Raw genomic sequence first — 49,215 nt, 5'->3', positions numbered from 1 at the left:
GCAGCGGCTCTCCATCGAGCAGCCGACACGCATGGTCCCGTTCAAATTCGGAGGAATCTTGTGGTTGGCCATTGCTTTGCGAGAACTGTTGTTTGCACGCAAACCATCGCCATCGACCGAAGGAAACACCTCGTTCAAGAAGTCTCCCAAAAGCGGCGCGATGCTCCTGCGATCGAAGGAGCTCTCCATGACCATCGCCTTGCCGCCAAGCACTACCGCCACCTCGCTGGGTGTGCAGCAGCTCGCCAACGCGTTCAGCCCCACCTTTTCGTACCTGCGCATTCTTCGCAACCTCATCATCCCGATGCCCGAGGGCCACACGGTGCCCACCGCGCGCATCGACGCGGTGCTGGTGTGCGAGACCGGCGTCTACCTCTTCGAGATCAAGGCCTGGCGCAACGCCTTCGTCTACCGCAAGAAGTCGGACCAGTCCCCGCCGCGCTGGTTCCTGCGGCTGCACGGGGGCAAGAGCGCGCGCGAGGTGAAAGACCCCGCATGGCAGGGCGGACGCAAGACCTCGCAGCTGCGCGCCCTGCTTTCCGACGAGCTGCGGCTGCAGTACTTCGTGCTTCTGCCCTGCGAGGGCATCGAGCTCGAGGGCGTGATGCCTGCAGCCGTGATCACGCAGCAGGACCTGCCCTACATCGCGCGCCTGGTGCGCAACAACGGCCGCCTCGCGCGCAACTACCCGCTGCTGGACGACAGGGCCGTCGACCGCACCGTGGAGCGCCTGCTCGAGATACAGGGCGACCTGACGATCGACGACCATCTGCGCAACTGCCGCGAAAGAAGCGGCCAGGTGCCGGAAGCCGTCGCAATGCCGGCATGGTCCGCGCCGAACGCAATGGGGTTGCAGTAAGGCAAAGCCGAGGTAAAGACCCCGAGCACTCCGGGGCGGGCGGGGAAAAGTCCCAAATTTCTCCGACATTGGCGGGAACCATGCGGCGATGCAGTTTCCCAAGTCACTCGCAGCTGCAGCCGTGCTGCTTGCCTCCATCGCCGCTTCTCCCGCCTGGGCATTCGATCCGTTCACCATCAGGGACATCCGGCTCGAAGGCCTTCAGCGCGTCGAAGCCGGCACCGTCTTCGCCACCATGGGCCTGCGAGCCGGCGACACCTACAGCGACGAACGCGGCAGCGCCGCCATCCGCGAGCTGTTCAAGCTCGGCCTCTTCAAGGACGTGCGCATCGACGTGAACGGCAACGTGCTGGTGGTGGTGGTGGAAGAGCGCCCCACCATCGCCGACGTCGACTTCGTGGGAACCAAGGAATTTGACAAGGCCGCGCTGCAGAAGGCGCTGCGCGAGATCGGGCTGGCCGACGGGCAGGCCTACGACAAGGCGCTGGCCGACCGTGCCGAGCAGGAGCTCAAGCGGCAGTACATCAGCCGCAGCCTCTACAACGCGCAGGTCATCACCACCGTCACGCCGCTGGAGAAGAACCGCGTGAACCTGACCTTCACGGTGACCGAGGGCGAGCCCGCGCGCATCAAGGAAGTGCACGTGGTCGGCAACAAGGCCTTCAGCGAGAGCACGCTGCTCGACCTGTTCGACCAGGACACGGGCGGCTGGCTCGACTGGTACACCAAGTCCAACCAGTACTCGCGCACCAAGTTCAACGGCGACCTGGAGACGCTGCGCTCCTACTACATCACGCGCGGCTACCTGGAGTTCCGCATCGACTCGACGCAGGTCGCCATCTCGCCCGACCGCCAGACCCTGACCCTCACGATCAACATCACGGAAGGCGAGAAGTTCGTGGTGGCCGGCGTGAAGCTCGCGGGCGACTACATGGGCCACGAGGACGAGTTCAAGACGCTGGTGACCATCCGCCCCGGTCGGCCCTACAACGGCGAGGACGTGGCCGCCACCACCAAGGCCTTCACCGACTACTTCGGCACCTTCGGCTACGCCTTCGCGCGCGTGAAGGCCGACCCCGAGATCGACCGCGCGAACAACCGCGTGACGCTGGTGCTGAAGGCCGAGGCTTCGCGCCGCGCCTACGTGCGGCGCATCAACATCGGCGGCAACTCCAGGACGCGCGACGAAGTGATCCGCCGCGAGTTCCGCCAGTACGAGGGCGCCTGGTACGACGGCAACAAGATCCGCGCCTCGCGCGACCGCGTCGACCGCCTGGGCTTCTTCACCGACGTGAACGTCGATACCGTCGACGTGCCCGGCTCGCCCGACCAGGTCGACCTGGCCGTGAACGTGACCGAGAAGCCCACCGGCTCGCTGCAGCTGGGCGCGGGCTACTCCTCCACCGACAAGGTCTCTCTGACCTTCGGCATCACGCAGGAGAACGTGTTCGGCAGCGGCAACTACCTGGGCCTGAGCGTGAACACCAGTTCGTACAACCGCACCATCTCGCTCACGGCGACCGACCCGTACTTCACCAAGGACGGCATCTCGCGCACGCTGAACGTGTTCCACACCACCACGCGCCCCTACTACGAGGCCGACGGCAACTACAAGCTCGCGAGCGACGGCGGCTCGGTGCGCTTCGGCTTCCCGGTGGGCGAGCAGGACACGGTGTTCCTGGGCATCGGGCTGGAGCGCTGGTCGTTCACGCCCGGCACCAACGGCACCTACACGCTGGTCGACGGCTCGTACGTGTACACCGCCACGCCGCAGGCGTACCTCGACTACTTCAAGTGCACGGGCACCGCCCCGAGCGTGAGCTGCGCCAAGTCGAGCATGATCGCCATCCCCGCCACGCTGGGCTGGTCGCGCGACGACCGCGACAGCGCGCTGGTGCCCACGCGCGGCCGCCTGCAGAGCGCCAACCTCGAGATGGGCGTGGGCAGCGAGCTGCGCTACCTGAAGACCAACTACCAGTACCAGCAGTACTTCCCGCTGTCGAAGCAGTACACGCTGGCCATCAACGGCCAGCTCGGCTATGCGCGCGCGCTGGGCGACAGCACCTATCCGATCTTCAAGAACTTCTACGCCGGCGGCCTGGGCTCGATCCGCGGCTTCGAGCAGAACTCGCTGGGCCCGAAGGACTCGGTCACCGAAGGCGCGCTCGGCGGCACGCGCAAGGCGATCTTCAACATGGAGTTCAGCACGCCCTTCCCGGGCGCGGGCAACGACAAGACGCTGCGCCTGTACACCTTCTTCGACGCGGGCAACGTGTTCGCCGATCGCACGGCCGGCATGACGGATGCTCAATGGAAGGCGCAGAACCGCATCCGTGCCTCCACCGGCATCGGCATCAGCTGGATCTCGCCGCTGGGGCCGCTGCGGCTGGCCTATGCGGTGCCGCTGATCTACCAGAAGGAAGACACGGCCAACAACATCGCGGCCGACCGCACGCAGCGCTTCCAGTTCCAGATCGGAACCTCGTTCTGAGCGCAAGGAGTCCTGGCCATGGGTCGAATCCTGCTGGTGGAGGACGAACGCCACGACAGCGCCTCGCTGCTGCTGGGCCACCTGCTCGGCGCGGGCCATGAGATCGAACGCATCGGCGACGGCGAGGCCGCGCTGGAGCGCATCCTGGGCGAGCCCCCGGCGCTCACCCTGCTGGACGTGGTGCCGCCGCGCATCGACGGCATCCGGGTGCTGGAGAAGGTGCGATCGCACTGCAACCACCCGATCATCATGCTGACGGGGCGCAGCCACGAGGCCGACCGCCTGCTGGCGCTGGACATGGGTGCCGACGACTATGTCTGCAAGCCCTTCTCGCCGCGCGAGGTGGTGGCGCGCATCCAGACGGTGCTGCGCCGGCATTCGCAGTGGCGCGACAGCGTCGCTAGGCCCTCGACGGCGGTGCGCTTCGACGATCCGCGCGGCAATGCCTGCCTGGAAGGGCAGGCGCTGACGCTGACGCGCCGCGAACTGCTGCTGCTGCGGGCGCTGTCGCGCGACCCGGGCCGGGTGTTCACGCGCTCCAAGCTGCTCGAGGCGGCGTTTCCGGAAGCCTTCGACGTCAACGAGCGCGCCGTGGACGGCCACATCAAGAACCTGCGCAAGAAGCTGGCGGCCGCCGTGCCTTCGCACGAGTGGATCCGCTCGGTCTACGGCGTGGGCTTCAGCTTCGCGGAGCGGCCGGCCTGAAAGGGGCCAGGCACTCAGCCTTCGGCGCGCGGCGGCACGATCGCGCGTATGCGCGCCGCGCCCTCCGGCGAGCGCGGACGCGGCATGCGCAGGCCGTCGGGCGGCATGCCTCCGGGAGGCATCCCCGCGTGCGGCGGACCGCCGGGACGCGGCGGCCGGTCGATCGCCGGGCTCGCCGCCGGGTCGACCACCAGCGCGAGCGTGGCGACATAGCGCTGGCGCTCCTCGCGCACCGAGCCGAGCACCGTGGCACCGGCCTTCAGCGCGATGCCGTCGGCGCTGTTCAGCGTGTCGCGCAGCCGCGAGCGCTGATAGGGCGAGACCTGCGTGTAGAGGAACTCGCTGAGCGCATCGGGCAGGAAGAACTGGGAGGTGAGCACCGCACGGGCGCCGTTGATCACCTTGAAATGGATGTGCGTGGTGCGCCCCGCGTACCAGCCCGGGTACACGCTGCGGAAGAAGACCGCGCCCTCGCGGTCGGTGCGCTGGCTGCCGCGCAGGAAGGTCTTGCCCTCGAAGGAGAGCGCGCGGTCGTCGCCCTGCTCGCCGAAGCCCGAGTAGCGGCCCTGCGCGTCGCAGTGCCAGAGGTCCACGCGCAGCTTCGGCAGCGGACGGCCGGCCGCGTCGCACACGGTGAAGCGCACCTCGAGCGGCACGCCGTCGAGTCCTTCGGTGATGTCCGAACGCTCCAGGGCAAGGTCGAGGTAGTAGGGCCCTTCGGTGGTCTGCGCGGTAAGCGGCAGTTGCCGCGCGGCGGCGGGTGCCGGGCTCGCGGCGGCCGAGAGGCCGGCCGCGCCGAGGGCGGCCAGCAGGCCGCGGCGCCCGATGGGCGCCTGGGAATCGGGAAGAGTCGTCATGGAGTGCGTTTTTCTTCTTCCGCCGCATCGGGCGGGGAGGGCCGCGTGGCCCGGCTCTCCGCCCAGAAGACGATCAGTGTCCAGGCCTGGGCGAGCAGCCAGAAAAACACCGTGATCGCCAGCAGCAGCGACAGCGGCAGGTCCATGTGCGGAGTCATGGGCTGCATCGTGCAGGCCGATCGGGGAGAAATGATGGAGAACATTTCTCCCAGATTCCTCCACATTCGGCCGCGATGATCGGCTGTCGACCCACCCTGCCTCCCCTCGCCCGTCCGCCATGCATGCCGCAGAATGCGGCAATGCCTCCCCCGAGCCCATGCCTCACCTGACCCTTTCCAGAAAGATCTTCCTGGCGCTGGCCGCGCTGTTGATCGTGCTGCTGATCAGTTTCGCGGGCCTGTCGATCATCGCGCTGCAACGCGGCCTGGGCTCCTACGTGGCCGAGATCGAGATCCGGCGCATGGACTGGCTCGCGCAGCAGCTGCAGAAGTACTACGCCACCAACGGCGACTGGAAGGGCCTGCACAACAACGACGACGCCTGGCGCCGCCTGCAGATGGGCCGGATGGCCGCCGCGCTCGACACCGCCGGCAACGGCAATGGCGACGAACGGCGGCTGCCGCCCTGGTACGAGTACCGCACCATGCGCGGGAATCCTCCCCCTGATGGAGGCGGTGGTGGCGAAGGCGCCGACGGCGGCAGGCCGCCGCCCCCGCCGCCTTCGGATTCGGGGCTGTCGTCGCCCCAGCTCGAGCTGACGCCGCGCCGGCTGCCGACCGTGCCGCCGCCGTGGTTCTTCCGCGATCCGCGCGACATGCCGGACTCCATCTTCCAGCGGCTGGCCCTGCTCGACGCGCACGGCTCGCGCGTGGTGGGCGCCGAGGTCGACCTCGCGAACGCCGCGCGCACGCCGATCCGCCGCGACCGCACCGTCATCGGCTACCTGGCGCTCACGCCGCTGCAGGGCCTGGAGAGCGAAGCCGACCGAGCCTTCGTCGCGCGGCAGTCCGGCGTGATCGTGCTCACCGGCCTGTGCGGCCTCGGCTTCGCGCTGGTGCTCTCGTGGCTGCTGGCGCGCCGCTGGTTCAGGCCCATCGACGAGCTCACCCAGGCCGCGCAGGACGTGGCGCGCGGCCGGCTTTCCACCCGCGTCGCGGTGCAGGGCTCGGACGAGCTGGCGCTGCTGGGCCGCACCTTCAACGACATGGCGCAACGGCTCGACACCATGGAAGCCTCGCGCCGCGCCTGGCTGGCCGACGCGGCCCACGAGCTGCGCACGCCGCTGGCCGCCATGCGCGCGGAAATCGAGGCGCTGCAGGACGGCGTGCGCACCTTCGACGAACGCACCGCCCTGCGGCTGCACCGGCAGGTGATCCGCCTGGGCCAGCTGGTCGACAACCTGCGAAGCAGCATGCGCGAGCCGCAGAACGACCTGCTCACGGCCACGGTGTTTCCGCTGTCGCTGCTGAAGGAGGCGCTCGACCACACCCGCGACCGCTTCGCCGCGCGCGGCATCACGGTGGATCGCCGCGCCGTCGACCGCATCGGGGCATCGGCGCAACCCGCCGTCGAGGGCGACGCGCACCGGCTGCACCAGGTCTTCATGAACCTGCTGGAGAACACGCTGGCCTACACCGACCAGGGCGGCGAGCTGCACATCGATGTCCTGGTCGATGGCGCGTGGACCGGCAACCGCATCACGCTGGTGTTCGACGACAGCGCGCCGGGCGTGCCCGAGGCCGAGCTGCCTCGCCTCTTCGACCGGCTGTTCCGCGGCGAGACCTCGCGCAGCCGCGAACTCGGCGGCTCGGGGCTGGGCCTTTCCATCTGCCGCGCGACCATCGAGGCGCACGGCGGCACCATCGACGCGTCGGCCTCGCCCCTGGGCGGCCTGCGCCTGACCCTCACCCTTCCACTGGCAGCAACGTCATGACACGCATCGTCATCGTCGAAGACGAAACCGACATCGCCTCGGTGGTGCAGGACTACCTGCGCCACGCAGGCTACGAAACCGAGCACTTCATCGACGGGCAGAGCGCGCTCGAAAGCATCGTCGCGACGCCGCCCGACCTCACGCTGCTGGACATCATGCTGCCGCGGCTCGACGGCATCGAGGTGCTGCGCCGCGCGCGCGAGCACACGACGCACCCGATCATCATGCTGACCGCGCGCATCGAGGAGGTCGACCGGCTGCTGGGCCTGGAACTCGGCGCCGACGACTACGTGTGCAAGCCCTTCTCCCCGCGCGAGCTGGTGGCCCGCGTTCGCGCGGTGCTGCGCCGCACCGCGCCGGGCCTGGCGCAGGGCTCGGGCTCGCAGAACGACGCGCCGGGGCTGGTGCTGGACGACGTGCACTGGCGCGCATCGCTCGAAGGCACGCCGCTGAACCTCACGCGGCGCGAGTTCGGGCTGCTGCAGGTGCTCTCGCGGCACCCGGGCCGCATCTTCTCGCGCGCCCGACTGCTCGAGTTGGCCTACGACGACACGGTCGACGTGACGGAGCGCGCCATCGACAGCCACGTGAAGAACCTGCGCCGCAAGCTCGGCGCCGTGACGCCGGAGCACGACTGGATACGGTCCGTGTATGGCGTGGGCTTCGCGTGGGAGGCGCCGGTGGGCTAGGGCCTGTTCACACTATTTCCGGGGTCGCGAAGGGCAGCCAGGGCGGGCCAATCAAGGCGCGCGACGACGCGTGTGCATGCGCACACGCCAGGAGCGCCAACGCAACCCTGGAAATAGTGTGAACAGGCCCTAGTCGCCGCTGCCGTCGAGACCCGAGGCGCGGATCTGCGTGGCGGTCTTCGCCCAGGTCTTCTCCAGCATCCGGGACAGGTACGAGCCCGACTCCCAGCCCACCTGCAGCGCGATGGAAAGCACCGAATCGCACGTGTTCCTGAGCAGATACTCCGCGCGCTCCAGCCGCCTGCGCTGCAGGTAGGCCAGCGGCGACACGCCGTGCTTCGCGCGGAAGACGCGCTCCACCTGCCGGCGCGAAAGACGGTGCTGCTGCGCGAAGGCCTCCAGCGACAGCGGCTGTGAAAGATCGGCTTCGATGGCCTCCGCGAGCAGTTCGGCCACCAGCAGTGCCGAGGTGGGATCACCGTCCGACAGCGGATTGCCGCCAAGCCGCGCCGCCTCCATGACGAGCGCACCGCACAGCGCGTAGTTCTCCGCGGTGCCGGCCTTCGCCGACTCGAACATCCGCTGCGACAGCGCACGCAGCGCCGTGCTGCCCGCGCGCATGCCCTGCAATGGAGCCGAAACGCCCTGCGCCTGCAGCGCGGTCGCCCACAGCCCGGGGTCCACATAGACCGCGACGTGCGTCTGCCCCGCCGTGAGCGTGGTGGTCGAATGCGCGCTGCCGGCGGCGAACCAGAGGAAGTGCCCCGGGCCCAGGGTCTGCGCGCCGCCCTGCGCATCGCTGACGCTGAAGCGTCCCGCCAGCGGCACGAAGAGCATGTCGCAGTCGTGCACGTGGGTGTCGGTGGCATAGCGCTCGCGCGCGTTCGCGACCATGGTGGCGTGGTGCGACAGGCGCTCGACGAACAGCGACTGGCGCGGCGCCGGTATGCGGGTGTTCGTCAGGTGCATGGCCACTCCTTGTCGCAATTGAACTCGTGCATGTCGCAATCGGCCGCGCGCGTTCGCGCACGCTCAACAGAATCGGGAACACCACTCCCGCAAGCAAGAAACATGAAACCCCAAGCACTGCGCCGCCGCGCGCTCATCGGGCTGGCAGCCGCCGGCATCCTGTACGGCCCCGCCGCCTCGTGGTCGGCCCCGGAAACGGCCTATCCGGCCAAGCCGGTGACGATCATCGTACCCTTCCCCGCCGGCGGCGGCACGGACGTGATCTTCCGCTCGGTGCAGCAGCGGCTGCAGACCGCCCTCGGCGTGTCGGTGATCATCGACAACCGCTCCGGCGCCGGCGGCACCGTGGGCACCGGCTTCGGCGCGAAGGCGAACCCCGACGGCTACACGCTGGTGGCCGCCACCACCTCGACCATCGCCTCCGCCGACGCGGTGTACCCCAAGCTGCCCTACGACCCGGTCAAGGACCTCGTGCCCATAGGCACCATCGGCACCACGCCCTTCGTGCTGGTGGTGACGCCCTCGCTGGCGGCGCGCGACGTGAAGGGCTTGGTCGACTACGCCAAGGCCCATCCGCAGGCCCTCAACTACGGCAGCATCGGCAACGGCAGCCTGAGCCATCTGGCGGGCGAGCTCTTCAAGCAGCGCACCGGCATCGAGATGACCCATGTGCCCTACCGCGGCGCGGCCCCCGCGCAGGCCGACCTGATGGCGGGCCAGATCCAGACGCTGTTCGACAACCCGCCCTCGCTGCTCGCGCAGGTGCGCGGCGGCCGCATGCGGGCGCTGGCGATCAGCGAGCCCTCGGCCGGCTTCGAAGGCCTGCCTACCTTCGAGCAGGTCGGCATCAAGGGCTTCAGGCCGCAGCTCTGGTATGGCCTGATGGCGCCGGCGGCCACACCGCAGCCGGTGGTGCAGCGACTGCGCGCGGCGCTCGACGCGGCCATGCGCGATGCAGCCCTTCGCGCTGACATGCAGTCCAAGGGCGTGACGCCGTGGACCGTGCCGCCCGATGCGTTCCAGGCACAGATACGCAGCGACATCCAGCTCTGGGGCGGCATCGCGCGCTCGGTGAATGCAAAGGCCGAATGAAGATGACGACGACCCACCTTCCGCACGCCCACAACATCCGCGTCTTCGTGGGGGCCGACCCCGGGACCGGCGGCAATCCCGCGCCGGTCTGGCTCGATGCCGACGCGCTCTCGACCGCGCAGATGCAGGAATACACGCGGCGCAGCGGGCATGAATCGGTCTTCGTGCTCAAGCCCGAAACGCCCGCGCATGCCCTGCGCATGCGCTACTTCGTGCCCAACCACGAAATGGAGATGTGCGGCCACGCCACCGTCGGTGCGCTCTGGCTGCTGCACCGGCGCGGCGAATGGGACGGCTCGCCGATCGCCATCCAGACGCTGAGCGGCACCGTGACGGGCCAGCGCGTCGACGGCACGGTACGGATCAGCCAGCCGCGCGCGGTGGTCGAGGAAGTGACGCAGCAGGCCCTGGTCGACGAAATCGCACAGTGCCTGGGCATCGATGCGGCGCGCATCGTGGGGCCCGTGCTCAACGCCGCGACCAGCCGCGTGAAGACGCTGGTGCGACTGGCGGATGCGCAGCAGCTGCACGGCCTGCGCGTGGACTTCGCGCGTGTCGAGTCGCTGTGCGAGCGGCTGGGCTCGACCGGCCTGTATCCGTACGCGATGTCGCAGGGCGAGGGCTGCGCGGTCAGCGCACGGCAGTTTCCGAAATCCTCCGGCTATCCCGAAGATGCGGCCACGGGCATCGCCGCGGCGGCACTCGCATGGGGCTTGCGCCGCCTGGGCCTGGTCGGCGGGGACGCACTCACGGTGACGGTGCGACAGGGAGAAGCCATGGGCTCGCCTTCCGCCATCCAAGTGGGCTTGCCGTTGGAAGCGATGGCGCAGGAAGGCTGCCGGGTCGGCGGTGAATGCTGCGAGGAGCCACCGGAGGATCTGCGCCTGGAAGTGCTCTGCCCGCCGGAAGCGGCGCGTGCCGGTCCTTCCGGAACCTACGCCACCTTCTCGAAGGCCGGCAACCTGTGGCATTCGAGCGGCGTTGTCGGGCGCGAGAACGGCGAAGTCATTGCCGGGCCGCTGCGGGGGCCGGACGACGTGGCGCACGGCCAGCGCGCGGCGGTGGCCGCCGTTGCCGCTCTGCTGCGCGCCGCGCGGGAGGAACTGGGCAGCCTCTCGCGCATCGCCCGCGTCGTCACGCTGAACGGGTATCTCCGGACCGGCGGCGATTTCGCGGAGCACGCGAAAGTGATGGACGCGGCCTCGGCCCTGCTGCGGCAGGTCTTTCCCGAGGCACCGCTGCCGGCCCGAACGACCGTCGGCGTCGTGTCGCTGCCACGCGGAGGCGCGGCCGAGGTGTCGTTGACGCTGGAAGTGCGCGACTGACCGGCGCGGCGGTCGCCTTCTTCCTTCTTTCCTTCTTACTGGTACGCCGCCAGCTCCTGCTTGGCGATCGCGTTGCGGTGCACCTCGTCGGGACCGTCCGCCACCCGCAGGTGGCGCTCATAGGCATAGAAGTGCGTGAGCAGCGTGTCCTGGCTCAGGCCCATCGCGCCGAAGGCCTGCATGGCCCAGTCGACCACCTTCACGCAGTTGTTGGGCGTGAGCACCTTGATCATCGCGATCTCCTTCGCGGCGACCTTGTTGCCCACGGTGTCCATGCGGTAGGCGGCGTTGAGCACCATCCAGCGCGACTGCTCGATGAGCATGCGCGACTCGGCAATGCGCTCGCGCCACACGCCCTGCTCCGACAGCGGCTTGTGGAAGGCGGTGCGCGACACCAGGCGCTGGCACATCATCTCCAGCGCGGCCTCGGCCATGCCGATGGCGCGCATGCAGTGATGGATGCGGCCCGGCCCGAGGCGGCCCTGCGCGATCTCGAAGCCGCGGCCTTCGCCGAGCAGGATGTTCTCGACCGGCACGCGCACGTTCTCGAACACGATCTCGGGATGGCCGAAGGGCGGGTCGTACACGCCCAGCAGCGCCATGTCGCGCACGATGGTCACGCCGGGCGTGTTCTTGGGCACGAGGATCATCGACTGCTGCTTGTGGCGGTCGGCGTTGTCGGGGTCGGTCTTGCCCATCAGCACGAAGATCTCGCAGCGCTCGTTCATCGCGCCGGTGATGTACCACTTGCGGCCGTTGATGACGTACTCGCCGCCCTCGCGGCGGATGCTGCAGCGGATGTTGGTGGCGTCGCTCGATGCCACCTCGGGCTCGGTCATCGCGAAGGAGGAGCGGATCTCGCCGGCCAGCAGCGGCTTCAGCCAGCGCTCCTGCTGCGCCTTGGTGCCGTAGCGCGCCAGCACTTCCATGTTGCCGGTGTCGGGCGCGGAGCAGTTGAAGATCTCGGAGCTCCAGTAGCGCCGCCCCATGATCTCGCACAGCGGCGCGTACTCGACGTTGCTCAGGCCGGGCCCGTGCTCCGACTCGGGCAGGAACAGGTTCCACAGCCCGCGCTCGCGCGCCTTGGCCTTCAGGCCAGCCATCATCGGCAGCTCGGCGTAGGGGCGGCCGGCGCGGGCGTTGGCGGCCAGCTCCTCCTCGTGGCGCTTCTCGTTCGGGTAGACGTACTCGTCCATGAACCGGAGCAGTTCCTCGCGCAGCGCGATCACCCGGGGCGTGAATTCGAAATGCATGGTGCGTCCTTCAGCAAGAGTCGATGTGTTTGCGTGCCTTGACGGTAAGTCGCGCGCCGCGTTTCGCACGGTCTTCCGCGCGACAGCGGGGCCCTTGCGCTGTCACCTTGGCAGCAGCGGCCGGCGCGACAATGCGGGCATGACCGCCAGATCACCGGATGCCTCGTCCCTGCCCGCATCGCCGCGCCCCGTGCGCATGGCGGCCACCCTCATCGTGCTGCGCGACGGAAGCGACGGCCTCGAGGTGCTGATGCTGCGGCGGGCCGAGAAGGCCGACGACCAGAACAGCGGCGCCAGCGTGTTTCCGGGTGGGGTGATCGACGCGCACGACCGGGGCCTGCACGAAAGCTGCAGCGGCCTCGACGACGGTGCCGCAAGCGCACGCCTGGGCCTGTCCGAGGGCGGCCTCGACTACTACGCGGCCGCGATCCGCGAATGCTTCGAGGAAGCCGGCGTGCTGTTCGCGACCGACGCCGCCGGCCAGATCGTGGCATTGGACGATCTGCCGCCGGCGCAACTCGCGGCCATGCGCCAGGCGGCGGAGCAAGGCACCGATGCCCTGCTCTCGCTGTGCAGGCAGAATGGCTGGAAGCTCGCGACCGACCGGCTCGCGTACTTCTCGCACTGGCTCACGCCGCCGGGCATGCCGCGGCGCTTCGACACGCGCTTCTTTCTCGCGACGATGCCCGAGGTGCAGAGCGTGCGTCCGGACGGCCGCGAGACGGTCGAGCACATGTGGCTGCGCCCCTCCGAGGCCGTGGCGCCGGCGCGCGGACTCAAGCTGATGAACGTGACGCGGCGCATCCTCGAGGGCCTTGCGCAGTTCGACAGCGTGGCCGGGCTCATGACGCATGCGCGCGACCTCAAGCACATTCCGCGCGTCATGCCCCGGCTGGCGGACGGCCCCAAAGGACGACGGCCGGTGAACATGGAGGAACCCGCATACGAGGAAGTCGGCCATGTCGACCCCGACGGCCAGGGCGGCGGGCGCTACGCGCACGAGGCCGGGCTGGCGATGCGGCTCTCGGCCCGGGTGCTGCGGGTCACGGGCGAGGCGGGCGATGCATCGGGCCCACTGGTGCACAGCTACTTCGTGGGCACGGCGGGCGGCGACTGGGCGTTGATCGACGCGTTGCCCGCGAGCCCCGCGCACATCGAGGCGCTCGTCGCGGCGGCGCCGGGGCGCGTGCGATGGCTGCTGTCGACGCATGGCCACGCGGAAGAAGCCCTGCGCGACATCTGGGCCGATGCCTCCGCCGTGGTCCCCGCGCCGGGCGAGCGGATCGAACTCGGCGAGGCCACGCTGCGCGTGCTGCAGGGCGACGGCGATGCGCACTCGCGCCGGTTCCTGCTGGTCGAGGACGGGATGCTGTTCGCGGGCTCGTCCGCGGACCATGCGGCCGGCGAAGACGAAGTCCGCTGGATCGCGGCGCGCCACGGCTTCCTTCGCCGCCCGCGCAGATGAGCAGGTAGAGAGACAGAAAGAAGAGACGAATCTTCGAGCCGGTGCCACGCGGCCGTGGCATGCATCGTGCAAGATCGGCCCATCATGCTTCCCCTGTCTCCGGACGCGCTGCGCCAGCAGCTGCGGTCATTCGCTTCTCGCGCGCAGCCCGTGCGCATCCTCCTCACGCTCGGCAGTCTCATGGCGGCTTGCGCCTGGACCGGCCATCCCGACGCGGTGATTCCCCTGTTCCTCGGCGCCATCGCCAGCGCGCTCGCCGAGACCGACGACAGCTGGCGCGGCCGGCTGCGCGCGCAGCTGGTCACGCTGGGCTGCTTCGCTGCCATCGCCTTCGCGGTGGAGGCGGCCTTCGGCATGCCGCTGCTGTTCATCGCCGGCCTGGCGCTCTCGGCCTTCTGCCTCACGATGCTCGGCGCGGTGGAGGCGCGGTACAAGGCGATCGCCTATGCGACGCTGATCCTCGCGATGTACGCCACGCTCGGCATCGAGAACATGGGTTCGCATGGCGTGGCGCATCGCGGACGCGAGCCGCTGCTGCTTGTGGCCGGCGCGGCCTGGTACGGCGTTTTCTCGGTGCTGTGGTGCGCGGCCTTTCCGGCGCAGCCGGTGCAGGCGCGGCTGGTGACGCTCTTCACGGTGCTGGGCAACTACGTGCGCTTCAAGGCGTCGCTCTTCGAGCCGCTGCGCGGCATCGACATCGAGCGCAAGCGGCTCGCGCTCGCGCAGCTCAACGCGGAAGTGGTGACCGAGCTCAACGCGGCCAAGGAAAGCATCTTCCGCCGCATCGGCGCGCGGGCGCCGACCGGGCGCATCTCGCGCTACCGGGGGCTGTACCTGATCGCGCAGGACGTGCACGAGCGCGCCAGCTCCTCGCACGACGACTACAACGCGCTGGCCGACGCCTTCTTCCACAGCGACCTGCTCTACCGCTGTCAACGCGTGCTGGGCCTGCAGGGGCTGGCCTGCCAGCGGCTGGCCGAGTCGGTCGCGCGGCGCGAACCCTTCGAGGTGGGCCCGGAAACCGTGCAGGCGCTGGCCGACCTGCGCAGCGCCATCGAGCACGAGCGCGCTCGGGCCGATACCCCTGCGCGGCTCGCCCTGCTGGCTTCCGTGGAAGCGCTGGCGCGCAACCTCGCGCTGCTCGACGGCCAGCTCGCGGGCGCCAGCCAGCCTTCGGCACGCGCCGGCCGTACGGAGATGGGCCTGTTCGACCGCTCTCCGCGCTCGTGGCGCGACGCGGTCGAGCGCGTGCGGCGCCAGCTCACCGTGCGCTCGCCGCTCTTCCGTCATGCGCTGCGGCTGTCGATCGCGCTGGTGGCGGGCTATGGCGTGATGCAGGCCATTCACCCGGCGCAGGGCTACTGGATCCTGCTGACCACGCTCTTCGTCTGCCAGCAGAGCTATGGCGACACCATCGCGCGCATGGGGCAGCGCATTGCCGGCACCGCGCTCGGCGTGGTGGCAGGCTGGGCGCTGCTGCAGCTCTTTCCGCAGCCGCTGGTGCAGTCGGTGCTCGCGGTGGTGGCCGGGGTGTTGTTCTTCGCGACCCGCACTACGCGCTACCTGCTGGCCACCGCGTCGATGACGCTGCTGGTGCTGATGTGCTTCAACCAGGTCGGCGACAGCGGCGTGCTGCTGGTGCCGAGGCTGGTCGACACCGCCATCGGCAGCGCCATCGCCGGGCTGGCCGTGCTGCTCGTGCTGCCGCACTGGCAGGCGCGGCGCATCAACGAGCTGGCCGCCGCCGCGATGCGCGGCCATGCAGGCTACCTGCGGCAGATCGTCGTGCAGTACCGCACCGGCGCCCGCGACCACCTCGACTACCGGCTGGCGCGGCGCAACGACCACAACGCGGACGCTGCACTGTCGACCGCCGTGTCTGACATGTTCCGCGAGCCGGGCTACGTGCGGCCGCGCGCGGGGGTGGCGCTGCGCTTCCTGATCCGCTCGCACACGCTGCTGAGCTATCTGTCGGCGCTGGGTGCCCACCGCGCGGCGCTGCCCGATTCGGCGCAGATGGCGGTGCTGCATGCGTCGGCCGAAGGGGCGATCGCGGCACTCGAGGCGCTGGCAGCCGGGCTGGAAAAGGGCGTGGTGGATGTAACGGACGGTGCGGAGGCGGAGTCGGCTGCGCGCGCCGCGCTGGCGCAGGCCACTGCCGACGGCGGTGAAAGCGGGAGCGCCGGCGACCCGCAGGCGCGAACTTTCCATACCGAACTCGGTCTGATATGGCTGCAGATAGACGCCCTGCGCACCCACGCACGCGAATGGCTGCAGTCCGAAGGCAGCGAAACCACGACCGCGCCGGCCTGAGGAACGGAACATCCGTGCGATCAGGTCGGTTGAAAACGCCGCAGCGAACTTCGTCATGCGCGACGGCTAAAATACCCCTACATGTCCCGCTGGTTTGCCGCTACCGTCCTCGCAATCATGTTGTCCTGCTACGGCTTCGCCGTGCTTGCCCACAACATGATGGGTGCCGGCCATTCCGCACATTCGCACGCTGACCCGCAGGCCGCTCAGGCCACCCAGACGCTGGTCGTCAGCGTCGCCTTCACCGCCTCCTCCGACGCCCCGGCGTTGGCGGGTGATGCCGACAAGGCATCGGACGACACCCTCTCCATCGACGAAGCCGGCTCCGAACACGCCGAGCTGGTCGACGCCCGCAACGGCGCGCCCGCGCTGCTGCGCTTCACGGAACAGCCGCCGAAACTCGGCCTGACCACCATCGTCTCGCCGTTCCTGGCGCGACCCAAGCGGCCACCCCGCGCCGCTTCCTTCGTCGCCTAGGCCCCTAAAGCCTTCGCGACCGGGAGCCGCCACGGCTCCCCATGTGCGATCCGGGCCGTCCGCCACCTGCGGCGCCCGTCTCGCAGCCGCTACCCCGCATCTCATTCACGGCCCTGTGCCATTTCGCGTGCGCCATCGAGCGCCACGCGGCCGGTGCAGGTCCAGCTCAAGGAACCAACACAAAATGAACAACAGCCCTACCGCCTATCACGACAGCATCGATCTCCCGATCGCCTCGCCGCAGGAGCGCAACCGCGTCCTGCGCAACACCTACTGGCTGCTCGCGCTGTCGATGGTGCCCACCGTTCTCGGCGCCTGGATCGGCGTCTCCACCGGCTTCTCGCGCGCCATGTCGCCGGGCATCGGCCTGATGGTCTTCCTCGGTGGCGCCTTCGGCTTCATGTACGCCATCGAGAAGACCAAGGAAACCGCCGCCGGCGTGCCGGTGCTGCTGGCCTTCACCTTCTTCATGGGCCTGATGCTGTCTCGCCTGGTCGGCACCGTGCTCGGCCTGGCCAACGGCGCCAGCCTGGTGATGACGGCGTTCGCCGGCACCGGCGCGATCTTCTTCGGCATGGCGACGCTGTCGTCGGTCATCAAGCGCGACCTGTCGGGCATGGGCAAGTGGCTCTTCATCGGCGCCATCCTGCTGCTGGTGGCCGGCATCGCCAACTTCTTCCTGAAGTCGAGCGCGCTGATGATGACGCTGTCGGTCCTGGCCATCGGCATCTTCTCGGCCTTCATCCTGCACGACCTCAAGCGCGTGAAGGACGGCCTGGAGACCAACTACATCTCCGCCACGCTGGGTGTGTATCTCAGCATCTACAACGTCTTCCAGTCGCTGCTGGCCCTGCTGGGCATCGCCGGCGGCCGGGACGAGTAATTCCCCACGAAGGAAGGAAAACATCCCATGCGTCTCACCACCAAAGGCCGCTTCGCGGTCACCGCGATGATCGACATCGCCCTGCACGGCCGTTCGGGCCCCGTCACCCTGGCTTCGATCAGCCTGCGCCAGCGCGTGTCGCTGTCGTACCTGGAACTGCTGTTCGGCAAGCTGCGACGCGCCAGCCTGGTCGAATCGACCCGGGGCCCCGGCGGCGGGTATTCTCTGAGCCGCAAGGCGGCCGAGATTTCCGTGGCCGACATCGTCCTCTCGATCGAGGAACACGATGCCGAAACCACCCACCGGCGCGATGCCGACGCGCCGGGCGAAACGGGCCGCTGCGAAATCGACGAGCTCTGGGCCACCGTGAACCTGCGGGCGGTCGAGTTCCTCAAGTCGATCTCGCTGCAAAGCCTTGTCGACGAACAGAAGGCAAAGGGCGTACAGGCCGCGGTGCGGACCGAGACCCGGCGTACGCCGGCCGGCCAGCCGGCCACGCGCAAGCCTTTCGTCGTCGATGCGCCGAACTCGGTGTTCGCACTGGGACGGCGCCAGCAAAGCGCCAGCTAGCTCCGAGCCAGCCAGCCGACCGGCCCACGCGGCAGGGCCCGCCGTCACGGATCGACGTGGCGGCGGGCGCCTGCCTGCGTGGGCTTTTTCGTTGGTCCTTATCCCTCGGAAGCCTCAGGAATCCTTCATGTTGCAACGCAGCACGGCAGGCACAATGCACCATAACAGTGCAAAACATCAAGCATGCGCGACCCGGGCGACTCCGGCTCGCGCCGCATCGCGTTCCCGGACAGCCATGACTTTCAAGCTCCTGTTCCCTCTTTCCCTGCTCGTGCTCGCTGCTTGCGGCGCCAGGCAGACCTCCGACACCGAAGCGGCACCGCCCGAAGTCGGCGTGATGGCGCTGCACGCGGGCGACGTGCCCGTGCACACCGAACTCTCAGGCCGCACGGCCGCCTTCCGCGTGTCCGAGGTCCGGCCGCAGGTCAACGGCATCGTGCGCAAGCGCCTGTTCGAGGAAGGCAGCATGGTCCGCGCGGGCCAGGTGCTGTACGAGATCGAGCCCGGCCCCTTCGAGGCGGCGCACGAGCAGGCGCAGGCCGCGCTCGCCACGGCCCAGGCCGGCATCGCGAGCCTGCGCGGCAAGTCGGAGCGCTTCGGCGAACTGGTGAAGGCCAACGCGGTGAGCAGGCAGGAGCACGAGGAAGCCCAGGCCGCGCTCGTACAGGCCGAGGCCGGCGTGAAGGCCGCGAAGGCGGCGCTGAAGGCCGCGCGCATCAACCTCGAGTTCACGCGCATCGAGGCGCCCATCTCGGGCCGCATCGGCCGCTCCAGCGTGACCGAGGGCGCGCTGGTGGCGCCGGGCCAGGCCACGGCACTCGCGACCATCCAGCGCATCGACCCGATCTACGTCGACGTCGTGCAGTCCAGCCTCGAGCTCACGCGGCTCAAGCGCCGCTTCATCTCGGGCGACATGGCGCCCGCCAGCACGCGCGTGAGCCTGCGCATGGAAGACGGCCTGCCCTACCCGCACGCCGGCACGCTGAAGTTCACCGAGGTGGCCGTCGACGCCGCCACCGGCTCGGTCACGCTGCGCGCCGAATTCCCCAACCCACAGGGGCTGCTGCTGCCCGGCATGTACGTGCGCGCGCAGGTGGAGTCCGGCGTGGAGCGGCAGGCGGTGCTCGCGCCGCAGCGCGGCGTGTCGCGCAACGAGAAGGGCGAACCCACCGCGCTGGTGGTCGGCGCGGGCGACAAGGTCGAGCTGCGCGCGCTCGAAGTGCGCAGCGCGGCGGGCGACCAGTGGGTCGTGACGGGCGGGCTGCGCGAAGGCGACCGGCTCGTGGTCGACAGCCTGCAGCGCGCCCACCCCGGCGACAAGGTGAAGCCGGTGCCGGTGTCGGCCGCGGCGGCACCTTCCTCGGCAGATTGAGACAACTCCAGTGATCGCCAATTTCTTCATACAGCGGCCCGTCTTCGCATGGGTCATCGCCATCCTGATCATGCTGGCCGGCGGCGTGGCCATCCGCACGCTGCCGGTGTCGCAGTACCCGGACATCGCGCCGCCCACCGTCGTCGTCTCCGCCAACTACCCAGGCGCCTCGGCGCAGGCGGTGGAAAGCAGCGTCACGCAGGTCATCGAGCAGCAGCTCAAGGGCATCGACGGCCTGCTGTACTTCAAGTCGACCAGCAGCTCGGCCGGCTGGGCCGAGATCAGCGTCACCTTCCGCCAGGGCATCAACCCCGACACGGCGCAGGTGCAGGTGCAGAACAAGGTCAGCCAGGCCACCAGCCGCCTGCCGCAGGCGGTGCAGCAACAGGGCGTGACGGTCGCGAAGTCGCAGAACAACTTCCTGCTGATCGTGGCGCTCTACGACGAGACCGGCCGCCGCACCGACACCGACGTGGCCGACTGGATGGCCAGCAACATGCGCGACCCCATCAGCCGCGTCGACGGCGTGGGCTCGGTGCAGGCCTTCGGCGCAGCGTACGCGATGCGCATCTGGCTCGACCCGCACCGGCTCGCGAGCTACCAGCTGATGCCCTCGGACGTGACCGCCGCCATCGCCGCGCAGAACACGCAGGTGTCGGTCGGCGAGATCGGCGCGCGGCCCTCGCCCGCGAAGCAGCAGCTCAATGCCACGGTGACGGCGCTGTCGCGGCTGCAGACGCCGGCGCAGTTCCGCGACATCGTGCTGAAGACGCAGGCCGACGGCGCCGTGGTGCGCCTGGGCGACGTGGCGCGCGTGGAAATGGGCAGCGAGTCGTACGCCGAGACCACGCGGCTGAACGGCCACCCCGCCGCGGGCGCGGCCATCATGCTGGCGCCGGGCTCGAACGCGCTGACCACCGCCAGCGCGGTGAAGGCGCGCATCGCCGAGATGGAGCCCTCGCTGCCGGCCGGCCTGCGCGTGGCCTACGCGGAAGACACCACGCGCTTCGTGAAGATCTCGATCAAGTCGGTCATCAAGACGCTGCTGGAGGCCATCGCGCTGGTGGTGGTCGTGATGTACCTGTTCCTGCAGAACTGGCGCGCCACGGTCATTCCGGCCATCACCGTGCCGGTGGTGCTGCTGGGCACCTTCGGCGTGCTCGCGGCATTCGGCTACTCGATCAACGTGCTCACGCTCTTCGGCATGGTGCTGGCCATCGGCCTGCTGGTGGACGACGCCATCGTGGTGGTGGAGAACGTCGAGCGCGTGATGCACGAGGAAGGACTCGACCCCAAGGCGGCCACCATCAAGTCGATGAAAGAAATCACCGGCGCGCTGGTCGGCATCGCGGTGGTGGTGTCGGCGGTGTTCCTGCCGATGGCCTTCTTCGGCGGCTCGGTGGGCGTGATCTACCGGCAGTTCTCGGTGACGATCATCGCGTCGATGGTGCTGTCGGTGGTGGTGGCCATCGTGCTGATCCCGGCGCTGTGCGCGCGCTTCCTGAAGGCCGGCGACACGCCGCGCACGCGCGGCTTTCTCGGCGCCTTCAACCGTCGCTTCGACGCGGCACAGGGCCGCTACGTGGGCCTGCTGGGCCGCATCCTGCGCAAGCCGCTGCGCTTCACGGCCGTGTACGCGGCCATCGTGGCCGGCATGGGCGCGCTGTACCTGAGCCTGCCCGGAGGCTTCCTGCCCGAGGAAGACCAGGGCAGCGTGATGGTGCAGCTCACGCTGCCGGCCGGCTCGACGAGCAACCGCACCGATGCCGTGAACCGCATGGTCGAGAAGCACTTCCTGGAAACCGAGAAGGACACGACAGACACCATCTTCACGCTCTCGGGCTGGAGCTACGGCGGCTCGGGGCAGAACATGGGCATGGCCTTCGTCTCGCTCAAGGACTGGTCGGAACGCAGGCAAGCGGACAAGCGCGCGCAGGCCATCGTCGAGCGCGCGGGCACAGTGCTTTCGAAGCAGCAGCGCGACGCCGAGGTCTACGGCATGGTGCCGCCGCCCATCGAGGGGCTGGGCGAATCCAACGGCTTCGAGTTCTGGCTGCAGGACACCTCGGGAATGGGCGCCGAGCGGCTGGTGCAGGCACGCGAGTCGCTCGTGCGCGACGCGAAGAAGGATTCGCGCCTGCAGTCCGTGCGCGCCAACGGCGTGGCCGGAACGCCGCAGCTGCAGGTGGACATCGACCAGCTCAAGGCCTCGGCGCTGCGGCTGTCGCTGGACGACGTGAACACCACGCTGGGCATCGCCTGGGGCGGCAGCTACGTCAACGACTTCATCGACCGCGGCCGCGTCAAGCGCGTGTACGTGCAGGCCGATGCGCCCTACCGCTCCGACCCGGACGACATCCGCCAGTGGTTCGTGCGCGGCGCCACCGGCGCGATGACGCCGTTCACGGCCTTCGCCACCACGCGCTGGTCGCAGGGCGCGCCGCAGCTGGAGCGCTATAACGGCCTGCCGGCCGTGCAGATCCAGGGCGCGGCCTCGCATGGCACGAGCTCGGGCACGGCGATGGCGGCGGTGGAAAGCATCGCGAAGAAGCAGCGCGGCACTGGCCACGCATGGAGCGGCCTCTCGTACCAGGAGCGGCTCTCGGGCGGGCAGGCACCGCTGCTGTTCGCACTGTCGATCCTCGTCGTGTTCCTGTGCCTGGCCGCGCTGTACGAGAGCTGGTCTGTGCCGTTCTCGGTGATGCTGGTGATTCCGCTGGGCGTGCTCGGCGCGGTGATCGCCGCGTCGCTGCGCGGCCTCTCGAACGACATCTACTTCCAGGTCGGGCTGCTGGCGACCATCGGGCTGTCGGCGAAGAACGCGATCCTGATCATCGAGTTCGCTGAAGCCGCGCTGCGACGTGGCGTGCCGTTGCTCGACGCGGTGGCCGAAGGCGCGCGTCTGCGGCTGCGACCTATCCTGATGACCTCGCTGGCCTTCCTGGCCGGCGTGGTGCCGCTGGCGCTGGCTACCGGCGCGGGTTCGGCGAGCCAGGTGGCCATTGGCACTGGCGTGTTCGGCGGAGTGCTGACCGCGACTGCGCTGGGGATCTTCTTCGTGCCGCTGTTCTACCTGCTGGTGAAGCGGACCGCGACAGCGCTTTTCAGGCGCAACGACGTCGCCGCGGCGGCGCCCTGAGCCGCGGGCGCCATCGTCAGCTTTTTCCGGCGGCGGGCGATTGCTGCCTCGGCAGGCCCGGCAGGGTCCAGCCGAAGGTCATGCCCGCCGCCGAGATCAGGATGGCGGCCGCGCCCGCCAACTGCAGCGTGCCCAGCCGCTGGCCGAAGGCGACGTAGTCGACGCCGATGGCCACCAGTGGATAGATGAACGACAGTGCGCCCGCCACGGGCGTCGACAGCTTCTGCAGCGCGCCGTACAGCAGCACGAACACCAGCCCCGTATAGATCACGCCCATCGCGAGATGCACGCCCCAGGTGGCCGCATCGGTGGGCAGCGTCTTCAGGTTCGCGAAGGGCGCGAGCATCACGATGCCCACGCAGACCTGGATCAGCGCGATGAGATGCGGCGCGATGCCGTCGAGCTTCTTTGCCACGAGGGCCGCCACCGCGTAGCAGAAGGCCGCGCCCAGCGCCATCAGCACGCCGACGAAGTAGGACGAGCCTCCGGCACCGCCACCGGACTTGGCCTGCGCCACCAGCACCACGCCGGCGAAGGCGATGCACAGCCAGATCGCCTTCATCGCGGTCAGCCGCTCCGACATGAGAAGCGCGCCGAGCGCCACCAGCATGAATGGCTGCGTGTTGTAGACCGCGGTGGCGATGGCGATCGACGCGTGCGAGAACGACGCGAAGATCAACACCCAGTTGATGACCAGAGCCACGCCGCCGAATGCAGCCAGCGCGAAATTGCGCAGCGTGAGGCCGCGTCGCAGCAGGCCGAGCACGAAGCACACGACCAGCAGCGTCGCCGCGCCGAACACGCAGCGCCAGAACAGCAAGTCGGGCAGCGGCTGGTTGAAGCGCACGACGACCCATCCGATGGTTCCGGAAATCACCATGGCCGCGCTCATCTCGAGCGCACCGCGAAGCTGTGTCTGCATGTCTTTCCGTTCCGAGCGGCAGGAAGCAAGGCTGCAAGCGTGCCACGGTCCGCGCGAATTGGATATGCTTTTAATAAGGCAATCGCCAGCAATGGCCGTTGAAATCAAGGCACTCAACCCAGTTCACCGGAGATGGTCTTCATGCTCGATCCGATCGACGAATCCATCGTGCAAGCCCTTGCCGGCAACGCGCGCATGTCCCTGAAGGAACTGGCCCACCACGTGGGGCTCTCATCGCCCAGCGTTTCCGAACGGCTGCGCCGGCTCGAGGAGCGCGACGTGATCCGGGGCTACACGCTGGACGTGAATCCGAAGGCGCTGGGATACCAGTTCCAGGCCATCGTGCGCATCCGTCCGCTGCCGGGGCAGCTGCAGGCGGTGCAGAAGCTCATCGAAGGCACGCCCGAGTTCTGCGAATGCGACAAGGTCACGGGAGAAGACTGCTTCGTTGCGCGGCTGTTCCTGCAGTCGCTCGAACAGCTCGACGGCATCCTCGACCGCATCGCGAGCAAGGCCGAGACCAACACATCCATCGTGAAGGCGCAGACGATCCGCAGGCGGCTGCCGCCCTTTCCGGGGCAATGAACGAAGAGTGAATGAACGAACGAGCGGCTGAGGGCTAGGGCCAGAACTGCTTCAGTATCTCGGGCAGCATGTTCTCCACGAAGTCGTTCGTGCCCGCGCCGCCGGCGTGTCCGCCGAACCTCTCGTCCAGCGCGAGATGCGCGAAGCCGTGCACGGTGGACCATGCGCCCAGCACCGTCGCCTGCGTCGCGCGGTTCAGTGGCTTCTTTCGGCCCCAGCCGGTGTAGTCGCGCACCGCCATCTCCAGCTCGGCGAATGCTGCGTCGCCGGAAGCCTCCAGCCGTGCGTCCGACGTCAGGCGGTCCTTGCGGAACATGAGCTGGAAGCGCGCCGGATAGGCCAGCGCGAACCGCACATAGCCCATGCCCTGGCCGCGCAGGCGGCGTGCGGGATCTGTGCCGCCGGTCTCGGTGCCCTCGCGCAGGCAGCGCGTGAGTTCCTCGAAGCCGAGGATCGCCACCTCGGTCAGCAACCCGGCCGCGCTGCCGAAGTGATGCATGGGCGCGGCTGCCGACACGCCCGCACGTCGCGCCGCCTCGCGCAGGGTGAAGCCCTCGATGCCGCGCTCGGCCAGCAGGACTTCGGTAGCCCCGATCAGCGCCGCGCGCAGATCGCCGTGGTGATAGGGCACGGGTGCTTCTTCGATTTTCTTTGCCGCCATGGCTGCCTGCTGTTTCCCGGTCTTCAAAGGAGGAACTCTACCTCCTCGAAGAATCAGGTTGCGCTTTTATCTAAACACTGTAAAGATAACATCTTTCCGACCCTGGATTGCCTTCTTCGATCGCGAGGCGCACATGTTCGATTCACTTTTCAGCGCAGGCAGCACTGTCGCCCTTCCCGCCTGGGCAGCGCTCGGAGCGGCCCCATGGCTGGGCCGTGCCAAGCCGTTCATCTGGGCCACGACCGGCATCGTCATTCCCGTCGGCCTGGGGCTGGCGTACTGGTGGCTGATGGCAACCTACTGGTCGGCGGCCGGCGGCGGATACAGCTCGCTGTCGGCGGTGCATGCGCTGTTCCAGCATCCGGGCCTTCTCACGGCCGGGTGGTTCCACTACCTCGCCTTCGACCTGTTCGTGGGCACCTGGATCGCGCGCGAGGGAGAGCGCGCGGGCATCGCGCCGGTGCTGCTCATCCCCTGCTTCGCCCTCACCTTCCTGTTCGGCCCGGTCGGCCTGCTGGCTTTTCTGGCGCTGCGTGTCGCGCCCGCGTGCATGGCACTGGCGTGGGAGCTGCATCGGCGCCAGCCGCAGCTCGCTTGGTTCGGTGGTTTGCTGCTCGCGGCGATGGTGCCGTCCCTCGTGGCGGCGTGGCTCGATCCGCGCACGCTGAACGGCGTCGGCGTCTGGGTCAAGCCGCTGAAGTTCATGGCTTCGGTCAGTCTCTATGCGCTGACCACCGCATGGCTGATCGGCGACCTGCCGCACGAGCAGCGCGGTGCCCGCATCGCACGCATCATCGTCGCGGTGGTGATCGCCACGGGCGTCTTCGAGATCGGCTACATCACGCTGCAAGGCTCGCTAGCGCAGGCTTCGCATTTCAACGAAGACTCGACCTTCCACATCGTCATGTACAGCCTGATGGGCGTGGGTGCGCTGCTGCTCAGCGCCACGGCACTGCCGCTAGCGTGGCTGTTCGCGCGCCACGGCGATGCGCTGGCAGCGCCCTACCGGCTGGCCGTGGTGCTGGGGCTGGTGCTGACCTTCGTGGCCGGCGCGGGCGCGGGCATCGCGATCAGCCAGCATGGCGGATCGACCATCGGTGCCGTCGCGGGCGGCGCCACGCTTCCGCTGTTCGGCTGGTCTGCAACCGGAGGCGACCTGCGCGTGCCGCACTTTCTCGGCGTGCACGCACAACAGCTGCTGCCGCTGGCGGGTGCGCTCATCAGCATGTCGCTCATGCCATGGGGCCGCGCCGCGGTGTGGCTCCTGACGGGCCTCTATGCAGCGCTGATTCTCTGGACATTCAGCCTGGCCTACGCCGGCATGCCGCTGATTCCCCTCGGCCTTCAGCCGGCGGCATAGCGGTAGATCAGGAAGGCGCCCGAGCACAGCACGGCAAGCGCCACCACCTTGATGAACTGCTCGCGCGACAGGCGCAGCGTGATGCGCCTGCCCACCGCCGTGCCCACCAGCATGGCCGGAAACAGCAGCACCGCCAGCCACAGGATCGACGTCTGCGCATACACGCCGGCCAGCAGGAAGAGCACCGCCCGCGTCAGCGTGCTGAGCCCGATCAGCGTGGACTGCGTGACGCGGATGCGTTCCTTCGCCTCGATGCGCCCCGACAGGTAGATCGCGTAGATGAAGCCTCCGCTGCCGAACATCGCCGAGAAGATGCCGCCCACGAAGCCGAAGGGCATCGCCGCGCGCTGCGACAGCCGGGAGGCGGGCTTGATGCCGCTGAGCGAATACAGCGCATAGGCCACCGCGAAGATGCCCAGCGCCAGCAGCATCAGCTGCGGCCGCCCGAGCAGCAGCAACGCCGCACCCACGAGGCTGCCCAGCGCCATCACCGGCACAAGCCGCCGCAGCTCGCCGACGTCGGCCGATCGCGCATCGCGGCTCACGTTGGCCACGGCCGCGAAGAAGTCGAGCAGCGCCAGCAGCGGCACGACGCTGGCGACCGGAATGAAGTTGGCCAGCACCGGCCCGGCGACCAGCGCGGTGCCGAAGCCGGCGATGCCGAAGATGACGTAGGCGACGACGACGCCCGTGCAGACGACAGCGAACTGGGAAGGCGTGACAGGCAAGGTCCCGAATATGAAATCCATGCCCGCGAATCTATGGACTTCACTCCTTCCGCGCCAATGCCGAATTCGGCGCCCATCGATCTCGAAATCAGCTAGACGGCACGCAACGACGCGACCAGATCCTGCGCGAGCCGCGAGGCATCTTCCGAGCGCCACAGCACCAGCACCGTGGTGCGGACATCGTCGCCATCCAGCGTGAGCAGCTTCACGCCTTCCGGCGCCATGCGCCCCATCGACTCGGGCACGATCGCGATGCCGAAGCCGGCCTGCACCAGCGCCAGCTGCGACCACTTTCGCGAGCGGACCTGCGCGCTCCTGGGGTGATAGCCCTGCGCACGGCAGAGCTCCGCCACGCGATGGCTCAGCCCGCCGCGTTCGAGATGCGGCGTCGCGACGAACGGCTCGTCGCGCAGTTCGGCGATGGTCACGCGCTCGCGGCCGGCCAGCGCATGCGTAGCGGGCACGGCCACCACCAGCGATTCGGAGAAGAGCGGCGACTGCTGCACGCCCGGGTAGCGGCGCAGCACCGGCTCGCGCGCCAGGCCGACGTCGGCATTGCCCTGCTCGATGTCCATCGCCTGGTACTCCGACGCACGCTGCGACACTTCGATGGAGACGCCGGGATGGCGCTGTGCATGCTTCTTCAGGCATTCGAGCAGGCCGTGCGTCAGCGGCACCGAGCTCGAATGCAGCAAGTGCACCGTGCCTTCGATGCCGCGCTGCGCATGGCGCGCCCCTATGGCCGCGCTCTCCAGCGCCGCGAGAATGCGCCGCGCATCGCCGTACAGCGAGCGGCCTGCGGGCGTCATCTCCAGATGCCTCGCATCGCGCTCCAGCAGCGGCACCTGCAGATGCCGCTCCATTTCCTTGATCTGCCGGCTCAGGGCCGACTGCGCGATGAACAGGCGCTCCGCCGCAAGGCTGAAGCTGCCCGCGTCGACGATGTCGACGAAATAGCGGAGCTGTTTGTGGGTGAGCATGCGGGCGTCCTGCCGGGCCGGTACGTGGCCCCGTGCGCCGATTCTGCAGTGGTGTGTTCTGTCCTGTTTTTGCGTAGATGCGTGCGATTGCGCGCCACCCCGCCGTCCCAGAATGAAGCCGCCGTGCGAGGTACGGCAAGCGCATTTCCACACAAGACCAAGGAGACCTTCATGATCACTTCCCGTCGCGGCCTGCTGGCCGGTTCCGCCGCCATGGCAACCGGCGCCATCGCCGGCTGCGCGCTGCCCGCCGGGGCCGCCCGCGCACAGGCCACGCCGTTCGATGTCGCCCCGTCGACCATCCCGATCGTCGGCAGCGAGCAGGTCTATCCGGTGCGCCGCATCTACTGCATCGGCCGCAACTACGAGGCCCATGCGCGCGAGATGGGCTCGGATCCGAGCCGCGAGCCGCCCTTCTTCTTCCAGAAGCCGGCCGACGCGATCCAGGTCGTGACGCCCGGCACCGTGGCCGACCATCCCTACCCCACGCTCACGAAGAACTACCACTACGAGGTGGAGCTGGTGGTGGCGCTCGGAAAGGGCGGGCGCAACATCCCCGCGAGCTCGGCGCTCGACCACGTCTACGGCTACTCGCTGGGCCTCGACATGACGCGGCGCGACCTGCAGCGCGAGATGGGCGACCAGAAGAAGCCCTGGGAAATCGGCAAGAGCTTCGACCACTCGGCGCCCGTGGGCCCGATCCATCCAGTGGCGAAGGTCGGCCATTTCACCGACGGCGCGATCTGGCTCAAGGTGAACGGGCAGACGAAGCAGAACGCCACGCTCAGGCACATGATCTGGTCGGTGGCCGAGCAGATCAGCCGGCTGTCGCAGGCCTTCGAGCTGAAGCCGGGCGACATCATCTACTCGGGCACGCCTGAGAACGTGGGGCCCGTGGTGCGTGGCGACCTGATCGAGATCCACATCGACCGGCTGCCCGAGCTGTCGGTGCGGATCGTCTGAGCACGGGCACTGCCCAGGCGCGAAGGAAGCCCCGGGGGCGCGAGGGTGAGGGTGGCCACTCCTTTTTTCCTGCCAGATTGATGCCGATCATCGGCGGCTCCGCAATCACAGAGCCGCCATGTCCCAGCCTCCGCAAGCCATCTACATCGACGACCTGCACGCCCCGCAGGTGTTCGCGGACGAAGTCTCGGGCTACTGGGTCAACGCGGGCTGCGTCCACATCACCTTCGACGCCAGCCGCGTCGATCACAGCTCCGACAAGTGCCCGGTCCACCGGGCGGCGGTGCTGCGCGTGACGCTGCCCATTCCGATCGCGCAGGTGCTCGCGGTCAGCCTCTACGACTTCCTGAAGCAGCGCGGGCTGGCGCCGTCGCCGGGCAACGGCCACTGATCCGGAAGAGGCAGCCCGCACGGGCCGCAGGGCCAAGCTCCAATATTTCTACGAGATTCGCGTTGAAGATGAGAGTCATTCTTATCTACAACGCGAGTCAAAGTTGATCCCAGGACGCCAGAACACCGCCGTCGCCGTCACGGCCCTTTCGCCGATTTCCACGGCCTCCCCGCTCTCATTCAGGCGCAGCGCATTCGGCCCGCCCGCGCGCGCCACGCTGCTGGTGCTGTGGGCCGCGGCCCAGATCGGCCGCGCACACGCGCAGGAGGCGCAAGGCAAGGACGCTGCCGCGGCAGCGCTGCCAACCGTGACGGTTACCGCCGAGTCGCAGGACGACACGCAGCAGCACCTCGGCGCCAAGGTGAGCAGCGGCGCGCTCGGCGCGCGCTCGCAGCTTGAAACGCCCTTCTCCACCACCGTCGTGCGCGGCGAGGACATGGCCGAGCGCCAGGTGTCGAAGCTGGGCGACGTGTTCGCGCTCGACGCATCGGTATCGGACAACAGCGGCGCCTACAGCGCCTGGGCCAGCTACATCACGGTGCGCGGCCTGCCGCTGGACTGGCAGAACGGCTACCGCATCAACGGCCAGCCTTTCCTCAGCTACGCCATCACCCTGCCCTACGAACACTTCGAGCAGATCGAGCTGCTCAAGGGTTCGTCGGGCTTCATGTACGGTTTCGGTTCGCCGGGCGGCATCGTCAACTACGTGACGAAGAAGCCGACCGACCAGCCGGTACGCAGCATCGAGGTGGGCTACAAGACGGCCGGCATCTGGAGCGAGCACGTCGACCTGGGCGGGCGCTTCGGCACGGACGACCGCTTCGGCTACCGGCTCAACGCCACGCACGAGGAAGGCAAGACCTACAACGACGGCAACGTGCGCCGCGACTCGGTGTCGCTCGGACTGGACGCGAAGCTCACCGACAAGCTCACCTGGACCTTCGACTCGCTCTACCAGAAGCGCACCTCCACCGGCCAGACGCCATCGATCTACCTGGGCAGCTACACGGGCACGCAGTTGCCCGCCACCATCAGCGCCGACAACCAGGGCCTGGTGGGCGCGGGCCAGCACCTGGCCACCGACTTCAACCTGTATTCGACCGGCCTGCAGTACAAGCTCTCGCCCGACTGGACGCTGAGCACCAGCTACAGCCACAGCAGCGCCACGCGCAGCCGCAACGAAGGCATCGCCTACCTGCTCGACTCCAGCGGTAACTATGACGACTACCGCTCCGACAGCGCCGAGGGCCATCGCTTCAACCAGTGGCAGGCCATGGCCACGGGCAAGCTGCGCACCGGCGACTTCGAGCACCAGCTGACGCTGGGCGCGTCGTGGCAGAAGCAGGTCAACTACTACAGCAGCAACAGCGTCTACCAGTTGATCGGCAGCGGCAGCATCTTCGGACAGAACACGAACAGCTACGCCAGCTCCACCGATTTCACGCCCTACCGCAACAGCGACATCACGCAGCGCGCCGTGTTCGCGAGCGACACGCTGAAGCTGTCCGACAGGTGGTCTGTGCTGGGCGGCCTGCGCAGCACGACCTACGAGCAGATCGGCTACGACACCACCGGCGAGCGCAACTCGAGCTATCGCAAGAGCGGCGTGATCACGCCCACTCTGGCGCTGATGTTCAAGCCCGCGCCCGACACCACGCTCTACACCAGCTATGTCGAATCGCTGGAGCCGGGCAGCACCGTCGGCAGCCTCTACGCCAACGAAGGCCAGTTGCTCAACCCGCTGAAGAGCAAGCAGTACGAACTGGGCCTGAAGACCGAGCGCGACCGCTGGAGCGCCACCGCGGCGCTCTTCCGCATCGAGCGCGGCGCCGAGTACGCCAACAGCGCCAACGTGCTGGTGCAGGACGGCCAGTCGATCTACCAGGGCCTGGAACTCGGCGCCTCCACGCGCCTGGGCTCGCAGTGGCGGATCGGCGGCAACCTGATGCTGCTCGACAGCTCGTACGAACGCGGCAGCAGCTACATCGGCAACCGCGTGGCGGGCGCTCCGAAGCTGGTGGCGACCGCGCAGGTGTCCTACGACGTGGCGCAGGTGCCGGGGCTCAGGCTCTCGGCCGACATGAAGTACACGGGCAACACCATGCTCAACGCGGCGAACCAGCTGAGCGTGCCCGGCTACACCATCGCGAACATCGGCGCGAGCTACACGACGCGCATCGGCGGACGCAACACGACCTTCCGCGCGGCCATCAACAACGTGGCGAACAAGCGCTACTGGGAGTACCAGTACGACAACTACATCAAGCCCGGCGACCCGCGCACGTTCAGCGTGAGCGCCAAGCTCGATTTCTGATTCCGTTGCGCAGTCACGGCCGTCCAGGGGGCGGCCGTCCAATTTTTCTCCCCCTTTGAAGTCCACGATACCGGTCATGAAGACTCTCCGGCATCGCAACCCGCACGACGCGTTCCGCGCGCTTCGCCTCGACGGCCTTCCAGCGCTCGCGCACGCGGACGGCCTTCCCCCGGAACTCGTCATGCGGGCCCGATGGAGCGGCAGAACATCGCCCGCTTCCTCCGCCATGCCGCGATCCGCGAAGTCCGTGTGGCTGCCGCGTCTTGCGGGCCTGCTGGCCTTCGGCGCGCTGGCGGCCGGCATCTTCCTGGCGGCCAGCGACACATGCACGGAGCGCGGGACGGCCGCAGCCGGCAACTACAGCCGGTCGACGCTCGCACCGATCACGACGAGCGGCACCGGTTCTCGCGACGGCAGCTGCAAGCGCACGCATGGCCGCTTGGAGCAGTCGAAGACGGCGCCCTGAAGCGGGCCGGATCCTGCAACTCACGCCTGAAGGCACTTCCTTGCGCGGCCTGCCCTTCCCTGCCGGAGCCTCGCGTCCAAGCCGGCCGCAACTCTTCTTCGGCGCCCTCGTCGTCGAGAGCGATCCCGTCGTCGCGAGCCGCATGAAGCGCATCCTGGGACATCTCGCGCCGGAGCGGCGGGTGGTGCTTGCGCCCACATGCGAGGAGGCCGAGGCGATGCTCGCCTCGTTGCCATTCGACCTGGTGCTCGTCGACATGCAGCTCTATCCGATAGGCCAGGGTGCTGCGCTGATCGGCGACGTACGCGCGAAGCTGCCGCGCGCACAGGTCATCGCCATGTCGGATACGGACGAGCGGGAACTGGTGCTGTCGGCCTTCGCCTCGGGAGCGACGGGCTATCTCCTGAGCGATGCGGAAGACGCCGACATCGCCTTCGCATTGCGTGCCTTGGCCACCGGCACCGTGCTCGATCCGCGAGCGGCCGGCCATCTGCTGGACCTGGTCGCCGAAACGCTTGCGACGCCGGAGCGCGTCTCCACTGATGGCCTCCGGGAAGAGAGCGGCTTCGGTGCCTGCCGCAAGCTGGAACTCAGGCCTCGGAGCCAGGCGGCTGCCGACGAAATGCGCCGCAGTCTTCCGGACTGAAGCGACAGTGCCGCGCCTGCGGTGGCTCGTGCGCCGCGACGCAGCGCCGTGCGAGGAACGCGATGCGCCGGGCGTCCCAGGCCAGGAACATCGCAAGCAGCGCGGCGTCGCAGACAGCCAGCGCGATCAGGGTGCGCCAGTCCCACAGCCAGTCGAACGATGTCATGGATAGGTAGGGGTAGTGATGAATGCGAGGCCCCGAGATTGCGGGCTTCGCATTTCCTGCGAATTTCAGCGTGTTGCGGGCACTCCCCCAGGCTTCGCGCACTTCGTGTCGCGCGCAGGGGCGATGCTTGCGGCCCGGCGGAGCCGGTTCCGCGGCATCCCGCGAACGGGGGGCCGGGACTGGGCGGAACGAGCCTTCAGGCCTCGCGCGTGCGCGTGACGGCGGGTACGAACATGTAGCCCTCGTTGCGCACCGTGCGGATCAGGTCCGCACGTGTCTCGCCGGAAGCCAGCTTGCGGCGCAGGCGGCTGACCTGCACGTCGATCGCGCGGTCGTACGAATCGCTTTCGGCGCCCAGGGCGTACTGCACGAGCTGGTCGCGCGTCAGCACGCGGCGCGGGTGCTGCACCAGCGCCCGCAGCAGGCGGAATTCGCCGTCGGAGAGATCCACCAGCCGGTCCTGCGGGTCGTGCAGCTGCCGAGCCTCGAGATCCATGCGCCAGCCGGCGAAGTGCAGCACCAGGGGCTGCTGCTGCCCCTCGGGCACCTCAGCACTCGCCTGTGGCGGCTGCGGCGCAGCTCGTGCAGGCTGCCCGCCAGCGGCAGCCCCATGCGCAGTCCGGCGCAGCACGGTGCGGATGCGTGCCAGCAGCTCGCGCGGGTTGCACGGCTTGGCAAGGTAGTCTTCCGCGCCGATCTCCAGGCCCACGATGCGGTCGATGTCCGTGCCCACGGCCGACAGCATGATGACGGGCGGCCCGCCGATGCGCTGCAGCTCGCGCAGCGCGCTCAAGCCGTCCTCGCCGGGCATCATCACGTCGAGCACGATGAGTGCGTATTCCGCCTGCGCGAGGCGCTCGCGCATTTCGGCCGGATGGCCGGCGGCGTCGACCTGGAAGCCATGCTTCTCCAGGAAGGACGCCACCAGGCTGCGGATGCCGGCGTCGTCGTCGACGATGAGGATGCGGGTGGACAGGTTCACGTTACGGCGGATCGGGTAGCGCATCATAGGCCGCGCACTGCCCCCGCCCGAAGCCCCTGCAGGCGCTGCAATGTATTGCAATGCAGTGAAATCCGGCAGCAACATCCGCTGAACAGACTCGCGCGCTCGAACGCTTGCGCATGGCCCGGCCCCGCGCAAGCGCGCTGACTTGGGAGAAAAAGATGGGAATGCAAAGATCGAGCCACGCCGGCGTGACATCACCTGCCGTCCGTGCCAGCATCGCCCCATGAAAACCCAAGGTACCGCGCGCCGCTGGCTGGGTCCGCCGCTCGCGTGGCAGATCATGGGCCTGCTGCTGGGCGGGCTGGTGGTGGCGCAGATCGTGACGCTGGCGCTGACCGTGCTGCTCCCGCCCCAGCCCCAACGCCAGTGGCAGCTCGGCGACATCGCGCGCGTGCTCTCGGGCCGCAGCGCCGAGGGCCGCAACGCCCACCTGCTGCAGCGCACGCTGCAGGCAAAGGCGCCCCAGCCCAAGGGACAGGGCTGGCTGACGTCCGAACGCTCGCGCCGTGACTTGGCGCAACTGCTGACGCGGGACGAAGCCGAGGTGCGGCTCTACTTCTTCACTCCGCTGCCGTTCGCGGGCACCACGGGGCCTGTCGCCGCCGCGGGCGACGGGCATGACGCGTCGCGCGGCATCGCCAGTGCGGCTTCCGCAGGCGGCTTCCTGAAGGTGCAGGCCCGGGGCGGACCGCCGGGCGGCGGTGGTGGCGGCGGCCCGGGAGGCCCCGGGGGCATGGGATTTCCGGGCGGCTTCGGAGGGCCCGGCGGAGGCTTCGGCACGGATCGGGGACAGAGGGACAGCATGACGGGGACTCCGCCGGCGCCTCCGCCTTCATCACAACAACAGCAGCAACAGCAGCCATCGCCGCCCACCGGCACGACAACCCAGTCGCCGCCAGGCAGTGCTCCGGCCGCAGATCCGGCGGGCGGCCCCTCCGCATCGCCCCGGTCATCCACGCCGGCCGCAACACCCGAGCCTGGCGCCACGCCACCGACCACGAGTTCTCCTGGCAGCACGACGACCGCACCACCGTCCGGCACCACGGGCGCGACCGGCACGCCGCCATCGCCTTCCCCCGCACCGGCGCCACCCGCGACGGCCATCGCGCCGAGAGCACCTGAGCCGGCCTCGCCATCACAGACGGCACCGCCGGGCATGGCCCGCGGCCAGCCCACCGCGCCATCGATGCAACCCGGAAGCAACTTGCGAGGCCTGCCGCCGTTCGTCGAGAGCCCCCCGCCGCGCGAGACCCCTTCCAGGGCGGAAGCTCCTCCGTCGACTCCCGCGCCGCTGCCACGCTCCGAATCCGCTGCACGCCCTTCCTCGCCCAACCCCGCGCCGGCGGCAAGCACGGCACCGCCAGCGGCAGTCACGGCCGAGCCGCCACGCGCACCCGTCAACACCGAGGCCACGACCACCGAGACCGCCGACACCGCGCGCCCCGCCACGCGCGGCCTCTTCGGACTCGCGCCCGCTCCCTTCGTGGAAGGCGACTTCATCGCCGCCGTGTACACGCCCGAGGGCAGCTGGGTGGTTGTACAGCCGGCGCCCGAGTCCTTTCCCAATGCCTGGCAGCGCCGCGTGCTGCTGTGGTTCCTGATCGCGGCGGCCATCGTCGCGCCTGCGGGCTGGCTGTTCTCGCGCCGGCTGGTGCGGCCCATCGCCGGCTTCGCGCGCGCGGCCGACCAGCTCGGCCGCGACCCGTCGGCACCGGTGATGGCGCTCGAAGGCCCCGCCGAAATAGGCCGTGCCGCGCAGGCCTTCAACCGCATGCAGGCACGACTGCGCAGCTTCGTCGACGACCGCACGGTGATGATCGGCGCCATCAGCCACGACCTGCGCACGCCCCTCACGCGCCTGCGCTTCCGCATCGAGGATGTTCCCGACGACGTGCGCGCCGGCATGCTCGAAGACGTGCAGGAGATGGAGCTCATGATCGGCTCCGTGCTCAGCTTCATCCGCGACGCCTCAGTGGTGACCGCGCGCGAGCGCATGGACCTCGCGAGCCTCGTCGAGGACGTGGTCGAGCAGGCCGCGTTCGTCGGCAAGGACGTGCAGCTGCGGCGCACGGAACACGCACCGGTGGAGGTCGACGTGATCGGCATGCGCCGCGTGCTCGACAACCTCATCGAGAACGCCGTCAAGTACGGCCGCCTGGCACGCGTGCGCCTGTTCACCGACGGCCCCGACGCCGTGGTCGAGATCGGCGACCGCGGACCGGGCCTGCCCGCCAGCGAACTCGAGCAGGTCTTCAAGCCCTTCTACCGCACCGCACAGGCCCGCTCTTCGAGCGCGGCCGGCAGCGGGCTAGGGCTTGCCGTGTGCCGTTCGATCGCGCGCGCGCACGGCGGGGACGTGGTGCTGAAGACGGGCTCGCACGGGCTGGTCGCGCAGGTGCGCGTGCCGCTGATGCTCGAAGCGCAGCGGCTTGCAGCCGCGCATTGAACGGCACACGCCAACGCGCATCGATACGACGCGACGGATGACACCACCGGCGAGATGCCATGGCACGCACGGCCGCGCGTCATGACGAAGCGGCACGAATGTACACGCGCCTTTACGTCCTGAAACACCTGCTCGAACACGCATGAACCACCCCTGGACGGGTGGCATGCGGACTGCAGAAAGAAGCACGTCCCGGAGATCTTTCCGGGCGCACTTTCTCAACTGCAGGAGTTTCACAATGAACCGTCGTTCCTTCGCACGCAACGTGCAAAAGGGTTTCACTCTTATCGAATTGATGATCGTCGTGGCGATCATCGGTATCCTGGCTGCTGTGGCGCTGCCGGCTTATCAGGACTACACGGTGCGCGCCAAGGTCACCGAAGGCCTGTCGCTCGCCGATTCGGCCAAGACCGCTGTCTCTGAAAACGCTGCAAACGGCGCTGCGTTCGCGTCTGGCTGGAATGCTCCGTCGGCAACCAAGAACGTAAGCGGTGTCGTTATCGGTGACACCGGCATCATCACCATCACCTATACCGCAGCAGCAGGCAACGGCACCTTGGTGCTCGTCCCCGTTGATGGCTCTACCGCATCGGGAACGGCGCTGACCGCGGGCACGATTCCCACCAATGGCTCCATCACCTGGATCTGCGCATCTGCAGACTCGACCACGTCCAACGCCGTAGCTTCTGCCGCAAAAGGCACGCTGGCCGCAAAGTACGCACCGGCCGTTTGCCGCACCTAATCGATCAAGCGTCTGACCAAATGAAAAAGCCGCCTCAGGGCGGCTTTTTTTGTCTGCTTAACGACGAAGCTCTTGTGCCTTGGTCTTCTGATACGCAGCATCCACCAGTGCCTCGCATCGTCCCGCGCCCGCGGTCTCATAGCAACTCTGCTGAAAGACCTGATACATATCGAGCGCCACGCGAGCTGCAAGTCGCTCACCCGCTGGCGAAGGCGGGACTTCAGCACATTCATAGAGATCCGGCACACCCACCGCATTGCATTTCTGCTGCGCGACGACCATGCTGCGCACCACGACATCCGCGCCAAAATCAGCTGGCTCGTCGACAGAAAGGTGTGAGCCGCCACAACCTGCCAGCGCCATGAAAACGAAGGGGCATGCAACCCGCATGGACAGACGCACGACTATGACTCGCCGCATCCAGTCCTCATGCCTTGAATTTGGCGACAAGCCACCGAATGTCCCAGCGAGGCCGCCTTGGCAATCCACATGATCGCCAGGCTCTCATCCTTGGGTACCCCAAAGCCGGATGCATGGCAGTTCCCGAGCCACTGCATGGCGTCGGCGTTGCCTTGCGCGGCGGCAAGATCGAACCAGTAGACGGCTGCGCCGAAACGGCCTGCTACGAAGAACATTGCGCCGGCATCGGCTTGCGCACCCGCGTCGCCGCTGTCGGCCTTCACGATCACGTGCAGTTCCTCGCCAATCAACGCGATGTCGATCAGATCGATGATCTGCGCAAGGGCAAGCATCGCCCTTCCGCGCGAGTCTTCCTTGTGCTTGGCGATCGTTCCATCCGACACGCGCCGCCACAACGTTCGCTTGCTGATGCCGGTCATTGCGATGGCGGCTTCGAGACTGATGGCATCGGGTCTCAGCGCCGGCTCGTCATTGGGCGCGAGGCCTCCGTGCTCACCAGTTGATTCGGCGTGCTTCATCACCCTTCGGCCGGTTCCCGCAGACGGTCTCTGTCGATCTGCTTCACTTCGCCGACTGCTGCGTGGCAGCGGTTTCTGCACCGTCATTTGCGAGGCGCAACGCCGGCAGGCGGTGGCGGAATGCGATCACCGCCCTGCGATGGTTTCGTGAAGCCCGCCTTGGTCATGCACGCCGTCATCGCGGTCTGATCGGGACCACCGTTCGAATCCTTTGCAACGCTTGCAGCGCAACTCTTCAACGCAGCTTCCACAGCCGTGCCGCCACCATCCGCTGTTGTCGATGCTGCGCATGCAACCGTCGCAAAGCCCGTCATGCACGCCAGAGCCAGGGACAGCCGGATCTTTTCTCTCATCAATCATTTCTCCTGAACATCGTTGCACTCGATGCAAGGCGAAATGCATGCCAGCAGAAGAGGCTTCGGCCTCTTTCTTTTCAGCAATCACTTCTCCTGAACATCGGCCAATCCGATACGGCATGGATGCTCGGAGACAAAGTCGGAGGAACCTCGGATTCAGCGCTTCCCACGCGCACACAAACCCCAACGCATCAGCGAGATTCCTCCCAAATTGCGTGTTCGACTCGGCGTCCAGGAAGTTTCCCGTTGCTTCCGATACACGAGGAGAAGAATCACCATGACGCGGCTGCAGAAGACGCCCCAGGAGCTCCATGCGCGGGCGCGCGGCTTCACCTTGATCGAGGTGATGGTCACCGTGGCGATCGTGGCGATCCTCGCGGCGATCGCACTGCCTTCCTACACGGACTACGTCCGGCGCGGTCGCATCCCGGAGGCGACCTCCAACCTTTCGGCCAGCAACGCAAAGATGGAGCAGTGGTTCCAGGATGCCAAGAGCTACTACGCCACGGGTTCCACCAGCACATGCGGCGTGAGCATCTCCAACACCAACCTGAAGTACTTCACGCTCACCTGCACGCCGAGCTCGTCCACGAGCTACACCATCACTGCCACCGGCTCGTCCGCCATGGCCGGCTTCGTCTACACCATCGACCAGGACGGCACCCGTACGTCCACCATCACTGGCGTATCGGGATGGACCTCGTCCTCGTCGAGCTGCTGGATCACGAACAGGGGCGGGAGTTGCTGATGCGGGCACGGCCGCTTTCGATGCGGGGATTCGGCTTGATCGAGTTGATGGTGGGCATCACGATCCTGGCGATCCTGACCCTGCTGGCCGCCCCCTGGTTCGGTGACTGGACACGCAACACGCGCCTGCGCAGCGCGGCCGAGACACTGCGCTCCGATCTGCAGATGGCCAGGGCGGAAGCCATCCGGCGCAACACCGGCACGCGGCTTCAGTTCGTCACTTCGCTGGACGCCGGTTGCGCGCTGAGTACCAGCGTGGCGATCTGGGTAGTGAACGCCACTCTCTCCCAGACGCCGGCCGGCGCCTGCGGCAGCGCGCCCTACCTGATAGGCAGGAGCCCGCTCGAAGTGAGCAAGAGCTCGGACCTGGTTCTCACCGCAACGCGCAGCACCGTGGGCTTCGATGCGCTGGGCCGCCAGGCGGCCACGACCAATCCGACCACCTCCATCGCCGCGCTGACGGTGCAGTTGACCAGCGCCAGCGGCACCTGCGTCGCGTCCGGCGGCTCGGTGCGCTGCCTCAACGTGATCGTCTCGCCCGGCGGTGACTCCCGCATCTGCGACCCGGCACGCAGCGGCACCACCGATCCCATGACTTGCTGACCATGACTCGCCACCACGCTCCCTCATCCGCCATCGGCGGCTTCACCCTGATCGAGGCGATGGCCGCACTGCTCATCTTCGCGATCGGCCTGCTGGGCATCACTGGCCTCTATGCCAGCACGGCGCGCACCGCGACGGGTGCCGAATTCCGTACGACCGCCGCCATGCTCGCCAGCGATCTGGTCGGCCGCATGTGGATGAGCGATCGAACGGCCGCCACCCTTCAGGCCAACTACGCAAGCACGACTGCCGGTACGGGCTACACGAGCTGGAAGGCGGCCGTCGACAAGTCGAGCCTGCCGGGCGTCAGCAGCCTGCCGCCGACGGTCACTTTCAGTACGGTCGCCGGCGGCGGCAGTTCGGCCATCAGCAGCAGCCTGGCCACCATCACCATCTACTGGAAGGGCCCTGGCGACAGCAGTGCGCACCAGTACGTGGCCATGGCCCAGATGAAGCCGTGAGGAGCTTCATGCCCGCATCGCGCCTCGTCCGTGGCCAACGCGGCCAGCACGGCTTCAGCATCATCGAGCTCATGGTCGGCCTGCTGATCGGCATGTTCGCGGTGCTGGTCATCGTGCAGCTGCTGTACTCCACGAGCACGCAGCAGCGGCTGACCAGCACCAGCGGCGACGCCGAGATCAACGCCGCCACGGTCACCCATGTCCTTGCACGCGAACTGAACCAGGCTGGCCTGGGCATCAGTGCCTACACGCTGCTGGGCTGCAGCCTCACGTACACCACGACCTCGGACAGCAAGAGCGTCACGCTGTCTTCGCTGGCCCCGGTCACGGTGAATCCCGGCACTTCGCTGGTGCCCTCGGGGGACGCCAACACCGACACGCTCCTCATCGTCAGCGGCAGTTCGGCCAGCCCCTCCGAAGGAGACGCCCTCGCCGGCACCAGCACCGCGACCAGCTACACCGTGTCCACGCCATCGTCCTTCGCCACGGGCGACTGGGTAACGGCCGCCTCGACCACGCGCGACAGCAGTTCTTCCTGTGCCCTGGTCCTCGGCAAGGTGACCGCCATCGCGAGCTATGTGCTGACCGTGTCCACCGGCACCGCCGGCCTGGCGTCGGCGGAAGCGGCCGTCTACAACCTGGGGGCGGCACCTGTCATCCGTGCCTATGCGGTGCGCAACGGCAACCTCACCGTGTGCGACTACACGGCCTACAACTGCGGCGACACCAGCTATACGACGACGCTCAACAGCAGCGTCTGGGTTCCCATCGCCAGCCACATCGCCAGCCTGCGGGCCCAGTACGGCCGCGACACCAGCGACCTGGTCACGCCGAAGATGGATGGCGTGGTCGACAGCTACGACCAGACCACTCCCGGCGGCACGAGCGATGCCTCGGGCCTGTCCGCCTACTGCGGCTGGCTGCGGGTGGTCGGCCTGCGGCTCGCGGTGGTCGCGCGCAGCCAGCAGTACGACAAGGACGCGGTCACCACCACCGCACCCACCTGGTCCGGAAGCACCGCAAACACCAGCACCTCCAGCACGCTGACCACCGTGACGCCCTCCGCCCTGGCGATCGACCTCAGCGGCAACTCGGAGTGGAAGCACTACCGATACAAGACCATCGAGACCACGGTGCCGCTGCGAGACATCATCTGGAACGGCAACCAGGTCACCTACCAGAGCGGAGACGTTGCATGCTGAGCCCATGGCGCCCGTGGCCCGGGCAGCGCGGGCAGCGCGGCTTCGTCATGATCATCGCGCTGATCGCACTCGCGATCATGAGCATCGCCGCGATCGGCCTGATGCGCACCACCTCCGCCTCGGCGAGCATCGCCGGCAACCTGGCCTTCGAGCAGGCGGCGGCCACCTCTGCCGACCAGGCGGTGGAGGCGGCGGTGACCTGGCTGGAGAACAACAGCGGGCAGACAAGCTCCAGCACCGCCACCACCTGCTCGACAGGGACCTCCGTGCTGGCCTGCGACCAGACGAGCCGCGGCTACGCCGCCACGCGCACCGACCCCAGCAGCACGCAGTCGTGGTCGCAGTTGTGGACCCAGCTGGTCAGCGCCGGCTACACCGCCGTCTCGCAGAGCCAGGACGGCTCGGGCAACACCGCCTCCTACCTGATCCAGCGCATGTGCGCCAGCACGGGCGATGCGTCGTCCGCCAACGGTTGCGGCAGTTCACCCCTGGCCGTGAACACCGGCGGCAGCAAGAAGTCAGGCAGCACCCAGTCGTCCAGCAGCCAAGTCTATTACCGCATCACCGTCAAGGTGAGCGGTCCGCGCAACACCGTCTCTTTCACGCAAGCCATGGTGGCCCTATGAACATGTTTCCTCACGGCCGCTGGCGCCCCTGCATGGGCGCCCTGGCGCTGATCCTCGCGGCACCCGCCTTCGGCGCCCTCACCGACCTCGCAACGGCTCCGCTGGAAACGTCCTCGGCCACGCTGGTGAAGCCCAACATCATGTTCATCCTGGACAACTCCGGCAGCATGAGCTCCGCCTACCTTCCGGACTGGGCGGACGACTACAGCGCCAGCAGCTATCCCTACCTCTACCGCAACAGCCGCTTCAACGGCATCTACTACGACCCTTCGGTCACCTACACGCCACCCGTCAACTACGCCGGCACCAGCTACACCAGCATGACCTCGGCCAATACCTCGGCATGGACCAAGGTGCCGACCGACGGCTTCGGCGTGATCTCCACGGGCACGACGGACCTGACGGGAACGAGCACTCCCGCCACGTACTACACCTTCATTGCGGGCGAGTACTGTTCCTCGGCCAACCTGCGCACATGCAACAAGCAGAGCGCGGCCACCACCGCCTATGCCTACCCGGCCTACCTGCGCTGGTGCACCACGTCCGCGTTGAGCACCTGCCAGGCCGTCTACGTCGACAGCACCTCCGCGCCGGCCACCTACAAGTACCCGCGGTATCCGGGCATGAGTTCCACCGCGACGATCGTCCTCGCCGGGTCGGGCAGCACGAGCATCAGCGGCATCACGGTCAACGGCGTGCAGATTCTCTCGGCCACGACCTCGGCCAGCACGTCGTCCACCACGGTGGCCACCAACATCGTCACGGCCATCAACAACTGCACCAGCAGCAAGACCGGCAACTGCGGCATTGCCGGCTACAGCGCCAGCCGCAGCGGCAGCACCGTGACCATCACCTCGCCCAAGGGCGCCGATGCCTACGGCTACTCGCCCGTGGTCACGCAATCCGGCAGCATGACGGCCACCGTCACGGCCTTCAGCGGAGGCACGCCGGGCAGCTGGGTGCAGACCACCATCAGCAGCAGCACGTCGACCTATGCCTACCCCGGCACGAGTGCCCGCTCCACGACCCGCACCGACTGCACCACCAACAGCACCACCTGCACCTATGCGGAGGAGATGACCAACTTCGCCAACTGGTGGGCCTACTATCACACCCGCATGCAGGCGATGAAGAGCGCCACAACCCTCGCCTTCAGCGGACTGACCTCCAGCTACCGCGTGGGCTACATGACCATCAACAAGGTCAGCAGCTCGACGGACTTCCTGAACATCGCCGACAACACCACCACCAGCGGAGGGCAGAAGTCGCTGTGGTACGGCAAGCTCCTGGCGGCCCAGGCCAGCGGCACCACGCCGCTTCGCACCGCGCTGTCGAATGCCGGACGCTACTACGCCGCCAAGATCTCCTCCATCAACGGCGTGACGACCACCGATCCGATGCAGTACGCCTGCCAGCGCAACTACACGCTGCTGTCGACCGACGGCTACTGGAACGAGACCGCGACGCCTTACAAGGTCGACGGCACGACCGCCATCGGAGACCAGGACGGCAGCGAGTCGCGCCCCTATCTCGATGGCAATGCGGTGTCCAACACGCTGGCTGACACGGCGGAGTACTACTACGTCACCGACCTGCGATCGTCCTCCCTGAGCAACGCGACAAACTCGAGCGGCACGGACGTATCCAGCAACAGCTATTCCAACAAGCGCCAGAACATGGTGACCTCCACCATCGGCCTCGGTGCCTCGGGCTACATGCTGTTCGATGCCGACTACGCGAACGCCACGAGCGGCGACTACTACGACATCGCCAACGGCACCACCACCAGCAGCACGACGCAGGCTGCGGGGATATGCAACTGGCAGAGTGCGGGCAGCTGCAACTGGCCCACGCCTGTCAGCAACACCCAGACCGCCATCGACGACCTCTGGCACGCGGCCGTCAACGGCCGTGGCGGCTACTACAGCGCCTCGAATGCGTCAGACATCAAGACCAGCCTGACCAACTTCCTCAACACCGTGGACGCCACGACCAGCAGTTCCGCTGCCGTCACGCAAAGCGCCGCCGTGCTGACCTCCACCACCACCGGCTATACCTTCTCGACCACTTACTGCTCCGGCAAGTGGTTCGGTGAACTGGCGCGCTATGCGGTCAACTCGAGCACCGGCGTCACCTCCACCACCGCGGATTGGGCCGAGTCGGGTGCGGGCTCCGACTGCTCGAGCACTTCGGGCAGCCTCACCACCACGGCGCTGCTGGACAACGTCGGCTACGCCTCGCGCACCATCTTCACCTACAACCCCAGCACCGCGACGAAGCTGAGCTTCGCCTGGGATTCGCTCACGACGACGATGCAGGGCTACTTCAAGATCGCGTCGATCAGCTCCCTGTCGCAGCTGTGCAGCTCCGGCACCAGCTGCCTGGCGACGGCATCGCAGGTGGACAGTTCCACCGCCGGCACCACCACTGGCGCGGGTGGGGTGAACCTGGTGAACTACCTGCGCGGCGACCGCAGCAACGAGGGCTCCACCAACACCAAGTACTACCGATCGCGCACCCACGTGCTGGGCGACGTCGTCAACTCCACGCCGGTGTACATCAAGGCCCCTTCGCGCAGCTACAGCGACACGGGCTATGCCAGCTTCAAGACCTCCAACGCGTCTCGCCAGGGCATGGTCTATGTGGGTTCCAACGACGGCATGCTGCATGCCTTCAATGCCGACACGGGCGCCGAGACCTGGGCCTACATTCCCTCGGTCCTGCTGCCCAACCTGTACAAGCTGGCGGACAAGAACTACGCGTCCAACCACGTCTACTTCGTGGACGGCCAGATCACGCAGGCCGACGTCTACTACAACAGTGCCTGGCACACCATCATCGTGGGCGGCCTGGGCGACGGCGGCCGCGCCTACTTCGCGCTGGACGTCACGGACCCGAGCTCCCCGACCGTGCTTTGGGAGTTCAGCTCCAGCAGCACGCTCACGCCCAACCTGTACGACACGGACCTCGGCTACACCTATGGAGCCCCCGTGATCACCAAGCTGTCGGACGGAACCTGGGCGGTCGTCCTCAGCTCCGGGTACAACAACGTCTCCGACGGCGACGGCAAGGGCCACCTGTGGATCAGGAACGCCATGACCGGCGCGCTGATCAAGAAGATCGACAACGGCATGGGCAGCAACGCGAGCGGCAGCACGGTGACCGGCTGCTCCGTCGTGCCCTGCCCCAGCGGCCTGGCGAAGATCAGCGGCTGGACCAACAGCTCCACCGACAACACGACCACCCAGGTCTACGGCGGCGATCTGTACGGCAACCTCTGGCGCTTCGACATCAGCGCGCTGACCGCCAGTAGCGGCAGCGCCACGGTGCAGCTCCTGGCCACGCTGTCCGACAGCTCGGGCAACCGCCAACCCATCACAACGGCGCCGGAGCTGGGGCTGGTGAACAGCCAGCACGTGGTCTTCGTCGGCACCGGCGCCTACCTGGGCGTGACCGACATCACGACATCGCAGGTGCAGTCCATGTACGCCATCAAGGACACGCTGAGCGGAAGCTCCAGCACCACCGCCATCTACAGCAACCCGCGCAGCAACGCATGCAGCACGGGGACGACAACCAACTGCTTCGTCAAGCTGGCGCTCACCGATACCTCCGGGGTGCGCACGGTTTCCAGTTCGGTGAGCTACAGCACCAACTTCAGCAGCATGTACGGCTGGTTCGTGGACATGCCCGAGTCGGGCGAACGCGTCGACGAGGATCCGGTGCTCAGCTCCGGCACGCTGGTCTACGTCTCCAACACGCCCAGCACCTCGGGCGCCTGCAGCACCGGCGGTTCCAGCTACATCAACTACGTCAACTACGCCACCGGCCTGACTGTTTCGGGCGCCGACAATGCAGGCGTACTCCTGTCGAGCGCAGGTTTGTCGAGTTCGGCCGCACTCGCGGTAACGACCAGTGGGAAGACCGTCGCCACCACCAAGGACTCCACCGGTGCCGTGACGACGACGACCATTCCGGTCTCCTCATCGGGCGGTACGCGCCGCATCTCCTGGCGACGGCTGACCGACGGTCGGTGAAGACGCGCATTGCCGGCGTCGCGGCCAGCGTGCCGCCGGGCCTGCGCCATCAACTTGGGCACCGGGCAGCCGGCGCCGGAGAACAACGCCGCCTGCATCTCCGAGTCGCAGGCAGGCCGGCGGCGCGCCGCGTCAGACCGCCAGTGCCTGCCCCACGTCCTGCGTCTTGCGGCGCGCGAGCGCGAGGTTGGACTTCGACTTGTCGAGCACCAGGTAGACGAACAGGCCTTCGTGCTTCTGCAGCGGGCGGATGATGTGGTACTGGCGTCCGAGCGTGATCAGGATGTCCTCGATCACGTCGTTCAGGCCGAGCGCATTCATGGTCTTGTGCTTGGCGCGCACCACCTCGGTATTGCCCGCGGCGGCAACTTCCAGGTCCACGCCCGAGCCGATCTGCCCCAGGATCATGCCGCTGCCGGAATCGACCAGCGCAGCGCACAGCGCACCGTCGATCGTCATCAGTTCGTCCATGGATTGCTTGATATTTGCCATCGAAGTCTTTCGTAGTGCATCGCCCTGAGAATCGGCCGCCACCCGGGCGAGTGATGAGCGGCGGCCGCTTTTTGAAAGGCTGTAAGCGCGCTCGGGCTCAGGCGCGCTGAAGGGCAAGCGTCGCCTGCTTGGAGAAGTACAGGACCTGGCCGATCACCGCGTCCTTGCCCGTCACCACGCTCACGATGAGGTCGGCCTCGTCGTTGCGGGCCTGCAGCATCAGGATGTGGCCGAGCGCGGTCTCTATCGCGACGTTCTCGCACTGCCCCAGCCCGCTCTCCTCGCCGGCCACCGCCCCCAGCGCGGCCAGCGAACTCGCGATGGCGGACAGGCGCGCGACCTGCGCGTTGTTCTCGGTGCGCGCGGCCAGCTCCAGGCCGTCTTCCGTCGCGATCACCACGGCCTTCGCGCCCTTGATCTCGCGCATGAGCGTGTCCACGGCGGTCTCGGCGGCGTCCTTGATGCGGGGGGAGATGTTCATGTGGCTCGGGTCCGGCGAAGGGAGGAAGAAAGGAAAGAAGGGAAATGAGAAGAGGCGGCGCGATGCTCAGGCTTCGAGCTGCAGCAGCAGCAGCTCGAGCAGCTGCACCACCTGCTGCGGATCGGTCACGTTGGCCGGCAGCACGGGGCGCAGCACGCCCTTGTCCTGCATGCGCTGGGCGTAGGCGTCGAGGCCCGGCTCGGGATGGGTCTCGGTGCGGCCCACCGCCACCACGCAGGCGGTCCTGTCGATGAGCTCGGAGAAGCCGTCGAGGTAGACCTCGAGGTCGGCCAGCGGATCGGGGCGGCTGTTGTCGACCAGGATCACGAGGCCCAGCGCGCCGCGCGCGAGGATGCGCCACATGAAGTCGAAGCGCATCTGTCCGGGCGTGCCGTACAGGCGCAGCTTCTCTCCGTTGTCGAGCGTGAGTTCGCCGTAGTCCAGGCCGACGGTGGTCGTGGCCTTGGCAACCGAGGTGTCGCTGTTGCGCACCTCCGTGCGCACCGGCGCGATCTCGCTCACGGCCGCTATGGCGGTGGTCTTGCCCGCACCCATGGTGCCGGTGAAAAGTATCTTGTGCTCCACGCTCATTCAGGGTCGGTCGATGTCGTCGATGTCATGTGGCGCAGGCTCATCGCTTCAGGCCCTCGGTCCGGAGGCCAGCAGGCCGAGGCGGCTGCGGATGCGCGCGAGCAGGCCCGGCTGCACAGTCTCTCGCACCGCGACAGGCGCGAAGGGCGCCTCGGTGCCGCCCCGGACCTGCGAATCGGGCCAGATCGACTCGGGCGCGCGACTGGCCGCGAAGCCGGTGCCGCCGTTGCTGCTGCTGGCCGCGACGAACCCCGCGTTCTCGAGCGCCGCGATGAAGTCCGCGCACTCCTGGGCGCTGGCGCCCGATCTCTGCTGAAGCGCCTGCAGCGAAGCCGGACGGCTCGCGAGCAGCGTGGCGAGCTTCATGCGCATGGTGGTGTCGAGCAGCGCGAGCGAAGGCCAGCGCAGCAGGCGGTACTCGTCGCCGCGCTCGGCGGCACGGTCGCGGGATGCGGCAAGACCGAGCTCGCGGGCATGGACCACCATCGCGCCGAGGCGGTTGAGCATGGCCTCGAGCGCATCGGCATGCAGCGGCAGGCGCAGGAAGGGGCCGCGCGAGGGCGGGTTCTCGCCGATCGTCAGAAGCGGCACCGAGCGGTCGTCTGCTTCGGCGGGCGGCGCCGGGAGCCGGTCGCCCACCACGCGCAGGTCGGCGTCCTCGACCTGCCAGGCCCAGTGCTGGTGGGTGCGGTGATCGAGCAACCGAACGAGGGACTTGAAGAGAAGTTCGTCGCGAGCAGGCAGGCCTTCGACGCTGAAGCTCAGCAACGGCCGGCGACTGCGCGGCAAGTTGGCTGGCGAGTTCATCGGCGGCTCGGGCGTAGCCATGCGGTGACCAGCGCCGAGCGCACCAATTTGGGGCTTTCTTGCGATTTGACCTGCAATTCCGGAGCTCCCATCGGAAAGGCACCCTGCGGACAGCCTTGCGGCCCGCCTCCAATCGAATGCCTAAGTGTTAAATGATTGTTTCTGGGAAAATATAACACTCGTTGCAATTAAAAACACTAGATTACAAAACCCGACTAGGACCTACGGGAATCGGTAGCGAAGAGCCCCGGCCGTTGCCGTCGCAGGAGCCCGCAGGCTTCCCTCAAGATGCCTCCCACATTGCCGCGCAGACTCGCCGGCATGTCCAAGCCAGCCCTCAGCCCGTGGATCCGCCTGCGCTGGCGCCTGCCGGAGGCGGGCCTGTTCGGGCATGCGGTCGAAGGCCACTGGTTGTGGGAGCCCGACACGCCCGCGGTGCGCGCCGCATTCCAGGCCGCCGTGGAAGCAGGCAACAGGGCCCATGGCGCGGGGACGCACTGGGTGGAGCAGGAGGAGATCGGGAACGCTCCGGCACCCTGGTGACCTCGACGCCGCCGGAGCCCGTCACTTCCTTTCCTTCGTCGAGGCGCCGATGAATATCTGCCTCCGCAGGCTCCTCGCGCCTTGAGCACTTCTTCACGCATTGCCTCCACTACTTGCTGGATGTCATTTCAGGCGCATCCGACATTCATATAGTCCCTGCCGACTAATCAAAGGCAGGCGCAATGCCCATGTTCCCGTGCGGAGCGGGCACGCCGGCATGCGCAAACCGGGGAGGACCAGAGATGGCAGTACAGGGAGAAGAAGAGGACATCTGGCTGGACTTCAGCCTGGGTCTGGGCGGTTTCGCGGAGGTCACCGCCGTGACGACGCCGCTTGACGACCGGAGGAAGATCCGCGTGCGCGTGCCGCCGGGCAAGCTCATTCCGATCGTGTTCCTGCCCGGCATCATGGGCAGCAACCTGCGCCTGTCCCGCGAGCGGCAGGAGCTGCTCAAGCGCAGCGACAACCTCTCGTGGTCACCCGACAAGAAAGGCGATGCCTTCTCGCGGCGCAACGCAAGCGCGGCAGCCCGCCAGATGCGGCTGGACCCGGACGAAGTGGAA

At 68.0% G+C, this 49,215-nt stretch carries 48 protein-coding genes and 1 pseudogene; 31 read left to right on the top strand and 18 right to left on the bottom strand.

Going from position 1 to position 49,215, the window contains the following annotated elements; translation table 11 throughout:
- The coding region (locus EJP69_RS29760) for a hypothetical protein (protein WP_206169403.1) at positions 1-189 on the bottom strand (189 nt) is incomplete at its 3' end.
- Here EJP69_RS29760 and EJP69_RS29335 point away from each other — a divergent pair.
- From EJP69_RS29335 to EJP69_RS29325, 3 genes are all read left to right on the top strand, one after another.
- Complete coding sequence (locus EJP69_RS29335; RefSeq protein WP_093209829.1) at positions 188-859, top strand: nuclease-related domain-containing protein; 672 nt, start codon at positions 188-190, stop codon at positions 857-859. The genes EJP69_RS29760 and EJP69_RS29335 overlap by 2 nt on opposite strands.
- A gap of 88 nt (positions 860-947) precedes the next feature.
- On the top strand, positions 948-3,350 hold the full coding sequence (gene bamA / locus EJP69_RS29330; protein ID WP_126473962.1) for an outer membrane protein assembly factor BamA: 2,403 nt from the start codon (positions 948-950) through the stop codon (positions 3,348-3,350).
- Between the two features lie 18 nt (positions 3,351-3,368).
- Positions 3,369-4,055, top strand: a complete 687-nt coding sequence (locus EJP69_RS29325) for a winged helix-turn-helix domain-containing protein (RefSeq protein WP_093209769.1) — start codon at positions 3,369-3,371, stop codon at positions 4,053-4,055.
- Positions 4,056-4,069: 14 nt separating this feature from the next.
- On the opposite strand, the gene EJP69_RS29320 is transcribed toward EJP69_RS29325, so the two are convergent.
- Entirely contained in the window at positions 4,070-4,912 is an 843-nt protein-coding gene (locus tag EJP69_RS29320) for an intradiol ring-cleavage dioxygenase (RefSeq protein WP_126473960.1), read from the bottom strand.
- Entirely contained in the window at positions 4,909-5,115 is a 207-nt protein-coding gene (locus tag EJP69_RS29315) for a hypothetical protein (RefSeq protein ID WP_240652332.1), read from the bottom strand. The genes EJP69_RS29320 and EJP69_RS29315 overlap by 4 nt, the downstream gene beginning before the upstream one ends.
- A gap of 113 nt (positions 5,116-5,228) precedes the next feature.
- Here EJP69_RS29315 and EJP69_RS29310 point away from each other — a divergent pair, with 113 nt between their 5' ends.
- The gene (locus EJP69_RS29310; protein ID WP_126473958.1) at positions 5,229-6,845 is read left to right on the top strand and encodes an ATP-binding protein; all 1,617 of its coding nucleotides are present in this window, start codon (positions 5,229-5,231) and stop codon (positions 6,843-6,845) included.
- The gene (locus EJP69_RS29305) at positions 6,842-7,534 is read left to right on the top strand and encodes a response regulator (protein WP_126473956.1); all 693 of its coding nucleotides are present in this window, start codon (positions 6,842-6,844) and stop codon (positions 7,532-7,534) included. The genes EJP69_RS29310 and EJP69_RS29305 overlap by 4 nt, the downstream gene beginning before the upstream one ends.
- Positions 7,535-7,663: 129 nt before the next feature.
- Here EJP69_RS29305 and EJP69_RS29300 read toward each other — a convergent pair whose 3' ends face one another.
- Positions 7,664-8,503 (bottom strand): AraC family transcriptional regulator, encoded by an 840-nt coding sequence (locus EJP69_RS29300; protein WP_126473954.1) that lies wholly within the window; start codon positions 8,501-8,503, stop codon positions 7,664-7,666.
- Positions 8,504-8,605: 102 nt separating this feature from the next.
- On the opposite strand from EJP69_RS29300, the gene EJP69_RS29295 reads away from it, so the two are divergent.
- Both EJP69_RS29295 and EJP69_RS29290 read left to right on the top strand, forming a co-directional pair.
- Positions 8,606-9,595: a Bug family tripartite tricarboxylate transporter substrate binding protein gene (locus EJP69_RS29295; protein ID WP_170217265.1), complete on the top strand. Its 990-nt coding sequence runs from the start codon at positions 8,606-8,608 to the stop codon at positions 9,593-9,595.
- 2 nt (positions 9,596-9,597) lie between these two features.
- On the top strand, positions 9,598-10,920 hold the full coding sequence (locus tag EJP69_RS29290; protein ID WP_126473951.1) for a PhzF family phenazine biosynthesis isomerase: 1,323 nt from the start codon (positions 9,598-9,600) through the stop codon (positions 10,918-10,920).
- A 35-nt stretch (positions 10,921-10,955) separates the two neighbouring features.
- On the opposite strand, the gene EJP69_RS29285 is transcribed toward EJP69_RS29290, so the two are convergent.
- Positions 10,956-12,173: an acyl-CoA dehydrogenase family protein gene (locus tag EJP69_RS29285; RefSeq protein ID WP_126473949.1), complete on the bottom strand. Its 1,218-nt coding sequence runs from the start codon at positions 12,171-12,173 to the stop codon at positions 10,956-10,958.
- 139 nt (positions 12,174-12,312) lie between these two features.
- Between EJP69_RS29285 and EJP69_RS29280 the strand changes: the two genes are divergently transcribed.
- The 7 genes from EJP69_RS29280 (at position 12,313) to EJP69_RS29250 (ending at position 22,392) form a co-directional block, all read left to right on the top strand.
- Positions 12,313-13,638: an NUDIX domain-containing protein gene (locus EJP69_RS29280; RefSeq protein WP_126473947.1), complete on the top strand. Its 1,326-nt coding sequence runs from the start codon at positions 12,313-12,315 to the stop codon at positions 13,636-13,638.
- Between the two features lie 84 nt (positions 13,639-13,722).
- Positions 13,723-15,951, top strand: coding sequence for a YccS family putative transporter (gene yccS / locus EJP69_RS29275; protein ID WP_126473945.1), 2,229 nt, complete (start codon positions 13,723-13,725; stop codon positions 15,949-15,951).
- Positions 15,952-16,032: 81 nt separating this feature from the next.
- Positions 16,033-16,428, top strand: coding sequence for a hypothetical protein (locus tag EJP69_RS29270; RefSeq protein WP_240652331.1), 396 nt, complete (start codon positions 16,033-16,035; stop codon positions 16,426-16,428).
- A 184-nt stretch (positions 16,429-16,612) separates the two neighbouring features.
- The gene (locus EJP69_RS29265) at positions 16,613-17,311 is read left to right on the top strand and encodes a Bax inhibitor-1/YccA family protein (RefSeq protein WP_093307377.1); all 699 of its coding nucleotides are present in this window, start codon (positions 16,613-16,615) and stop codon (positions 17,309-17,311) included.
- A 27-nt stretch (positions 17,312-17,338) separates the two neighbouring features.
- Positions 17,339-17,881: an Rrf2 family transcriptional regulator gene (locus tag EJP69_RS29260; RefSeq protein ID WP_093209786.1), complete on the top strand. Its 543-nt coding sequence runs from the start codon at positions 17,339-17,341 to the stop codon at positions 17,879-17,881.
- 235 nt (positions 17,882-18,116) lie between these two features.
- Complete coding sequence (locus EJP69_RS29255) at positions 18,117-19,253, top strand: efflux RND transporter periplasmic adaptor subunit (protein WP_126473943.1); 1,137 nt, start codon at positions 18,117-18,119, stop codon at positions 19,251-19,253.
- Between the two features lie 13 nt (positions 19,254-19,266).
- A complete protein-coding gene (locus EJP69_RS29250) occupies positions 19,267-22,392 on the top strand; it encodes an efflux RND transporter permease subunit (RefSeq protein WP_170217266.1) in 3,126 nt (1,041 codons plus the stop codon).
- Between the two features lie 16 nt (positions 22,393-22,408).
- Here EJP69_RS29250 and EJP69_RS29245 read toward each other — a convergent pair whose 3' ends face one another.
- The gene (locus tag EJP69_RS29245; protein WP_093209790.1) at positions 22,409-23,314 is read right to left on the bottom strand and encodes a DMT family transporter; all 906 of its coding nucleotides are present in this window, start codon (positions 23,312-23,314) and stop codon (positions 22,409-22,411) included.
- 141 nt (positions 23,315-23,455) lie between these two features.
- Here EJP69_RS29245 and EJP69_RS29240 point away from each other — a divergent pair, with 141 nt between their 5' ends.
- Positions 23,456-23,899, top strand: coding sequence for an Lrp/AsnC family transcriptional regulator (locus EJP69_RS29240; RefSeq protein WP_093209833.1), 444 nt, complete (start codon positions 23,456-23,458; stop codon positions 23,897-23,899).
- 34 nt (positions 23,900-23,933) lie between these two features.
- Here EJP69_RS29240 and EJP69_RS29235 read toward each other — a convergent pair whose 3' ends face one another.
- Complete coding sequence (locus EJP69_RS29235; protein WP_126473939.1) at positions 23,934-24,560, bottom strand: TetR/AcrR family transcriptional regulator; 627 nt, start codon at positions 24,558-24,560, stop codon at positions 23,934-23,936.
- Between the two features lie 133 nt (positions 24,561-24,693).
- Between EJP69_RS29235 and EJP69_RS29230 the strand changes: the two genes are divergently transcribed.
- Positions 24,694-25,920 (top strand): ABA4-like family protein, encoded by a 1,227-nt coding sequence (locus EJP69_RS29230; RefSeq protein WP_126473937.1) that lies wholly within the window; start codon positions 24,694-24,696, stop codon positions 25,918-25,920.
- Here the strand turns inward: EJP69_RS29230 and EJP69_RS29225 are convergent.
- Both EJP69_RS29225 and EJP69_RS29220 read right to left on the bottom strand, forming a co-directional pair.
- Positions 25,905-26,669, bottom strand: a complete 765-nt coding sequence (locus EJP69_RS29225) for a sulfite exporter TauE/SafE family protein (protein ID WP_126473935.1) — start codon at positions 26,667-26,669, stop codon at positions 25,905-25,907. The genes EJP69_RS29230 and EJP69_RS29225 overlap by 16 nt on opposite strands.
- A gap of 71 nt (positions 26,670-26,740) precedes the next feature.
- A complete protein-coding gene (locus EJP69_RS29220; protein ID WP_126473933.1) occupies positions 26,741-27,628 on the bottom strand; it encodes a LysR family transcriptional regulator in 888 nt (295 codons plus the stop codon).
- A 171-nt stretch (positions 27,629-27,799) separates the two neighbouring features.
- Between EJP69_RS29220 and EJP69_RS29215 the strand changes: the two genes are divergently transcribed.
- The 5 genes from EJP69_RS29215 (at position 27,800) to EJP69_RS29195 (ending at position 32,408) form a co-directional block, all read left to right on the top strand.
- Positions 27,800-28,591: a fumarylacetoacetate hydrolase family protein gene (locus EJP69_RS29215; RefSeq protein WP_126473931.1), complete on the top strand. Its 792-nt coding sequence runs from the start codon at positions 27,800-27,802 to the stop codon at positions 28,589-28,591.
- Between the two features lie 118 nt (positions 28,592-28,709).
- Complete coding sequence (locus EJP69_RS29210) at positions 28,710-28,982, top strand: hypothetical protein (protein ID WP_093209800.1); 273 nt, start codon at positions 28,710-28,712, stop codon at positions 28,980-28,982.
- Positions 28,983-29,199: 217 nt separating this feature from the next.
- The gene (locus tag EJP69_RS29205) at positions 29,200-31,296 is read left to right on the top strand and encodes a TonB-dependent siderophore receptor (protein ID WP_126473966.1); all 2,097 of its coding nucleotides are present in this window, start codon (positions 29,200-29,202) and stop codon (positions 31,294-31,296) included.
- Positions 31,297-31,522: 226 nt separating this feature from the next.
- Entirely contained in the window at positions 31,523-31,762 is a 240-nt protein-coding gene (locus EJP69_RS29605) for a hypothetical protein (RefSeq protein ID WP_170217264.1), read from the top strand.
- A 40-nt stretch (positions 31,763-31,802) separates the two neighbouring features.
- On the top strand, positions 31,803-32,408 hold the full coding sequence (locus EJP69_RS29195) for a response regulator (RefSeq protein WP_170217263.1): 606 nt from the start codon (positions 31,803-31,805) through the stop codon (positions 32,406-32,408).
- Here the strand turns inward: EJP69_RS29195 and EJP69_RS29190 are convergent.
- On the bottom strand, positions 32,353-32,574 hold the full coding sequence (locus tag EJP69_RS29190; RefSeq protein ID WP_126473925.1) for a hypothetical protein: 222 nt from the start codon (positions 32,572-32,574) through the stop codon (positions 32,353-32,355). The genes EJP69_RS29195 and EJP69_RS29190 overlap by 56 nt on opposite strands.
- Before the next feature lie 196 nt (positions 32,575-32,770).
- The gene (locus EJP69_RS29185; protein ID WP_206169402.1) at positions 32,771-33,556 is read right to left on the bottom strand and encodes a response regulator; all 786 of its coding nucleotides are present in this window, start codon (positions 33,554-33,556) and stop codon (positions 32,771-32,773) included.
- Between the two features lie 247 nt (positions 33,557-33,803).
- On the opposite strand from EJP69_RS29185, the gene EJP69_RS29180 reads away from it, so the two are divergent.
- Positions 33,804-36,026: an ATP-binding protein gene (locus EJP69_RS29180; protein ID WP_126473921.1), complete on the top strand. Its 2,223-nt coding sequence runs from the start codon at positions 33,804-33,806 to the stop codon at positions 36,024-36,026.
- Between the two features lie 238 nt (positions 36,027-36,264).
- Positions 36,265-36,768 carry a pilin gene (locus EJP69_RS29175; protein ID WP_126473919.1) on the top strand — a complete coding sequence of 168 codons (504 nt, stop codon included), beginning with the start codon at positions 36,265-36,267 and terminating at the stop codon, positions 36,766-36,768.
- Between the two features lie 57 nt (positions 36,769-36,825).
- On the opposite strand, the gene EJP69_RS29170 is transcribed toward EJP69_RS29175, so the two are convergent.
- From EJP69_RS29170 to EJP69_RS29160, 3 genes are all read right to left on the bottom strand, one after another.
- On the bottom strand, positions 36,826-37,131 hold the full coding sequence (locus EJP69_RS29170; RefSeq protein ID WP_170217262.1) for a hypothetical protein: 306 nt from the start codon (positions 37,129-37,131) through the stop codon (positions 36,826-36,828).
- A 41-nt stretch (positions 37,132-37,172) separates the two neighbouring features.
- Positions 37,173-37,706: an SEL1-like repeat protein gene (locus tag EJP69_RS29165; protein WP_170217261.1), complete on the bottom strand. Its 534-nt coding sequence runs from the start codon at positions 37,704-37,706 to the stop codon at positions 37,173-37,175.
- An 83-nt stretch (positions 37,707-37,789) separates the two neighbouring features.
- A complete protein-coding gene (locus EJP69_RS29160) occupies positions 37,790-38,059 on the bottom strand; it encodes a hypothetical protein (RefSeq protein WP_126473913.1) in 270 nt (89 codons plus the stop codon).
- 280 nt (positions 38,060-38,339) lie between these two features.
- On the opposite strand from EJP69_RS29160, the gene EJP69_RS29155 reads away from it, so the two are divergent.
- Genes EJP69_RS29155 through EJP69_RS29130 form a run of 6 tightly spaced genes read left to right on the top strand, consistent with a single transcriptional unit; the run spans position 38,340 to position 45,738 of the window.
- On the top strand, positions 38,340-38,810 hold the full coding sequence (locus EJP69_RS29155; RefSeq protein WP_126473911.1) for a type IV pilin protein: 471 nt from the start codon (positions 38,340-38,342) through the stop codon (positions 38,808-38,810).
- A complete protein-coding gene (locus tag EJP69_RS29150; RefSeq protein ID WP_126473909.1) occupies positions 38,756-39,412 on the top strand; it encodes a GspH/FimT family pseudopilin in 657 nt (218 codons plus the stop codon). The genes EJP69_RS29155 and EJP69_RS29150 overlap by 55 nt, the downstream gene beginning before the upstream one ends.
- Positions 39,413-39,414: 2 nt before the next feature.
- A complete protein-coding gene (pilV, locus tag EJP69_RS29145) occupies positions 39,415-39,873 on the top strand; it encodes a type IV pilus modification protein PilV (protein WP_126473907.1) in 459 nt (152 codons plus the stop codon).
- A gap of 8 nt (positions 39,874-39,881) precedes the next feature.
- Entirely contained in the window at positions 39,882-41,075 is a 1,194-nt protein-coding gene (locus tag EJP69_RS29140) for a PilW family protein (RefSeq protein ID WP_126473905.1), read from the top strand.
- A complete protein-coding gene (locus EJP69_RS29135) occupies positions 41,069-41,701 on the top strand; it encodes a pilus assembly PilX family protein (protein WP_126473903.1) in 633 nt (210 codons plus the stop codon). Before EJP69_RS29140 ends, EJP69_RS29135 begins: the two co-directional genes overlap by 7 nt.
- Positions 41,698-45,738 (top strand): pilus assembly protein, encoded by a 4,041-nt coding sequence (locus EJP69_RS29130; RefSeq protein ID WP_126473901.1) that lies wholly within the window; start codon positions 41,698-41,700, stop codon positions 45,736-45,738. The genes EJP69_RS29135 and EJP69_RS29130 overlap by 4 nt, the downstream gene beginning before the upstream one ends.
- Before the next feature lie 132 nt (positions 45,739-45,870).
- On the opposite strand, the gene EJP69_RS29125 is transcribed toward EJP69_RS29130, so the two are convergent.
- The 4 genes from EJP69_RS29125 to EJP69_RS29110 all read right to left on the bottom strand — a co-directional run bounded on the left by EJP69_RS29125 (position 45,871) and on the right by EJP69_RS29110 (position 48,109).
- Positions 45,871-46,230 carry a hypothetical protein gene (locus EJP69_RS29125; RefSeq protein WP_093209822.1) on the bottom strand — a complete coding sequence of 120 codons (360 nt, stop codon included), beginning with the start codon at positions 46,228-46,230 and terminating at the stop codon, positions 45,871-45,873.
- Between the two features lie 97 nt (positions 46,231-46,327).
- Positions 46,328-46,711, bottom strand: a complete 384-nt coding sequence (locus EJP69_RS29120; RefSeq protein ID WP_093209824.1) for a roadblock/LC7 domain-containing protein — start codon at positions 46,709-46,711, stop codon at positions 46,328-46,330.
- Positions 46,712-46,777: 66 nt separating this feature from the next.
- Positions 46,778-47,296 carry a GTP-binding protein gene (locus EJP69_RS29115; protein WP_093307454.1) on the bottom strand — a complete coding sequence of 173 codons (519 nt, stop codon included), beginning with the start codon at positions 47,294-47,296 and terminating at the stop codon, positions 46,778-46,780.
- A gap of 54 nt (positions 47,297-47,350) precedes the next feature.
- The gene (locus EJP69_RS29110; RefSeq protein ID WP_240652330.1) at positions 47,351-48,109 is read right to left on the bottom strand and encodes a hypothetical protein; all 759 of its coding nucleotides are present in this window, start codon (positions 48,107-48,109) and stop codon (positions 47,351-47,353) included.
- A gap of 321 nt (positions 48,110-48,430) precedes the next feature.
- Between EJP69_RS29110 and EJP69_RS29105 the strand changes: the two genes are divergently transcribed.
- Positions 48,431-48,652 (top strand): hypothetical protein, encoded by a 222-nt coding sequence (locus EJP69_RS29105; RefSeq protein WP_093209827.1) that lies wholly within the window; start codon positions 48,431-48,433, stop codon positions 48,650-48,652.
- A 242-nt stretch (positions 48,653-48,894) separates the two neighbouring features.
- Positions 48,895-49,215, top strand: a pseudogene (locus EJP69_RS29100) (esterase/lipase family protein); the annotation flags it as partial.

Origin of the sequence: Variovorax gossypii (genome assembly GCF_003965815.1) — a bacterium.
In the GTDB taxonomy this organism is placed as follows: domain Bacteria; phylum Pseudomonadota; class Gammaproteobacteria; order Burkholderiales; family Burkholderiaceae_C; genus Variovorax; species Variovorax gossypii.
The sequence above is the reverse complement of the archived record's forward strand: the minus strand, read 5'-3'. Positions and strand labels throughout refer to the sequence as shown.

Bases quoted from the DNA above. Each gene is read 5' to 3' on its own strand.
- EJP69_RS29335 (WP_093209829.1), top strand. From the start codon at position 188: ATGACCATCGCCTTGCCGCCAAGCACTACCGCCACCTCGCTGGGTGTG.
- bamA (WP_126473962.1), top strand. From the start codon at position 948: ATGCAGTTTCCCAAGTCACTCGCAGCTGCAGCCGTGCTGCTTGCCTCC.
- EJP69_RS29325 (WP_093209769.1), top strand. From the start codon at position 3,369: ATGGGTCGAATCCTGCTGGTGGAGGACGAACGCCACGACAGCGCCTCG.
- EJP69_RS29320 (WP_126473960.1), bottom strand. From the start codon at position 4,912: ATGACGACTCTTCCCGATTCCCAGGCGCCCATCGGGCGCCGCGGCCTG.
- EJP69_RS29315 (WP_240652332.1), bottom strand. From the start codon at position 5,115: ATGTTCTCCATCATTTCTCCCCGATCGGCCTGCACGATGCAGCCCATG.
- EJP69_RS29310 (WP_126473958.1), top strand. From the start codon at position 5,229: ATGCCTCACCTGACCCTTTCCAGAAAGATCTTCCTGGCGCTGGCCGCG.
- EJP69_RS29305 (WP_126473956.1), top strand. From the start codon at position 6,842: ATGACACGCATCGTCATCGTCGAAGACGAAACCGACATCGCCTCGGTG.
- EJP69_RS29300 (WP_126473954.1), bottom strand. From the start codon at position 8,503: ATGCACCTGACGAACACCCGCATACCGGCGCCGCGCCAGTCGCTGTTC.
- EJP69_RS29295 (WP_170217265.1), top strand. From the start codon at position 8,606: ATGAAACCCCAAGCACTGCGCCGCCGCGCGCTCATCGGGCTGGCAGCC.
- EJP69_RS29290 (WP_126473951.1), top strand. From the start codon at position 9,598: ATGACGACGACCCACCTTCCGCACGCCCACAACATCCGCGTCTTCGTG.
- EJP69_RS29285 (WP_126473949.1), bottom strand. From the start codon at position 12,173: ATGCATTTCGAATTCACGCCCCGGGTGATCGCGCTGCGCGAGGAACTG.
- EJP69_RS29280 (WP_126473947.1), top strand. From the start codon at position 12,313: ATGACCGCCAGATCACCGGATGCCTCGTCCCTGCCCGCATCGCCGCGC.
- yccS (WP_126473945.1), top strand. From the start codon at position 13,723: ATGCTTCCCCTGTCTCCGGACGCGCTGCGCCAGCAGCTGCGGTCATTC.
- EJP69_RS29270 (WP_240652331.1), top strand. From the start codon at position 16,033: ATGTCCCGCTGGTTTGCCGCTACCGTCCTCGCAATCATGTTGTCCTGC.
- EJP69_RS29265 (WP_093307377.1), top strand. From the start codon at position 16,613: ATGAACAACAGCCCTACCGCCTATCACGACAGCATCGATCTCCCGATC.
- EJP69_RS29260 (WP_093209786.1), top strand. From the start codon at position 17,339: ATGCGTCTCACCACCAAAGGCCGCTTCGCGGTCACCGCGATGATCGAC.
- EJP69_RS29255 (WP_126473943.1), top strand. From the start codon at position 18,117: ATGACTTTCAAGCTCCTGTTCCCTCTTTCCCTGCTCGTGCTCGCTGCT.
- EJP69_RS29245 (WP_093209790.1), bottom strand. From the start codon at position 23,314: ATGCAGACACAGCTTCGCGGTGCGCTCGAGATGAGCGCGGCCATGGTG.
- EJP69_RS29240 (WP_093209833.1), top strand. From the start codon at position 23,456: ATGCTCGATCCGATCGACGAATCCATCGTGCAAGCCCTTGCCGGCAAC.
- EJP69_RS29235 (WP_126473939.1), bottom strand. From the start codon at position 24,560: ATGGCGGCAAAGAAAATCGAAGAAGCACCCGTGCCCTATCACCACGGC.
- EJP69_RS29230 (WP_126473937.1), top strand. From the start codon at position 24,694: ATGTTCGATTCACTTTTCAGCGCAGGCAGCACTGTCGCCCTTCCCGCC.
- EJP69_RS29225 (WP_126473935.1), bottom strand. From the start codon at position 26,669: ATGGATTTCATATTCGGGACCTTGCCTGTCACGCCTTCCCAGTTCGCT.
- EJP69_RS29220 (WP_126473933.1), bottom strand. From the start codon at position 27,628: ATGCTCACCCACAAACAGCTCCGCTATTTCGTCGACATCGTCGACGCG.
- EJP69_RS29215 (WP_126473931.1), top strand. From the start codon at position 27,800: ATGATCACTTCCCGTCGCGGCCTGCTGGCCGGTTCCGCCGCCATGGCA.
- EJP69_RS29210 (WP_093209800.1), top strand. From the start codon at position 28,710: ATGTCCCAGCCTCCGCAAGCCATCTACATCGACGACCTGCACGCCCCG.
- EJP69_RS29605 (WP_170217264.1), top strand. From the start codon at position 31,523: ATGCCGCGATCCGCGAAGTCCGTGTGGCTGCCGCGTCTTGCGGGCCTG.
- EJP69_RS29190 (WP_126473925.1), bottom strand. From the start codon at position 32,574: ATGACATCGTTCGACTGGCTGTGGGACTGGCGCACCCTGATCGCGCTG.
- EJP69_RS29180 (WP_126473921.1), top strand. From the start codon at position 33,804: ATGAAAACCCAAGGTACCGCGCGCCGCTGGCTGGGTCCGCCGCTCGCG.
- EJP69_RS29175 (WP_126473919.1), top strand. From the start codon at position 36,265: ATGAACCGTCGTTCCTTCGCACGCAACGTGCAAAAGGGTTTCACTCTT.
- EJP69_RS29170 (WP_170217262.1), bottom strand. From the start codon at position 37,131: ATGGCGCTGGCAGGTTGTGGCGGCTCACACCTTTCTGTCGACGAGCCA.
- EJP69_RS29165 (WP_170217261.1), bottom strand. From the start codon at position 37,706: ATGAAGCACGCCGAATCAACTGGTGAGCACGGAGGCCTCGCGCCCAAT.
- EJP69_RS29160 (WP_126473913.1), bottom strand. From the start codon at position 38,059: ATGAGAGAAAAGATCCGGCTGTCCCTGGCTCTGGCGTGCATGACGGGC.
- EJP69_RS29155 (WP_126473911.1), top strand. From the start codon at position 38,340: ATGACGCGGCTGCAGAAGACGCCCCAGGAGCTCCATGCGCGGGCGCGC.
- EJP69_RS29150 (WP_126473909.1), top strand. From the start codon at position 38,756: ATGGACCTCGTCCTCGTCGAGCTGCTGGATCACGAACAGGGGCGGGAG.
- pilV (WP_126473907.1), top strand. From the start codon at position 39,415: ATGACTCGCCACCACGCTCCCTCATCCGCCATCGGCGGCTTCACCCTG.
- EJP69_RS29140 (WP_126473905.1), top strand. From the start codon at position 39,882: ATGCCCGCATCGCGCCTCGTCCGTGGCCAACGCGGCCAGCACGGCTTC.
- EJP69_RS29135 (WP_126473903.1), top strand. From the start codon at position 41,069: ATGCTGAGCCCATGGCGCCCGTGGCCCGGGCAGCGCGGGCAGCGCGGC.
- EJP69_RS29130 (WP_126473901.1), top strand. From the start codon at position 41,698: ATGAACATGTTTCCTCACGGCCGCTGGCGCCCCTGCATGGGCGCCCTG.
- EJP69_RS29125 (WP_093209822.1), bottom strand. From the start codon at position 46,230: ATGGCAAATATCAAGCAATCCATGGACGAACTGATGACGATCGACGGT.
- EJP69_RS29120 (WP_093209824.1), bottom strand. From the start codon at position 46,711: ATGAACATCTCCCCCCGCATCAAGGACGCCGCCGAGACCGCCGTGGAC.
- EJP69_RS29110 (WP_240652330.1), bottom strand. From the start codon at position 48,109: ATGAACTCGCCAGCCAACTTGCCGCGCAGTCGCCGGCCGTTGCTGAGC.
- EJP69_RS29105 (WP_093209827.1), top strand. From the start codon at position 48,431: ATGTCCAAGCCAGCCCTCAGCCCGTGGATCCGCCTGCGCTGGCGCCTG.